Here is a 54813-nt window from a genome sequence, read left to right as displayed (position 1 = left end):
GCGCGCCGCCGGTCGCCTGCTCATCTTCTGCGATGAGGCCGCGGAGGTCGAAAATCCCGTTCAGAGTCTGCAAGGCGCGCGCGAGGCAGGACAAGGTATCGACGTGCTGATCGGCCCCGAAGGCGGCTTTGCCGAGGAAGAGCGGGCGCTGTTGCTGCGGCAGCCCAAGATCCTGCGGCTCGCCCTCGGGCCCCGGATCATGCGGGCCGACACCGCCGCGGTAGCGGCGCTGGCGCTGGTGCAGGCGGTGCTGGGCGATTGGGGCGGCCCCTAACGTGGTAATAACGAGCCGGCAACCGCTTCCCAAAAGGTTTGCTCATCTCGTTTGCCGTCCAAGCGTGCTCTTTCCGCCTGCTTGTTTGCATGGGATGCGGCCGACGAACCATGAGCAATCCCGAGCTCATACGCCGTGCGCTGGACCTCAATCCAGAAATCGTGGTCGGGGGGTGCCGTCATGACACCACCTTGCCACTGGGACTAAATTAGGACAGTCCCAATTGTAGCACCCCTGTTAAACCATTGTGCCCATTGGAGGTCGAAACCGCTGTCGGGCCATGCTAAGGGCTGCGCCAATTCGCCTCCCCTTGCCCTGCCCGGTTCCGCCGGGACGATGGACCCCTGAGATGACCGCGACTGCCACCTCAAATGCTGCCGGCTCCGCCGCCTGGGCGGATACGCTGCTCTTGTCGTTCGCGCAGGCCGGCTATGTCAGGGCCGAGCCGGCGATCCTGCAACCCGCCGAGCCGTTCCTGGACCTTTCCGGCGAGGACATCCGCAAGAGCCTGTACCTGACCACGGACCTCACCGGCGAGGAGCTCTGCCTGCGCCCGGACCTGACCATACCGGTGGCGCGCGATTACCTCGCCTCCAGCCGCGCCGGCCAGCCGGCCGGGTTCAGCTATCTCGGTCCGGTGTTCCGCTACCGCAGCGGCCAGGCCAGCGAATTTCTTCAGGCCGGCATCGAATCATTCGGCCGCCAGGACCGCGCTGCGGCCGATGCCGAGATGCTGGCGCTGGCGCTGGAGGCGACCAGCGCCTTCGGCGTCCGCGACGTCGAGATCCGCACCGGCGACGTGGCGCTGTTCAACGCGCTGCTCGACGCGCTCAACCTCTATCCGGTCTGGCGCCGCCGCCTGGTCAAGGACTTCAACCGCAAGATCAGCCTGGAGCAGGATCTGGAGCGGCTGGCGGCCGCGACGACCGCCACCCGCAGCGAATATGAGGGCGTGCTGGCCGCGCTCGCCGGCTCCGACCGCAAGGCGGCGCTCGCCTTCGTCACCGATCTGATGTCGATCGCCGGCACGACCAATGTCGGCGGCCGCACCACCGCCGAGATCGCCGACCGCTTCCTCGAGCAATCGACGCTGAAGGGCGGCGCGCTGCCGCGCGAGGCGATCGCCGTGCTCAAGCGCTTCCTGTCGATCGCAGGCAATCCCGACGACGCCATCGCCGAGCTCCGCGCGCTCACGACCGACGCCAGGCTCGACCTCACGGCTGCGATCGACCAGTTCGAGAGCCGGGTCGGCTTCATGGCTGCGCGCGGCATCGACGTGAAGCAGACGCGCTTCTCCACCGCGTTCGGACGCGGGCTCGACTATTACACCGGCTTCGAATTCGAGCTGCATCACCGCGGCAACGGCGCCGAGCCGCTGGTCGCCGGCGGACGCTATGACGGGCTGATGACCCAGCTCGGTTCGGCCGAGCCGATCGCCGCGGTCGGTTTCTCGGTCTGGGTGGACGCGCTGACCCGGATCGGCCGCAAGGTGGGAGCTTAAGTCATGAGCGCGCCATTCGTTCTGGCCGTTCCCTCCAAGGGCCGCCTCCAGGAAAACACCGAGGCCTTTTTCGCCCGCGCGGGCCTCAAGCTGTCGAAGGCCGGCGGCGCACGCGACTATCGCGGCACCATCGCGGGCCTCGACAATGTCGAGGTCGCCTATCTCTCGGCGAGCGAGATCGCCGCGCAGCTGTCGCGCGGCTTCGCCCATCTCGGCGTCACCGGCGAGGATCTGGTGCGCGAGAACATCGCGGACGCCGACAAGCGCGTGTCCCTGATCGAAGGGCTGGGCTTCGGCTATGCCGACGTCGTGGTGGCGGTACCGCAGGCTTGGATCGACGTCCGCACCATGGCCGACCTCGACGACGTCACCACCGGCTTCCGCGAGCAGCATCACATGCGGATGCGGGTCGCGACCAAGTTCGTCAATCTCACCCGCGCGTTCTTCCAGAACCACGGCATCACCGATTACCGCATCGTCGAAAGCGCGGGCGCGACCGAAGGCGCGCCGGCGGCCGGCAGCGCCGAGCTGATCGTCGACATCACGACGACCGGCGCGACCCTCGCCGCCAACGGCTTGCGGGTGCTCGACGACGGCATGATCCTGCGCAGCCAGGCCAATCTGGTCGCCTCCAGGGATGCCGACTGGTCGCCGCAGGCGCGGGAGACCGCGCGCATCATCCTCGACCACATCGCGGCGCGGGCGCGGGCCAACAAGTACCGCGAGGTCCGGACCCGATTCCGGCAGTGCGACGCCGTCCTGCTCGGCGAGGCCCACAGCCGTTTCGGCGTCGAGGCCCCGTTCGGCGGGCCGACCTCGTCGGGCATGCTGACGCTGCACTGCCCCCCGGGGCAGCTTTATGCGCTCGCGAGCTTCCTGCGGGAGCACGGCGCCGAGACCGTCTCGGTGGTTTCGCTCGACTACGTGTTCGACCGGGAGAACCCGCTGTTCGCCAAGCTCGAGGCGTTCCTGCGGCAGTGAGCCTCAGGTCCGTTCAGCGTAGCGACAGCAAACGGCGGCTACCATATGCTGTTGAGATGACCTTGAACGCCCTCTGGAACCTTGATCGATGACGCTGGGCTCTGATGTTTCCGCCCTGACGACCACCGCGGCCAACGCCGCCGCGAAGGGGTTGTCGATCATCGTTCCCGTCTACAACGAGGCGGCGGGCCTCGCCGCCCTGCACCAGCGCATCTGCGATCTCGCCAAGACCCTGCGGCAGCGCTATCGCCTCGCTTGCGAGGTGGTCTATGTCGACGACGGCAGTGCGGACGCGACGCTGTCGATCGCACGCAGCCTGCCGGCCGACGCGATCGACGTCCAGGTGGTCTCGCTGTCGCGCAATTTCGGCAAGGAGGCGGCGCTGATGGCCGGCCTCGACCATGCCCGCCTCGGCGCCGTGATGTTCATGGACGGCGACGGCCAGCATCCGCCGGCTCTCGTCGAGCAGCTCGTGCGACACTGGATCGATGACGGCTATGACGTCGTCTATACGGCCAAGGCGCATCGCGACAACGAAACCTTCCTGCGGCGGCTCGCCGTGCATGGCTTCTACGCCCTGATCAACTGGGGCGCCCGCCAGAAGATTCCGGAAGATGCCGGCGACTTCCGCCTGCTTTCGCCGCGCGCGGTCACAGCGCTTCGGCAACTGCCGGAGCGCAACCGCTTCTTCAAGGGCCTGGCAAGCTGGATCGGCTTCCGCCAGATCCGCGTCGACTACGAGCCGGCGCCGCGCGCCCATGGCGTCACCACCTTCAACGCCGCGCGCCTGCTCGGCCTGTCGATCGAGGGCCTGACCTCGTTCTCGGTGGCACCGCTGCGCTTCGCCAGCCTGCTCGGTGTCGTGCTCGCCGGCATCGCCTTCCTGTTCGGCCTCTCCATTCTCTGGGAGGTCTTCACCACTGGCAAGCAGGTCCCCGGCTACCCCTCGCTCGTGGTCGGCCTGATGACGATCGGCGGCGTGCAGCTCATCATGATCGGCATCGTCGGCGAATATATCGGCAAGATCCTCTCCGAGCTGAAGGCCCGCCCGATCTACTTCGTCGCCGAGCACAGTGAAAAGCACTTCGAAACCGAGAAGGCCGACGACGCCTCGAAGAGGACGGCGGCCGAATGAGCGCGGCGGCGCCGCCGCGGCGGATCTGGCTCTGCGCCGACGATTACGGCATCAGCCCGGGCGTCAACCGCGCCATCCGTGACCTGATCGAACGCGGCCGCCTCAACGCCACCTCGGTGATGATGGTGGGCCCCACGATCGCTCGCAGCGAGATCGAGGCGCTCCAGGCCGCAGCGAAGACGAGCCCGCGCTGCGCGATCGGGTTGCACGTGACGCTGTCCGCGCCGTTCCGGCCGCTGACCATGCATTTTCGCCCGCTCGACGGCGACATGTTCATGCCGTTTCCGAAGCTCTTGTGCGCGGGTGTTTTGCGGCGGCTCGACCGCGAATTCTTTCGCAATGAGGTGAAGGCGCAGCTCGCGGCCTTCGCGGAGGCTTTCGGCCGCGCACCAGACTTCGTCGACGGACATCAGCATGTGCAGCTCTATCCGCAGGTGCGCGACGGCTTTGTCGACGCGGTTGCAGAAACCGCGCCAAACGCCTGGGTACGCCAAGGCGGCCGCGACCTGCCGCTGAAGCAGCGGTTGGCCTCACCCAAAGCCATGGTGCTCGACATCCTCAGCGCGCAATTCCGCCGCCGCGCCGCCGGTGCCGGCCTCGGCTTCAATCCCGGCTTCGCCGGCGCCTATGACTTCAGCCGCGCCGCCGATTTCGGCGAAATGATGCGGCAGTTCCTGGACGGCCTGCCGGATGGCGGCCTCGTGATGTGCCATCCCGGCTTCGTCGACGACGTCCTCGCCGCGCTTGATCCGATGACCGACGTGCGCGAACGCGAGTATGCCTACCTCGGAAGCGATGAATTCGTGCGGCTGCTGGCGCAGACCAACGCGACACTGGGGTGAAAGCCGGCGAGGCAGCTTGTCGCATACCGAAATTTAATCCAGCCGGCACTGTTGGGGCCACAATGGAACCCTACATCTGCTGCGCGCTTGGTTTGCGCGAGGGAGATTGATCATGACGCCGCAGGAACGCCAGCTCGTCGACGAGCTTTTCGACCGGCTTTCGAAACTGGAAAATGCACCGCGCGATCCCGACGCGATCGCCGCGATCTCCGACGGCCTGCGCAAGGCGCCCGGCGCGATTTACGCGCTGGTGCAGACCACGCTGTTGCAGGACGAAGCGCTGAAACGCGCCCATAACCGCATCCAGGAGCTGGAAGCGGCCCATGCGCCCGAGCCGGCGCAATCCGGCGGCTTCCTGGATACCATGCGCGACACGCTGTTCGGTGGAGGCCCCTCGCGCGGCTCGGTTCCGAACGTGCCGCCGCGCGATTCGCGGCCGGTCTGGAACAGCGGCCAGGCGATGCAGCAGTCGCAGCCGGGTTACGGCCAGCCGCCTTACGGACAGGCTTACGGCCAAGGTCCAGGTCAAGGCCCAGGTCAGGGCTATGGCGCCCCGCCGGTCGGCGGTGGCGGCGGCTCGTTCCTCGGTACGGCCGCGGCGGCCGCGGCCGGCGTCGTCGGCGGCTCGCTGCTGCTCTCCAGCATCCGCGGCATGATGGGCGGATCGCACCAGCAGGCCTTCGGCGACACCAACGCCCTGGGCGACCGCAGCGCTGGTGGAAGTCCTTGGGGCGGCAGCGACCAGTCCGGCGGCTCGCTCGCGCGCGATGCCGGCCTCAACGACATCGGCTCCAGCCGTGACCGTGGCGGCGGCGATTCCCGCCAAGGCCTTGTCGACCAGGCTTCGAACGACGACCAGAATTACAACGATCAGAACGACAATGACGACAACGTCGACATGGCCGACGACAGCGATTTCGGCGGCGGCGACGATGGCGGCAGCGATTATGCGTAAGGCTGCTCGATAGCGCGCAAACAAAAACGGCCGCCCACGGGGCGGCCGTTTTCATTTCGAGGCTCGGACCTCACATCACCACGACCTTGGTGCCGACATTGACGCGGCCGTAGAGGTCGATGACGTCCTCGTTACGCATGCGAATGCAGCCCGAGGAGACGTTGGTGCCGATGGTCCAGGGCTCGTTGGAGCCGTGGATGCGGTAGAGGCTGGAGCCGAGATACATCGCACGGGCGCCGAGCGGATTTTCCGGACCGCCTTCCATGTGCCTCGGCAAGTCGGGGCGGCGCGCGATCATTTCCGCCGGCGGCGTCCAGTCCGGCCATTCGCGCTTGGCCGTGATCGACTTGACGCCGGACCAGGTGAAGCCGGGGCGGCCGACGCCGATGCCATAGCGCATCGCCCGGCCGTTGCCCTCGACGAGATAGAGGAACTTGTTCGGCGTATCGACCACGATCGTGCCGGCACTTTCCTTGCCGCTATAGTCAACGAGTTGTTTCTCGAATTTCGGATCGAATTGACGCTGCCGCGGATCGACCGCCTCCTGCTGGAGACCTGCGCCCTGCTGATATCCACCCTGCATCTGCGGGTCGCCCATCGGCGGCAGGCGGCGCGGATCGTTGTAGCCCGGCTGCTGCTGATACACCGGCGGCGGAGCGTAGGCCGGACCGCGGCCGGGGCCGTCGCCGAACAGGAACTCGATGAAGCCGCCGCCCATGTTCGCATTGGAGGCGACGCGCACCGGCGCCGGCGGCACTTGCGGCTGGTAGAGCACCGCGGGCGGATCGTTCGGCACGGTATTGTCGAAGGCGCTGGCGCTGGTTGCGCCGGCAACGAGGGTGCAAGCGCCGCCGAGCAGCGCGACAGACATTTTCTTGAACATCGACGTACTCTGTACTGTTTCGTCTAGATCACATGCGTCGTGCAGAGCTGATGGCTGATCGGCGTCCGCGACGTGGTCAATAAAAAGCAAAAGACGTTTTGTTTGGTAAACGAAAACGGCGTTTGGATTCACCACGTCGCGAACGGGGCTGCAATTTGGCGATCAGCGTTTATTTTCGATGAACGCCTCATGCTCATGGTTAATCGCTTCTTCTCGCGTCGTCGCGCGCGGCCGTGCAACAGTTCCGGTCGTGAACCTCGTGTTAAATTGCTTCTGCCTACAAAGACGCGTGAGTGAGGTGGGGGGAGTTCCTGATGGCTATTCACCGCAAACGTTTTCGTGTCGAAGAGGCTATTGTCGGCGAGATGCCCAGCCCCGAAATGATTGAGGAGGCTGCGCCGATGCATAGCGAGATCATGGCGGAGCTGCGCGCGATCCGCGCACAGATGGCCAAGGGCATTGCGCCCGCACCCTTGTCCAGCAGCGCGGCCATGGCGGCGATCGACGCCTCGACGGCGCATGAGCTCTCCGAAGCGCGCACCATGCTCGACACGTACCGGGCGCAGATCGAGCAGTGCGAGAAGCTGAAGGTCGAGCTCGACCTCATCCACGACGCCATCGACCGCACCAAGCGCGAAATCGCGACGCTGCACGGCAAGAGCTTCGACGGCGGCGAGATGGCCAAGGTCAATGGCGAACTCGGCGCGGTCGTCGGCGGCACCGAGCAGGCGACCCAGCAGATTCTCGAAGCCGCCGAGTCGATCGACCAGGCGGCCAGCGCGATGTCCAAGGTGCAATCCGCCGACCAGCAGAAGCGGCTCGCCGACGACATCCAGGAACGCGTCATCTCGATCTTCGAGGCTTGCAACTTCCAGGACCTGACCGGCCAGCGCATCAGCAAGGTCATGACCACGATGAAGTTCATCGAGCAGCACATCAACGCTATGATGGAGATCTGGGGCGGCGTCGACGCGATCAAGGCCCATGTGCCGGCACCGGTCGACTCGCGCAACGAGGACGAAAAACTCCTCAATGGTCCGAAGCTCGCCGGCGACGTCGGCCACGCCTCGCAGGACGACATCGACGCGCTGTTCGACTGAACGGACGCGAGATTGCGGAAAAGCAAAACGCCGGCGCGAGCCGGCGTTTTTGTTTTTGGGCCATCCCCTCCGTTGTCATCGTCCGCGAAGGCGGACGATCCAGTATTCCAGAGACGGCAGTGATTGAATCGAGGGGCCGCGGCGTACTGGATGCCCCGCCTTCGCGGGGCATGACGGGGGAGGAACTACGCCCTCGGGGCGCAGCGGACGTAGACCATGTTGCCGTAGCGGGTGGCGGCGTCCTTGTCGATGAAGCGGGTGATCAGGACGCGGCCGTCGAAGGACACGATCTCGCGGTCCTGCTCGCCGGGGGTCGGACCGGCCGGCCCGATATAGTTCTTGCCGCTGGGCGAACCCTTCAGCCGCAATTCCTGCGGCGTCGCCTGGTCGGCCAGATGCATGACCACGCCGCCGGAGGTGCCGCCGCCGATCACGTAGGGATTTTTGCACTGGGACCGCGCCGCAGCCTCGGTGCGGGCGCGGTCGGCCGGGTTCTGGAACGAGGCAAGACCCCAGCGGCCGACGATCTCGTCGGCGCGGATGCTCGCCGGCATTTCCGGGCCGGTACCGGGCTCGGCCTCGGGCGGCGGAGACGACGACGAGAAGGACGGCAGGCTCATGCCGCCGCCACAGGCGCCCAGCAACAGCGCCAGAGAAGACGCGGCCACCAGATTGGCTACCGTGCGCGCGCGAGCTGAACTGATCATGGCATTCCCCCGAACAAGACCATGGCCGCACCCCTCCCGCAGCCAAGCGCAAAACCGACGCCGGGGCAATGACGTCCTTTGATACGCCGGCGCCCCGAACACGTTTCCAATGCCACCATCCTATATCCGCCTCACCAATCGCTTAACCACCTTTGCTTGACAGGATCGCGGCCAAGCCATATTTCCGGGCGCACTATTAGCACTCGGAAAGCCCGATTGCTAAGCGCGCCGTTCGATCCTCGGGACGAGGGTGGACGGAAGCGCCGCCCCACCCACTTCCACTACTTCCGAAGCGAGCCTCCAAAGGGAAACGTCATGGCTAAATCCAAATTTCGTCCGCTGCATGACCGTGTCGTGGTCAAACGTATCGACGCCGAGGAAAAGACCAAGGGCGGCATCATCATTCCGGACACAGCCAAGGAAAAGCCCTCCCAGGGCGAAGTCGTCGCCGTCGGCCCCGGCGGCCGTGACGAGACCGGCAAGCTGATCCCGATCGACCTCAAGGTCGGCGACCGCGTGCTGTTCGGCAAATGGTCGGGCACCGAGGTCAAGATCGACAACGAAGAGCTCCTGATCATGAAGGAGTCGGACATCATGGGCGTGCTGGCCTAAGGCCATTCGCCTGAACGGCCGCTGAATACTCCACCGTCATGCCCGGACATAGGCGCGAAGCGCCCGGGCGTCCATCATTCTTCGCAGGATGACGGATCGCCGGACCTACGCCCCGCCGAAGAGGCTTCGGCCTCGCAGGCGGGTCAGGCCCGGCAATGACGAAGGGGATGCAGCAAGACACATCACGAAACACGAGGGATTGCAGAAATGGCTGCCAAAGACGTCAAGTTTTCCGGAGACGCGCGCGATCGCATGCTGCGCGGCGTCGACATTCTCGCCAACGCCGTCAAGGTGACGCTCGGCCCGAAGGGCCGCAACGTCGTCATCGAGAAGAGCTTCGGCGCGCCCCGCATCACCAAGGACGGCGTCACCGTCGCCAAGGAGATCGAGCTCGAGGACAAGTTCGAGAACATGGGCGCCCAGATGGTGCGTGAGGTCGCCTCCAAGACCAACGACCTCGCCGGCGACGGCACCACCACCGCGACCGTGCTGGCCCAGGCCATCGTGCGCGAAGGCGCCAAGGCGGTTGCCGCCGGCATGAACCCGATGGACCTCAAGCGCGGCATCGACATCGCGGTTGCGGCCGTCATCAAGGACATCGAGAAGCGCGCCAAGCCGGTCGCCGCCTCCTCCGAGGTCGCCCAGGTCGGCACCATCTCGGCCAACGGCGATGCCGCCATCGGCAAGATGATCGCGCAGGCGATGCAGAAGGTCGGCAACGAGGGCGTCATCACCGTCGAGGAGAACAAGTCGCTCGACACCGAAGTCGACATCGTCGAGGGCATGAAGTTCGACCGCGGCTATCTCAGCCCCTACTTCGTCACCAACGCCGAGAAGATGACCGCCGAGCTCGAGGACGCCTACATCCTCCTGCACGAGAAGAAGCTCTCGGGCCTCCAGGCCATGCTGCCGGTGCTCGAAGCCGTGGTGCAGTCGGGCAAGCCGCTCGTCATCATCGCCGAGGACGTCGAGGGCGAGGCGCTGGCGACCCTGGTCGTCAACCGCCTGCGCGGCGGCCTCAAGGTCGCCGCCGTCAAGGCGCCGGGCTTCGGTGACCGCCGCAAGGCCATGCTCGAGGACATCGCGATCCTCACCGGTGGCCAGCTCATCTCCGAAGAGCTCGGCATCAAGCTCGAGAACGTCACGGTGAAGATGCTCGGCCGCGCCAAGAAGGTGGTGATCGACAAGGAGAACACCACGATCGTCAACGGCGCCGGCAAGAAGCCCGACATCGAGGCCCGCGTCGGCCAGATCAAGGCGCAGATCGAGGAGACCACCTCGGACTACGACCGCGAGAAGCTCCAGGAGCGCCTCGCCAAGCTGGCCGGCGGCGTCGCGGTGATCCGCGTCGGCGGCGCGACCGAGATCGAGGTCAAGGAGAAGAAGGACCGCGTCGAGGACGCCCTCAACGCCACCCGTGCCGCGGTGCAGGAAGGCATCGTTCCCGGCGGCGGCGTCGCGCTGCTCCGCGCCAAGAAGGCGGTCGGCCGTCTCACCAACGCCAATGACGACGTCCAGGCCGGCATCAACATCGTGCTGAAGGCGCTGGAAGCCCCGATCCGCCAGATCTCCGAGAACGCGGGCGTGGAAGGCTCGATCGTCGTCGGCAAGATCCTCGAGAACAAGTCCGAGACCTTCGGCTTCGACGCCCAGACCGAGGACTATGTCGACATGGTCGAGAAGGGCATCATCGACCCCGCCAAGGTGGTGCGCACCGCGCTCCAGGACGCCTCCTCCGTGGCCGGCCTGCTGGTGACCACCGAAGCCATGGTCGCCGAGACGCCGAAGGAAGCTTCGCCCGCGATGCCGGCCGGCGGCGGCATGGGCGGCTTCTGAGCCCGCCGTTCCGTGACAATGTTGCGAAGGCCGCCTCCGGGCGGCCTTCTTTTTTGCCGACCATGGTTCACGCTTTCCGATTCAACCGACGGCCAAAACCCACTACGGTGGCGCCGATTCTAAAGCGCGATGAGATCGGAAAATGAGTCGTCATCGCGCTTTAGGTTATTGTTTGAGCATGATCTTTTCGGAAAACCGCGTCACACTTTTCCGGATCATGCTCCATTGCTCGAGGATTTCATCGATGCGCGCGCTTCTGGTTTGCTCCACGGCCCTTGTGGCGGCTCTGCTTGCTGTTTCACCGGAGCTCGCATCCGCCCAGATGAAGCTGTCGCCGAAGGCCACGGCGCCGGGCGGACCTGAGACGCGCTATTTCACCTCGATCGACGGGCTGATGGACGGCAATGCCGACGTGATCCTGAAGGAGACGCGCCAGGGCAAGACGGTCACGGCGGCCGTGCTCGACGTCTGTTATCCGGTCGCGAAGAATTCCGACCGCAAGGACCGCTTCGTCGTCAATCTCCAGGTCGCCGGCCAGATGCTGACCGGCACGACGCAGAGCCTCGGCGCGAAGGCGCCCGTCACCGTCAAGCTGCTGCGCAAACAGGCCGGAGACACTTTCGAGTTCCGCGGCCAGATTGGAATCGGCCAGGCCGTGACCGAGGTCACCTCGCCCGACAATTCCGATCTCAGCGAGAAGGAGTTTCTGGACAACCAGACCTCCGACGACGGCATCACGCCGCAGCCGAAGGATTTCACCGACGTCTCGCCGGAGGCGATCGCGGTCAAGGTCAAGCTGGATGCCGCGACCGAGTTCCTGAAGAGCCTGAAGGGCCAGGAGGTCGAAGTGACGCTGGCGAGCCTCAGCGTCGGCTGCGACGCGTTGCGCGCCGGCGAGCAGACCATCAACATGTCGGTCGACCCTGAGCGCGCCGGCGCGCTGCTGGCAAAATTCAAGGCGATGCCCGGCGTCGTCGCGGCGGGCTGGACCGCGGGCATGACCGAGATGGACCGCACCATCCGCTTCGCCGCGGCCGACTGGCGCGACGGCGACAAGATCAACCGCGACAAGCTCGCGTCCGCGGTGGCGGGCGTGCTGAGCCGGACGCTCGCGGCAAAGCCGGTCTCGCAAAGCTTCAACCCGGCCACCGGCAAGCTCAAGCTGGTCTTCAAGCGGCCGAACCAGGATTACCCGGCGCTCGATCTCACCGACACGATCGAGGTCGCCGGGCTCGTCTCGCCGGACAAGCCCGGCACGACCGACAAGCTCATGCTCTGGATCGGCAGCCCCGCAACCACGACCGCCGACGAGAGCAGCGGCGCCAAGCTCAATCTCTCGGACGAAGCTTCGGCCGACGAGGAAGGCGACCAGCCCGACGACAACGGCTCGGTCGAGGCGCTCGCCAAGGAGCTGAAGGGCCAGCGCTGGGACGCCGACAAGTCGGTGTGGAAATAGGCCGAGCTATCGTGCCCCGGACGCAGCGCGAAGGCGCTGCAGAGCCGGGGCCCAGAACCGCAAGCGAAATCGCGGATTGAGACTGGGTCCCGGCTCCGCGGCGCAGCGCCTTGCGCGCTACGCCTTGTCCGGGACACGAGAGTACCGCTTGCTGAAGCTAATTCCCGTTCACGCGGAAGCGCAGCGGCTTCGGGCCGAGAAGCGTCAGCACGTCGCCCTGGCGCTTCCAGGTCTCGACGCTGCCGAGCGCTGCGACGAGATCGTCGTCGGCCTGGGCCCTGGCCGGCGGACAGGACCGGTCCTGGATCTGGCCGGGCACGAAGATCACCGTGTTGCCGGCGACCGAGAACTGGCCCTTGCCGGCCTTGCACCACAGCTCCAGCACGACCTCGCCATTGTCGCCGATCTCGATGTTCGGAATCCGCTTCGAGCCCGGCTGCGGCAGCGCCTCCAGCGTCATCTCGGTGCCGAAGGGAAAACCGTCCTCCGCACGCGCGACAATGGACATCGCAAGCATTGCAACCGTCGCGCACACCATCTGCCTGAGCAAAACCATGAAACCTCTCGACCGACCTGATTTGCCGCACCTTCTATAAGACGGCGGCGCCAATGAGAAGGTTCGCCCACACGCGATGCAAAAATCCCCACGGGGACGAGCCCGCGGGGATTTGCGTCGAAGTGGGGCCTGTTTACTTCAGCACCATCGCCGTGAACGGCCAGACATAGGCCTGCAACGTCACCAGCACACCGACGAGGCAGGCCAGCACGATCGAGTGCCAGAACACGAAGCGCAGGATGGTGCCTTCGTGGCCGTACCAGTTGGTGGCTGTGGAAGCGACGACGATCGATTGCGCGTCGATCATCTTGCCCATCACGCCGCCGGAGGAGTTCGCCGCGCCCATCAGGATCGGCGACAGGCCGAGCTGTTCGGAGGTGATCTTCTGCAAGTTTCCGAACAGCACGTTGGAGGCGGTGTCCGATCCCGTCAGCGCCACGCCGAGCCAGCCAAGCAGCGTGCCGAAGAAGGGATAGAGCACCCCGGTTGCGGCAAAGGCGAGACCGAGCGTCGCGTCGACGCCGGAGAGCCGCGTCAGCGTGCCGATCGCGAGCATCGCCGAGATCGTGATCAACGAGATCGCGCACAGCCGGATGGTGCGGCCGTACTCGGTCACGAGCTTGCCGGGACCGACGCCCATCAGGAAGCCGGAGATGATCGCCGCGATCAGCATGCCCGTGCCGGTGAAGGACAGGTAGGTGAAGCTGAACACCGCGCTCTCCTTCGTCGGGCCTGGCGCGACCGGCGGCATCTTGTTGATCATCTGGTGCAGCTCAGGAACGGGATAGTTCCAGGTGAAGATCGAGTTCGCCCAGGTCTTGAAGGCGCCGTTGCCCCAGATCAACATCACGATGCAGACGATGATCCACGGCAGCAGCGCGCTGAAGAGCTCGCTTTGCGTCAGCGGTGTCTTGTCGAGCGGCTTTGCCGGCGCCATGGTCGCATGCGATGCATCATGTCCGCGCAGCTCCGGCGACAGCCACAGCTGTCTCGGCTGCCACACCTTCAGGAACAGGATCAGCGCCCCCATCGAGATCAGCGAGGCGCCGATGTCGACGATCCAGGGATTGATGAAGTTCGAGATCACGAATTGCGGGATCGCGAACGACACGCCGGTGACGAGGATCGCCGGCCAGACGTCCTTCATGCCCTTCCAGCCCGCGAACGCCCATACCACCCAGAACGGCACGATCAGCGAGAAGAACGGCAATTGCCGTCCGACCATCGCGCCGAGGATGTAGGGATCGAGCCCGGTGACCGAGGCAAGGCCCTGGATCGGCGTGCCCAGCGCGCCATAGGCGACCGGCGCGGTGTTGGCGATCAGCGACAGGCCGCTGGCCGCGAGCGGCGAGAAGCCGAGCCCGATCAGGACTGCACCCGTGATCGCGACCGGCGTGCCGAAGCCGGAGGCGCCCTCGAAGAAGGCGCCGAACGAGAACGCGATCAGCAACAATTGCAGCCGCCGGTCCTCGGTGACGCCGCCGATGGCGCGCTTCAGGAGTTCGAACTTTCCGCAGCCGACTGTGACTTGGTAGAGGAAGATGACGTTGAGGACGATCCAGCCGATCGGGAAGAAGCCGGTGACGATACCGAGGATCGAGGCGCGGATCGACATGTTCGCCGGCATGGTGAAAACGAAGATCGTGATCAGGTTGGCGACGATCACGGCGATGACGGCCGCGATGTGAGCCTGGACGCGGCCGCTCGCAATCAGGACCAGCAGCGTGATGACGGGCACGGCTGCTGCGATCGTCGACAGCACGGGGCTGTGCAGCGGGTCATAGATTTGATTCCACATGGTCTTCCTCCCCACGCATGTTTGCGGCAGGCGGCCCGCGTGGACAGCCGAACCTGCTTGACGCTGGAAGCGATAACCCCCGAGCTGGACGCGAATTCCTCGCGAATGTGGCGGTTCCCGTCCGCTCACAAGCTCGCGAAGTCCCGTAGGCCCCCACCCCGCGCCGTTACGGCCCATGCTAGGGTTGCAAGCCGCGACAAGCCAACGCAAATTGCAGAACTTGCGACTTTAGTCTAAGCGCGCCCATTTCGGCCATTGCCTCGGCCATTTGGCTCCAGGCATTTGTGCACATCCCCTCAGGAGACAGAGCTCTGTGAAGAACATCAGCGCCACGCTCGCGATCGTCTGGCGAATCGCCGCCCCCTATTTTCGATCGGAGGACAAATGGGCCGGCCGCGGCCTGCTCGGCGCCGTGATCGCGATGGAGCTGGCCCTGGTCGCGATCGACGTGCTTGTGAACCAGTGGCAGAACCGGTTCTACAGCGCACTGCAGGCGAGCGACTGGGACGCGTTCGTCACGCAGATCTGGATTTTCGTCGCCCTCGCCTCGATCTATATCGCGCTGGCGGTCTACAAGCTGTACCTGAACCAATGGCTCCAGATCCGCTGGCGGCAATGGCTGACCCGGCACTATCTGGGCGAATGGCTGCAAGGCGCCACGCATTACCGCATGCAGCTCAAGGGCGATGCGGCTGACAACCCGGACCAGCGCATCACCGAGGACGTCAAGAACTTCGTCGAGCAGACCCTGACCATCGGACTCGGCCTGCTGTCGTCGATCGTGACGCTGTTCTCCTTCGTGATCATCCTCTGGGGTCTCTCCAACGCCGCGCCGCTGCACCTGTTCGGCACCGACCTCGCGATCCCGGGCTATCTTTGCTGGGGCGCGCTGGTCTACGCGATCTTCGGCACCGCGCTGACGCACTGGATCGGCGCTCCGCTGGTCAACCTCAATTTCGAGCAGCAGCGCTATGAAGCCGACTTCCGCTTCAACCTCGTCCGCGTCCGCGAGAATTCCGAGCAGATCGCGCTGCTCAAGGGCGAAGGCGCCGAACGCGGCCGGCTGCTGGACCGCTTCGGCTTCGTGATCGGCAACTGGTACGCCATCATGAGCCGGACCAAGCGCCTCACCGCGTTCACCGCGAGCTACCAGCAGGCCGCCGTGATCTTTCCCTATGTGCTGGTGGCGCCGGCCTTCTTCGCCAAGAAGATCCAGCTCGGCGACATGATGCAGACCGCATCGGCCTTTTCCAGCGTACAAGGCGCATTGTCGTTCTTCGTCACGGCTTACCGATCGCTCGCGGAATGGCGCTCGATCGTCGCGCGTCTCGATGGCTTCGAGATGTCGGTCGATTCAGCCGCGAACCTGCCGGCCCATGAGCCGGCGATCGCCCTCAAGGCCGCCGGCGGCAGCGGCAACATCGCCCTCGATAAGCTCTGCGTGAACCTGCCCAGCGGCACGCCGCTGGTCGCCGCCGACGCCTTTTCCGTCCAGGTGCCGGAGCGCGTGCTGGTGACCGGGCCGTCCGGCTCCGGCAAGTCGACGCTGTTCCGGGCCATCGCCGGCATCTGGCCGTTCGGCACCGGCACCATCTTCGTCCCCGAGAAGGCGAAGCTGATGATGCTGCCGCAGCGCCCCTATTTCCCGGTCGGCGTGCTGCGCGATGCTGTGGTCTATCCCGCTGCACCAGGCGCGTTCGAGACCGCGCGGGTCCGCGACACGCTGATCGCGGTCGGACTGCCCGACCTCGCCGAGCGGCTCGACGAGGACGGGCACTGGAACCGGATGCTGTCGCTCGGCGAGCAGCAGCGCCTGGGGCTCGCCCGCGCGCTGCTGCATGTGCCGGACTATCTGTTCCTGGACGAGGCCACCGCCTCGCTGGACGAGCCGTCCGAGGCCCGGCTGTACCGGCTGCTGACGGAGAGGCTGCCACAAGCCACCATCGTCTCGATCGGCCACCGCTCGACCCTCGACGCCTTCCACACCCGCAAGGTGACGATGGTGAAGGACGGCAAGATCCACGTCCTCGGCAAGAGCGGCGAGCCGGCCCAGGCGGAGCCGACCGCGGCGCGCTGAGGCGGGCCTCGTCATTGCGAGGAGCCCTTGCGACGAAGCAATCCAGACGGCCTCCACGGATGCATTTCTGGATTGCTTCGCTACGCTCGCAATGACGGAGTGTGAGGCGTCAGCGCCGCTCTCCCAGCTTGCATTTGAAGCGCGGGCGCAGCTTTGCGACCTCCTGGCTAGCTTCGTGCTCCCGAGGCCGAGCCCGCCTCACCTCCTCCCCCAAAGCAAAAGGGCGGCAGATCGCTCTGCCGCCCTCATCAAGTCGTTTCGGGAAGAAACTTACTTCAGGTTGGTCATCGCCGTCAGGTCGAACGACAGCTTGGCGATGCCGGCCGCGCCGCACCAGTTGGAGCCAGCGCCGCCCGGGTTGATCGCGGTGACGTTGGTGGTGCCGGTGGCGTTGAACGCGCTGGTGAAGGCGTTGCAATCACCCTTGTTCAGGTCGGTGTCGGAGTAACGCAGATCCAGCGTGAACACCTTGTAGGTGAAGCCGATGCCGATGTTCCAGGTGTTGTAGTCCTTGTAGGGAATGCCGTTGGCGAACACGGTGCCGGCGCCGGTGCCGTAGAAGGCGTCCGAAGTGCCGAACCACTGACGGCCGAACTCACCCGACACGTACATGCCGACGCCCGAGGGACCGAAGACCGTGCTGGGCGCCGTGTACTTGGCGGTCAACGAAGCGTAGTTGCCCCAGGCACCCGAGTTCAGGAAGTTCGGCGAGTAGTACTCGGTCGCGCCAACGGTAAAGCTGTCGTTGATGGTGTAGTTCACCTTGCCGTAGACTTCGAAGAAGCTGACGTCCTTCTTCATGACGTTGCCGTCGGCGAGGAAAATCGTGGTCGTGCTGACGCCGCAGACGTTGCCGCCGGGAATGCCGCCGGTAAGCACGTTGTCGGCGCAGCTCCCGCCCGGATACAGGTAGCCCCAGACGCCGATGTCGAACGCAAAGGCGCCGAAGGTCGGGCGGATACCGCCGTAGATATCGACTTCAGCAGCGGCGCGGTTGGCGAAGGAGATGCTCTCCGCGGACACGCCGACGTAGAGCTGGAGGTCCTTGGTGACGTTGTAGCGCGGCTCGAAATAGGCGGCGACCGAAGGCTGGTGGTTCGACTGGGTGACGCCGCGGAAGATGTAGTCGCTCATGATCGCGCCGCCGAAGGCGATATCCCAGGGATCAAAGGCAACCACCGGCGGGGCCTTCTTGGCCTTCACCGCCATGTCTGCCGCGAAAGCCGAACCCGTCGTCACCATTGCCAGCGCCGTTGCCAACAAAGCCACTTTTTTCATTTCGATCCCCATCACCAGTTCTCACCCAGTCGGTTTCCCGGAAGCCCCCCGGGGCGTACGACCCAACATCAAAAATTCATGACTGCGGCAATCTGGATCGGGGGATGTGAACCGTGAAGCAAAAAACGCGGGCATCTGCCGACTTTTTAGGCGTTCTGGCGATTCCACGGAAGGTTGTCGGCCTGTGTGGCTTCTCGATCACATTATTTGCATTCCAACGGGCACTGGAGGACCGGGTTAGTACGGAGAGTTACGGTACCGTGCTCCACACGCCACGAATCAAGGCCGACGCTGGAGCCGCGATGCAAAAGGGCCGCAGCGTCGCCGCCGCGGCCCTCCTGCTGTCGATCATGATCGCTGGACTGGAGCCGGCCTTCGGCCTGACCCCAGGCAGCCCTGGCCTGACCCTGGGCCTAACCTTGCCCCTCGGCCGGCGTCGGTTCCGCAGAAGACGAAGGCATCGCCCAGCTTGTCTCGGCGACAGGCTCGGGAGCCGGAGTCGCCACCGGCGCTGACGGCTTCGGCGCGGGAGCTGCCTTCGCCTTCTTCGGTGCCGCTTTCTTCGCAGCCTTCTTGGCGGCCTTCTTCGGTGCAGCTTTCTTTGCAGCCTTCTTGGCCGACTTCTTCGGCGCGGCCTTCTTGGCGGCCTTCTTGGCAGATTTCTTCGCGGACTTCTTGGCTGCCTTCTTCTTCGTCGCCTTCTTCGCGGTCTTCTTCGCCGCTACAGCCTTCTTGGCCTTTTTGGCCTTCTTGCTTTTCTTCTTCTTCGCTTTCGCCATCGTGGTCCTCCTGTTGCCGCCGAACAATGGTCGATCGGGCGTCTTTCCGCCGTCACCTTCGGACGAAAGCTCAGCTCGACGCGTTCAATGCCGGCCGCGACCCGCCCGTAGCCCAATCGAGAAGCTCAATCGTGTGTACGACCGGAACTGACGTGCCACTGGCAATCTGCACCATGCAGCCGATATTGCCCGCGGCAATCATGTCCGGCTTGACGCTCGCGATGTTGGCGACCTTGCGATCGCGCAACCTGCCCGCAAGCTCGGGTTGGAGAATGTTGTAGGTCCCCGCCGAACCGCAACACAAATGGCTCTCGGGCACATCTTTCACCACGAATCCATTCTTGGAAAGCAATTCTTTCGGAAGGCCCGTGATTTTCTGTCCGTGCTGCAACGAACACGCGGAGTGATAGGCGACGACGATGTTGTCGCCTATCGCAGTGGTCGGAAGACCGAGGCCGGCAACGTATTCGGTGATGTCCTTGGCAAGCGCGGACACCTTCGCCGCATCGGCCGCGAAAGCAGCGTCCTCGCGCAGCAGATAGCCGTAGTCCTTGATCACCGTGCCGCAGCCTGACGCCGTCACCAGGATGGCGTCGAGCCCCTCGCCGGCCGCTTCCGCGCACCATGCCGCGATATTGGCGCGAGCCCGCGCCAGCGCATCGTGGTCGTTGCCAAGGTGATGAGTCAGCGCGCCGCAGCATTGCTCGTCCCTGACCAGGACGACCTCGATGCCGTGGCGGGTGAGAAGACTGATGGCAGCCTGGTTGATGCGCGGCGCCAGCACCTGCTGGGCGCAGCCCTGGAGCAGCGCGACCCGGCCGCGCTTCTTGCCGAGCGCCGCGAACACGCTGCCCGGGAGGGGGCCGGGCGACGGCAGCCGGTTCGGGGCCAGCGCCAGCATCGCCTTGAGGCGCTGGATCAGTCCGGGCGTGGCCGAGGGCCGCGGCGTCGGCAGGAATACGGCCAGCGGACGGGCCAGCCGCGCCAGCCACATGCTGGCGCGGAAGCGCTGCGGGTCCGGCAGGACGAAGGCCAATACCTGGCGGAGCAGCCGCTCGGTGAGCGGCCGCTGGTAGCGCTGCTCGATCCTGACCCGGGCCTGGTCGACGAGGTGCATGTAGTTCACGCCGGAGGGGCAGGTCGTCATGCAGGCCAGGCACGACAGGCAACGGTCGATATGCTTGACCACCTCTGCCGTCGGCGCCTGGTCCTTCTCCAGCATCTCCTTGATCAGATAGATGCGGCCGCGCGGGCTATCGAGCTCGTCGCCGAGCAGCACATAGGTCGGACAGGTTGCAGTGCAGAAGCCGCAATGGACGCAGGCGCGCAGGATCTTGTCGGCTTCCGCGATATCGGGATCGGCGAGCTGCGCCAGTGAGAATTCGGTCTTCATGCCGCAGCGCCCCGCCTCAAACGTCCCCGGTTGAGAATGGCTTTCGGATCGAAACTGGCCCGCACCCGCTCGCTCAGGGCCGCGATGCCGGGCGCCTGCGGATGGAACACATCGACGTCGCGCCTGACATCCTCGGCCGCCCGGATCAGCATGGCGTGCCCGCCGACCGCATTCGCACACGCCCGCACGGCCGGTTCATGGGCATCGCCCTTCGGCGGCAATGCGGCCCAGATCAATCCGCCGCCCCAGTCGTAGATCACGTCGCCGCCGGTCTCGCGCGCCAGCTGCGTCCCGAGCGCCGCACCCGATGCCGGCGGACAGACGATCCGCCAGACCGGCCAGGCCCCCAGCGCGCCGCTGGCCGCGAACGGCAGGACGTCGCGGATGGTGGCCCACAGCGCCGACGACGCTGCGTCCTCGACCAGGGTCGCGGTTCCGAACGGCGCCAGCAATTCGCGCAGCGAGCCGGCGCGGTGCGCGGCGGAGGCGGTAATGCCTTCGAGCCGGAGAACGGTCAGCGCCTCGCCCTGGCCTGCGATGTCGCCGAGCTCGTCGGTCTTCGACCGGAATGCGGATTTCGGCAGGTGTGCGGCGCCGGAGACGTCGAAGGGCGAGCCGAGCGCCGCGGTCATCGCCTTGTTGGCGGCGGCATCATCTAACCCGCGCAGCAGCAGCGTCCGCTCGGCCTCCGGCTTCGGCATCACCTTCAGCGTGACCTCGGTCATCACCGACAGCGTGCCCCAGGAACCGGCAAGCAGCTTGCAGAGGTCGTAGCCGGTGACGTTCTTCACCACCTTGCCGCCGGTCTTGAAGCTGTCGCCGAAGCCGGAGACGGCGTGCGCCCCGAGCAGGTGATCGCGCGCCCCGCCCGCCCTGATGCGCCGCGGGCCGGCGAGGCCCGCCGCGATCATGCCGCCGATGGTGCCGAGCGCAGGCGTGCCGAGCAGCGGCGCGGTGTTCATCGGCTCGAAGGCGAATTGCTGGTTCTTGGCATCGATCAGCGACAGCACGTCGGCCAGCGGCGCACCGGCCTCAAGCGTCACGATCAGCTCGTTGGGCTCGTAGGAGGTGACGGCATTCAGCGCGGAGACGTCGAGCACGGCGTTGGTCGCCATGGCGTGGCCAATGCTGCGCTTGCTGCCATGACCGATGATCTCGAGCGGCTGCTCATTGGCAATCGCCGCGCGCACCACCTCTTCGACGTCTTTGGCGTCTCTGACCTTGAGCGTATCCACGGGAAAAGGCGGTAGCGAAATTCGTCACCAAAATCAAATGCAGCGTGACGCGGCGACCACCCGCAGGCGCGACGACAATGCGGCGTGCGACGAAAATCCGTCAGGCCGGCTCCGCGAAATCCGACAACAACGGTTCGACAAATATCGAAGCGTTCACGACATCGACACTTCGATCACCGGCGAACCAATGCCGGCAGGCCATCGCTACAAGCTTGCGCCGATCGCGATCGAGCTCAGCCGATGGAGACAGACATGGAGCGATCGACATATGCGCGGCCGCCGGCGCCGCGCGGCCACGAAGCGTTCAGCCGCAGGTCGGTGATCCGGGCCTTCGGAGCCGTCCTGGCAATCTATCTCTCGCCATGGACGTCGTCATCTCAAGCCCAGCAGCAAGGAGGAAGGACCATGAACCACTATGCCACGCAGAAATCTCTCAGCGACGCCGTCGACGGCGGCGGCCTGCTCGTCGTCGCGCAATGGGAAGCGAAACCGGGCGAGGCCGACAAGGTCGCCGCGATCCTCGACCGCTTCCTGCCGGAAGCGCAGCGCGAGGACGGCGTCAAGCTGTTCCTGATCTCGCGCGCCAGGGACAATCCGGCCCAGTTCCTGTTCTACGAACTGTTCCGCGACGAGGCGGCCTTCAAGGCGCACCAGGAGAGCGCACACTTCAAGACCTACATCGCCGGCCAAGCGCTGCCGCTGCTCGCAAGGCGCGAGCGGGCGCAATACGGCATGCTGTGAGCGCTCTTCTTCCTTCTCCCCTTGTGGGAGAAGGTGGCGCGAAGCGCCGGATGAGGGGTTGCTTCAGCGAACTCAACTGCAAGCGGTTTGCGCGGAGAGATACCCCTCACCCGTCTCGCCGCTCTGCGGCGAGCCACCCTCTCCCGCAAGGGGAGAGGGTGCACCGTCATCGCTGCCTTCAGAACCGCGGAATATCCGGGAACGCCAGCTTGCCCGCATGCACATGCATGCGGCCGAGCTCGGCGCAGCGATGCAGGGTCGGAAACACCTTTCCGGGGTTGAGCAGGCCCTGCGCGTCGAAGGCGCATTTCAGCCGCTGCTGCTGGTTGAGGTCGATCTCGCTGAACATCTCCGGCATCAGGTCGCGCTTCTCGATGCCGACGCCGTGCTCGCCGGTGAGCACGCCCCCAAACTCGACACAGGCGCGCAGGATGTCGGCGCCGAAGGCTTCGGCCCGCTCAATCTCGCCGGGCTTGTTGGCATCGTAGAGGATCAGCGGGTGCAGATTGCCGTCGCCGGCATGGAACACGTTGGCGCAGCCGAGCTGGTATTTTTCCGAGAGCTCGCGGATGCGCGCCAGCGCCTTCGGCAGCGCCCCGCGGGGAATGGTGCCGTCCATGCAGAGGTAGTCGGGCGAGATGCGGCCGACGGCGGGGAACGCCGCCTTGCGGCCGGCCCAGAACAGATTGCGCTCGGCCTCCGAGGTCGAGATCTGGCAGGTGGTCGAGCCGCAGGCGTTTGCGATCGTCTCGACGCGCGTGATCAGCTCGTCGACCTCGATCTTGGGACCGTCGAGCTCGATGATCAGGAGCGCCTCGACATCGAGCGGATAGCCGGCATGGACGAAGGCTTCCGCGGCGTGGATCGCCGGCTTGTCCATCATCTCCATGCCGCCGGGAATGATGCCGGCGCCGATGATCCGTGCCACGCATTCGCCGGCCGCCTCGACCTCTGCGAAGCCGACCATCAGCGCGCGCGCCGTCTCCGGCTTTTGCAGGATGCGCACCGTGATCTCGGTGATGACGCCGAGCAGGCCTTCGGAGCCGGTGATGACGCCCATCAGGTCGTAGCCGGCGCTCTCGGCCGACTTGCCGCCGATCCGCAGGATTTCTCCGCTCATCAGCACGATCTCGCAGCCCAGCACGTTGTTGGTGGTCATGCCGTATTTCAGGCAGTGCACGCCGCCGGAATTTTCCGCGACATTGCCGCCGATCGAGCAGGCGATCTGCGAGGACGGATCGGGCGCGTAGTAGAAGCCGGCATGCGCGACCGCCTGGCTGATGGCGAGGTTGGTGACGCCGGGCTCGGTGACGACGACGCGGTTGTCGAAATCGATCTCGCGGATGCGCTTGAACTTGCCGAGCCCGAGCAGCACGCCGTCCTCCAGCGGCAGCGCGCCGCCGGACAGCGACGTGCCGGAGCCGCGCGGCACCACCTTGATGCCCTGCGCCGCACAATATTTCAGGACGAGCGAGACCTGCTCGGTCGTATCGGGCAGCACCACGACCATCGGCGGCTGCCGATAGGCGGTCAGCCCGTCGGATTCATAGGCCCGCATCTCGGCGGCGCTGTCGATCACACCTTCGCCTGACACGATTGCGCGCAAGGCGGCGACGATCTCGCTGCGACGCGCCAGCACCGCCTGATCGCTCGCGGGCATCATGATGGCCATGTTACGAAACCCTCGTCCGGCATTGGAATTTGTTCCGGTAAATCAATCATGTCTGCCCGCTCTTGGGTAGGTCCTCCGAAGGTCGCATTGCTTTGTTGCAGCGCAAGTTCTCTCTGGGGCAAGTCTGCTACCACGAAACCTGTCAAGATTTCGCGGCTTGTCCACTTGCAGCGGACCTGCCAAAACCACGCCCCTCAATCTGACCCGGGAAGAGACGAAGAGCATCCTATGACAAAATTGACTTTCGCCGCGCTGGTTGCCCTCACCGTGACTGCCACCGCACCCGCCGCGATGGCGCAGGATGTCGCGGCCGGCAAGACGTCGTTCAACAAATGCCTGGCCTGCCACGCGATCGGCGAAGGCGCCAAGAACAAGGTCGGCCCCGAGCTCAACGGCATCAACGGCCGCAAGTCGGGCAGCGCTCCGGACTACAACTATTCGGACGCGAACAAGAATTCCGGCATCACCTGGGACGAAGCCACGTTCAAGGAGTACATCAAGGATCCGAAGGCCAAGATCCCCGGCACCAAGATGGCATTCGCCGGCATCAAGAACGAGACCGAGATCAACAATCTCTGGACCTTCATCTCGCAGTTCGACAAGGACGGAAAGATCAAGCAGTAAGCGCGCCGAGGGGCGGCCGCCAGAGCTTCGGTTCTGATTGAATCAGAACCGAAGCTCTGGCTTCTTGTTTTGACGCGTTTTCTTCACGCGAACCGGTATCCACTTCGCTCGAAAACGCTTTAATCGGCGGCCGCCTGCGCCGGGACGATCCTGCCCATCATCGTCTCGATCTCCGTCTTCACCAGATCCGGCACGGCGTTCTGCACCATGTGGCCGAGATCGGGCAGCACGATCAGCTTCGCATTCTGTACGGTCGCGGCGAACGGTCGCGCGTGGATGTTGGTCTTCACCGTCTTGTCGGGCTCGCCGGCGATGATGGTGACCGGCGCTTTGATCTCGCCATAGCGCGCGACTTGCGCGGCGACAGCTTCCTTCAACGTCACCAGATCATAGGCATTGGCGATGAACTCGCGCGGCCGCAGCAGCAGCGGCGTCGCGGAGTCCTGCACGAAACCATCGGGCATGGTCTGCGGCAGAAACACGTTGCGCGCCCCGGACTCGGCGACGACATACCCGAGCGGCAGCGTGATGGTGTAGGCGAGCAGCGGGCCGATCACGGGCGTTGCGATGAGCTCGTTGTAGCGGCCGACGCCGCCGCGCCAGGGATGGGTGACGGGCGCCAGCATCACGAGGCCGGCGACGCGGCCCGGATGATCGAGCGCGAGCCGCGCGCCGAGCGCCCCGCTCCAGGAATGCACGACGAAGACCGCGCGATCGATTCCGAGCTTGCCGAGCGCCTCGTCGATTATCCGCGCCTGGATCTGCGGCGTCGAATCCTGCCGCCGCGCGCGCGTGCTCCAGCCATGGCCGGGACGGTCGATCAGGATGACGCGATGGTCCATCGCCAGGAGATCGCCGAGCGGGCGCCGCATCGCTTCGAGATTGGAGCTCGCGCCGTGCAGCATCACGATCGGCGGGCCAGAATCGCGCGGGCCGATGTCGACGACGTGGAGCGTCGCGCCATCGACCGCGACCATCCGGCCCTGAGGTGGAAAGGCGCGTTGCACGGCGACGATTCCGGCCTGCGTGACCAGCGCCAGCAGAACCAGCGCCGTCACGACTGTCATCACGATCATGGAGAGAATCCGGACGATCCAGGGCACTTGGTAATAAGCCACCTGGTGATTACGGGCGTGGCACGCGGCAGTTTCGCCCCAGGCGCCTCAGCACTTCCACCAGAAATGAGGGGCTGTGGATATGTGCATAATTGAGCGTCAGAAAAACTCAATAGAATCAATGATATTCCTGATGGCGCGCAAGCTTCGAACCAGCTTCATGCGGTCGTCATCGCGGCTTCCATATAATCGCCATGGTCGGTTCCGCCATTTAGGCGCGGGTGGGCGCCGATCCTCCTCGCAGCCTCAGGAGATGCGGGAAAGACCGGCAAGTTTTGTCCTGGTTTGAACCGGAGGATTTTTCGATGAGCTTGAGATCGAACGACACTGCAATCGACGAGATCGTCGCGAGCTGCAACGGTGACCTGCGCGGTGCCGTGCGGGCGCTGCTCCTGATCAACGAGCATCTCGAGGCGGAGCTCGCCAGGGCTTACGCCGCAGCGGCCGATCGCGGCCTCGCCGAGCGCGGCGGCAGCGCCCTGCATTAGGTGCAGGCCAGACCTAGTCGGTCTTGCCCTCGTCCTTTTCGTCGTCGGGATTGACCGCGGGACAGGCGCGGATGGTCGAGCGGGCAAGGTTGGCGTCGGCCCTGGACTTGTAGGGACCATCGCCGAACCAGATGTCGCCGATGATAACCGGATTGCTGGTCACGATGTTGCATTTGCCGGTGGCGCGGTTGCCGACCACCCAGAACAGTCCGTCGGCGAGACTCATCGTTCCCGACGCGAGCAGCAAGCTACCCGCAAAGATCAAACGCTTCATGGCTTTGCTCCTGCCATGCAGGTAGGCCTGCGGCCGCATGGACGATACCCCAGCTGATGCGACGCGTGTGATCGTGGTTAATCTGCGTGCGCCGCAATCGCTCGGGAAATGATCAAACTATCCCTTTGCGCTGGCGCGGCCCTTCGGGTCCGGATCGTGCTCTAGATGTCGCGGCCTTCGACCTTCTCGGTCAGCGCCTTGACCTGATCGGGGATCTTCTCGAGGTGCGGATTGACGGCGAGCGCCTTGCGATAGGCCTCGAGCGCGCGCTTCTCGTCGCCGACCTCCTGCATGATCATGCCGAGCCCCGCGAGCGCGCCGAAATGGCGGGGTTCGCGGATCAGCACCTGCTGGATGTCGGCGAGCGAGCGGCCGTAATCGTTCTGCATGTAGTAGAGCGTGGCGCGCCGGTTCCAGGCCTCGATGTAGTCGGGCCGCAGCTTGATGACCGAATCCAGCAGCTTGATCGCGATGTCGATCTTCTGCGCGTCGACAGCGGTCTTGGCCCGCGCCATCAGCAGCGAGGCGGTGTCGCTCGGGGTCTGGAGCCAGATCGCCCAGATCCGCGCCTCGACATGCTTGGCGCTGGCATCGTCGGGCGCGGCCTTCAGCGCACCGAACAGGAAATCGAGATTCTTGCTGCGATCGACCTTGGGCAGCTTGGCCGGCGCTTCGGGAAGCTTCTTCTGCTTGCCGGGAGGGGGCGGCGGCTCAACCTGCTGCGCCGCGGCCGGCGCAAGGCCAGCGGTTCCCAGAGCAAGGGCCAGACACAGGGTGCGTGCGAAAGGGAATCTCACTGCCGGGAATCTCACTGCCATGACCGAAGTCTAGACGCGCAAAGCCGCCCTTGCAAAGCAGGGGCGGCGTCAAACTCGTGTGAGACCGTGGTCTTGCGGGGCGCGCGGGGCGTCCGGCAGGGCGAAATCAGCCCTGGCGAGCCTTGAAGCGGCGCTGCACCTTGTTGATCACATAGACCCGGCCCTTGCGGCGGACCAGGCGGTTGGCGCGATGGCGACCGCGCAGCGACTTCAGCGAGTTACGGACCTTCATGGCAGAATCCTGAACGTTCGAAAGGCCGTGTTCGGCACTACCGTTTCGGCACGCGCGAATGTGGCAAAATGAGATTTTTCCCGCTGGCGGACCGACCGCCCGGGACGGGGCGGTTCTTAAGGCATGGCGGGAGGTCATGTCAATGTTAACCGGCAGGTTCCGAACCGGCAAATTCGCGAAAACAACCCCATGCACAGTAGAAGCGGCCGGATCGGCCCGATCTGCCTCATCAGAGGCCAAGCGCAGCAAAGACTTTTGCGGGCTGCGGTTTTGCTTCCAGCGACGCCTTGCCAAATTCGTTATATCATATAATCAATTTGGCAACCCGTCGGGAGGAAACCAATGCCGAAGCTGAAGCTGCCCAATATCGACGATGTCGTCGCCATCGACATCCACACCCACGCCGAAGAGCCCTGTGGCTGCCACGCTGACGACGGCTATGACGATTTCCAGGCGCAGATGGCGGAGTACTTCAAGTCGCCGAACAAGCATCCGCCGACCGTGCCGGAGACCGCGGCCTACTACCGCTCCAAGAACATCGCCGCCGTGATCTTCCCGGTCGACGCCGAGCGCGAGACCGGTTTCCGCCGCTACAACAATTACGAGATGCTGGAGGTCGCCTCCGACCATCTCGACGTCCTCATTCCGTTCGTCTCGATCGACCCGCACAAGGGCAAGCTGGGCGCCCGCGAGGCGCGCAAGCTGATCGAGGAGTACGGCGTGCGCGGCTTCAAATTCCATCCGACCATGCAGGGCTTCTATGCCAACGACCGCATGGCCTATCCGCTCTATGAAGAGATCAACAATGGCGGCGCGATCGCACTGTTCCACACCGGCCAGACCGGCGTCGGCTCGGGAATGCCCGGCGGCATGGGCATGCGGCTGAAATATTCCAACCCGATGTACATGGACGACGTCGCGGCTGATTTCCCCGACCTCAAGATCATCCTCGCCCACCCCTCCTTCCCCTGGCAGGAGGAGGCGCTGTCGGTCGCGACCCACAAGCCGAACGTCTACATCGACCTCTCCGGATGGTCGCCGAAATACTTCCCGCCGATCCTGGTGCGCTACATCAACTCGATCCTTCAGGATAAAATGCTGTTCGGCTCGGACTGGCCGGTGATCACGCCGGACCGCTGGCTGTCGGATTTCGCCAAGATCGACATCCGCGACGAGATCCGGCCGAAGGTGCTGAAGGCCAACGCGCGCAAGCTGCTGGGGATCTAGGCGGTACTCATCACCGCAGCGCATCGAGGGCTTCGACCGGTTGCCGAAGCCCTCACGCTCAGGCGCTCAAGACCTCAGACTTGTGCCAGGCCTCCGTCGACGAAAACCTCGCCGCCGGTCATGTAGCTGCTGTCAGAGGACGCCAGGAACGCAGCCACAGCCCCCGTCTCGGTCGGGTCCCCCACGCGCCCGAGGGGCGTCGCGCTTCCGAGCGCATTGAACGCTTCCTCGCCGACAACCTCCAGCACCAGCTCCGTCTTGGTCGGCCCCGGAGACAGCACATTGACGCGGATGCCCGTGCCGCGCAGGTCCTGCGCCCAGCTGCGCGCCAGGTTGCGGATCGCGGCCTTGGTCGCGCTGTAGACGCTGAACTGCGGCGTGCCCATCACCCCCGTGCTCGATCCTGTCAGGATGATCGACGCCCCCTTCGTCATCAGCGGCAGGGCTTTCTGCACCGTGAACACCAGCCCTTTCACGTTGACGTCAAAGATCTGATCGTAATGCTCCGGCGTGATCTCGCCGAGCGGCGCAAACGACCCGGTCCCGGCATTGGCGAAGAGAATGTCGAGGCCGCCTCGTTCGGCTCTAACCACCTCGTACAGCCGGTCGAGGTCGGACAGATCCGTAACCGAGCCCCTTACGGCGCGCGCCGAGGACCCCAGTTGCGCCACAGCAGCGTCGAGCGCCTCCTGCCGCCGCCCGAAGATGTAGACGAATGCTCCTTCGTCGACGAACCGTTTGGCGGCTCCGAGGCCAATGCCAGTTCCGCCGCCCGTCACCACTGCCGTCTTGCCCTGTAGTCTGCTCATGATGTGCTCCTTCATTGAGGTTGCACTGAGCTGGCGGCCTACCCACCTATCGACAAGTATGCACCTTTTGGTAAGTACCCAGAAAAATGTCGCTAGATCGTTCAGACCCGACCCGGCCGCCGACGCACACGTCACCCCCGGCCCAGAATTGCACCCCGACCCTGCCCGGTTTCACTTGCGGCCTCGACGCGACCTTGCGGGTCATCGCCGGCAAGTGGAAGCCGCTGATCCTGTACTTCGTCGCCCAGGACGGACCGACCCGCTACGGCAAGCTCCGGCGCGCCGTGCGCGACGTCAGCGACAAGATGCTGATCCAGCAGCTCAAGGAGCTGGAGGCCGATGGTCTCGTGAAGCGGACCGATTACAAGGAGGTGCCCCCGCGGGTGGACTATAGTCTCACCCCGCTGGGCCGCAGCCTGGCCGAGGCCCTCGTGCCGCTCTGCTCTTGGGGCACGGAGCATATGGCGGAGGTCTGTCGGGTCTTCGCTGAGCGGGACGCCTGGAATAGCAAAGCACGGTAAGGTGGCCGGTTTGGTATAGTCCGCCCGCCCGCAACGTTTCAAAGGGACGGTCGATGCCCCTCAAAGCCGTCGTCTTCGACGCCTACGGAACGCTCTATGACATCCAGTCGGTCGCGGAGACCACCGAAGACGCGTTTCCGGGCTATGGCGAGATCATCACGCAGGTCTGGCGGATCAAACAGCTCGATACACCTGGTTGCGCTCGCTGATGCAGCGCTAGCGGCTTTTCGTCGTTGAGGCGGGCAAGGCGGCCTAAAATTCCAGCTTGTCGCGTATGGCGTCGATTCCGGCCCTGGCGCAGGCTTCGTCGGCGTCACCGCCAGGCGCCCCAGACACACCGACGGCTCCGACCAGCGAGCCGCCCGCTTCGACAATCAAGCCGCCACCTATAATGACCGTGCCGGGGAGATTGCGGATACCGGCCTGCATCATGCCAGGTTGGCTGACGGCATTCAGTTCGGTGGTGCTGGTACGAAATGTTGCTGCGGTCCACGCCTTGCCCGAGGCCGTCGAAACGGTGTGAGCGCCTGCGAACCTGTCACGAAGGATCACCTGCGTCCCCCCGAAGCGATCGACGACCGCGACGGCGACCTGGTACCCGCGTGATCGGCAATCGCCAAGCGCTGCCCGGGCCAGATCAAGCGCCAGCTCGGGGCTCAGGGATTTGTAGGTCGCGAGCGGCTCCTGCGCCATTGCCGGGTGCGCGAGCATCAACAGGACGGTGGCCGCAAGCAGAGTTCGAGCGAACATGGTCTCTCCGGCGTGAGCGGGTCGACGCCGACTTTAACCTAGTTCAGCGCACCGTATGTCAGGTCGTCGAATACGGTGACACTGTCGGCCTTGGTCCACAAGCCGATCATGCCGGCGTCCCTGATCGATTCGTCCTCGACCTCGAACATCGGCTTGCCGTCATAAGTTACCTTGAATAGCTTTCCCGCGAATTCGCAACGCAGGGAATGCCATTGACCTGATGGCACCGATACCTTGACGCCATAGCCGCCTTTCCGGCCGACGATATCGAGCGCGCTGCGAACACCCTTGATCGTCTTGTAGAGCACGACATTGTCTTCAAGCGCGTTGGCCCGCACGACATAGTAATTGTCGGCATCCTTTGCGCGCCAGACAATACCGGCCGCACGATCCTCGGAGCCTGCGATCGCCTTGAACTTGACCTCGACGAATCCGTCCAGGATGCTGGTGCCGTTTCTGAGCGCCACTGGAAACGTCGCCTGACCGGATTGTTTCAGGACGTTCGGCTTGCTTGGCGCCGTCGACTCCACCTCGACCGTCCATTTGGGCCGGCCACGACCCGTCATCGTCAGAGTCCAGCCTTCGGGCGCTGCGCCGGTTGCTGCGCTGTCAAAATTTACAGTTTCTGCCATCGCGTTTCCTTCCACCAACAATAGGAACAACGCCGCCGCCAAGAGCGCTACGCTCATTTCTTGCACGACGTCTAAGCTTCCCGCCTGTATTGATCGTACAGTGCTGCAGCGTTGTCCCATTTGATCGCTTCCATGTAGATGTCGACGTACTTCGCGGCCGCGGCGCCATAATCCATGTGATAGGCGTGCTCATACATGTCGAGCACGAGCACAGGGCGTCCGCCGGCCAGCGTCGTCGTGTGGTCGGCGGCCCACTGATTGACCAGCCGCTTGTCGCGCGGCGAGTAGGAAAGAATCACCCAGCCGGAGCCACCGCCTTCGGCCTTGCCCATGGCGGAGAACTCCGCGCGCCACCGCTCCATGCTGCCGAAATCGCGCGCGATCGCGTCGGCAAGTGGTGTGCTCGGCTTGCCGGCACCGCCGAGCCCGTCGAAATAGATTTCATGGAGGATCATCGAGTTTGACGCGACGAGTTCCTCGCGCTTCAGGCCGTTGATGACGAAGTTCGGAGCTTTCGCGAAGTCGAGCTCGGCGAGTTGCGTTCCGATTGCGTTGAGTCGCTTTACGGCGCCGACATAGTTGTTCTCGTAGTGACTGACGAGCACCTTCTCCGAGATGCCGGCAATGGATTTCGGATCGAACGGCATCGGCTTGGGCTGGTATGTCATTGGCCTGGCTCCTGTTGGCTGATTGGCTTGCGCAAGGGCTTGCGTCCCCGCGAGTAGTGCGGTCGATGCGGCGGCGGCCCCCACGCCCCGGATGAAGTCTCGGCGGTCGGTATTCGTGGTCATGGAGTCCTCCACTTGATCGTCGTCCCCAACGTGCCCCGTGTGCTCGCTAGCTTGGTGCTCGCCGTCTTGTCGCGTGCGCAAATAGACCGCGCGGTCCTCGTCGATACGAACATCGACGAAGGCCGGCGCGCTGGCGGCACCAATTGACGGGACAATTTCTGTGATGAGATCGAGATGAAAGAAGACATGCAGCGTCCTTGATGACCAGGACGCGATACTTGGGCATGTCGCCTCGCGGGGAGATCGCAAATCCCCGTGCCCCGAATTAAGCGCCTGCCGGCGGCAGTGTCAATCTGCTGCGCGAGGCCGACGGGGTGACGATTTCTTGAAGAAGGTTCCGACCTTGTCGCGCACCGGGCCGTTTCGGTATTGTCCGCACGCCTTCCGCAAAGATCCAAAAGGAGCGAGCCAATGCCCCTCAAAGCCGTCGTCTTCGACGCCTACGGAACGCTCTACGACATCCAGTCGGTCGCTGACATCACCGAGGATGCGTTTCCGGGCTATGGCGAGATCATCACGCAGGTCTGGCGGATCAAGCAGCTTGAATACACCTGGTTGCGCTCGCTGATGCGACGCTACCAGGATTTCGCCACTGTGACGCGCGACTCGCTGGCCTATACGCTGCGCGTGCTCGGTCTCGCTTACGAGCGCGAGGCGTTCGAGCGCGTCGTCGAGAAATATCTGCATCTCGATCTCTATCCGGACGCGGCAGCAGCGCTTGCGGCGCTGAAGCCGCGCAAGCTCGCCATTCTCTCCAATGGCAGCCCGGAGATGCTCGATGCGCTCGTGCGCAACTCCGGGCTCGACCGCCTGCTCGATGCCACCATCAGCGTCGATGCCAGGAAGGTCTTCAAGCCGAGCCCGGCGGCCTATGAGCTGATCGGCGAGGTGCTCGCCACCGCGCCTGACGAGGTCCTGTTCGTCTCCTCCAATCCCTGGGACGTCGCGGGCGCGAAGTCGTATGGATTGAACGTCGCCTGGATCGAACGGGTGACGCCCGAGGCGATGGCACTGGCTTGCGTCGAGACCGAACTCCTGGCACCGCTGACGATGTTCAAGGCGATCCGCACCCAGATGGACGAGCTTGGCCTTGCGCCGGACCACCGCGTCCGCGCGCTCTCCGAGCTGCCAAGGATCGCCTAAGCATCGCCGCCCGCCCGTGAGACTGGAATGAGCCTGCAATCCGTTCGCGCCTTCTTCGCCGAGAATGCCCCCGACATCTCCGTCATCGAATCCCCGATCAGCTCCGCGACCGTGACGCTGGCCGCTGAAGCCTATGGCGTCGAGCCCGGCCGGATCGCCAAGACACTGTCCTTGCGGATCGGCGAGCGCGTGATCCTGATCGTCGCCAGCGGCACCTCGCGGATGGACAACAAGAAGGTGAAGGCGCAGTTCGGCGGCAAGCCGAAGATGCTGGGGCTGGAAGAGGTCGCGGAGATCACCGGCCACGAGGTCGGCGGCGTCTGCCCGTTCGGACTGAAATCACCGTTGCCGGTCTATTGCGACGTATCGCTGAAGGCATTCGACGTGGTGGTGCCGGCCGCAGGCTCGACCCACAGCGCGGTGCGCATCACCCCCGATCGCATGGCCGAGCTGACCGCGGCCGAATGGGTCGATGTCTGCGAGGTCAGGCCGTAAGGCCGCTGCGGGACGCCTGATGCATTTGCCGGTCAGGGAGGCTAATGTAGGAACCATGACCGACGACAAGGTGAAACGACGACTGACCACCGTGCTGTGCGCTGACGTGTACGGCTATTCTCGTCTCATGGAAGCAGACGAGACCGGAACGCTGGAGACGCTTCGCCGCTACCGCACGGCCATTGCGCGATTGGTCGAGCGTCACGACGGCCGCATCGTGAATACCTGGGGCGATGCCGTGATCGCGGAGTTCGCCAGCGTCGTCGAGGCCGTGCAATGCGCGGTCGAGATTCAGCAGGAAATTTCCAATCAGGATTCGGACCCGCCTGACGCGAACCCGATGCGGTTTCGCATCGGCATCAACCTCGGCGATGTGATGGTGGACGGCTCCGACATCTATGGCGACGGCGTCAATATCGCGTCGCGGCTGCAGGAACTCGCAGACCCCGGCGGCGTCGTGATCTCGAGCTCCGTCTACGATCAGGTGCACAACAAATTATCCGTTGGCTTCGACTGTCTCGGCCAGCGCCCCATGAAGAACATTGCTCCCCTGACCAGCTATCGGTTGACCTTGGGCGGCCGGACCGCCGGGCAAGGGAGCTTCCCGATCGAGGAACGCCCAACTCCCCGAGAGGCAGCTCGTGCTCCGCGGACTGGCGACAGGCACGAGCCATCCTCGTGGACGCAAGTCGTGTCGGATTGGCTCGCGAAGCTGCCCCGCCCGATTGCAGCAGCCCTCACGGTCTCGGCCTTTCTGATTCTGATCAATGTTTTCACGAGCCATAAGATCTGGTTCCATTGGCCAGTCGCAGCCATTCTCTTCGCTGTCGTCTTGCGGACGGTGCTTCGAGATCGACCTGAATCGGACCGCAAGGGAGAGCGCTGAACGAGGCGGCACGACCGCATCTTCGCGCCTACCGCTGCATCCAGGGAGCGCTAGTCGTCGTCATCGTAATAGGGACGCGGTTGCGCCTGCGGAGGTGGCGGCGGCGCACTGTTATAGCGCGGCGGCGGTGCAGCGCGATTGCGAGGGGCCGGCTGCTGCGGCTGCATCTGGTTATTGGACTGGAACACCGCACGGCAGCCGCTGGAGAGCTGTGGCGTGTTCTGTTGCAAACAAGCCGTAATGCGGCTCACGTCGGGAATCTGGTCGCTGCACAGCCGCCACACATCGGGCGTGCAGGCCATCTGCTGCTCCATGGTGCCGCGATATTCTTCGGCGAATGCTGCGCCTTGCGCGACGATGCCGCCGATCGCAAGGGCCACACCCAGCACAATCCGCTCTGTTCGCATGTCCCGATCCTTCTCGATTCCCTCGAATTCTCATCAATCAATGAGACGCGAGCTGGTTCTGGACCAACAAAAAAATGTGAAAGCGGCGTTGGAACCTTATTCGATTTTGCCGATCTTCACCGCTGCGATTGGCCGCGCTGCCGGCCGCGACGAAACCTCCCGCGCCGCCGTTTGCGCCACGGGATCGAGGACGGACCAAAGACGTCCTTCCGACTACGGCTTGTCGCCCGTTTCCGCGTGCCGCGCTTTCGCGTCCAGCGGCGTCATGCCGAAACGCCGCCGAAATGTCCGGTGAAAATACGAGACGTCGTTGAAGCCGGAGAGATGGGCGATGTCGCTGACCTTGCCCGCCCGGTGCCTGGGATCGCGCAACAGCCGTGCCGCCCGCAATAGCCGCTGCTCCAGCACGAACTCCGAGAACGTGATGCCGCTGCGCTCGAACAGCAATTGAATGGTGCGAGGGCTGGCACGATGGCGCCGCGCGAGGTCGGCGAGCGTGAGGCTGCCTTCGCCGAGCCGCGCCACAATGTCGGCCTTGATGGCTTCCAGCCGGGCGGCGGCGAGGCCGCGCTCTTTCGCCAGTTCGGTAGCGTCGCGCCTGCCGCCGAGCACCAGCACCAGCAAATCCATCAGGTGTTGCGAAACGGTGTGCTGCGCCAACGCATCGAGTCCCGGGGCGTGCTGAACCGCGAAGTCGTAATATCGATGCAGCAGCGCAGTGAGCGCGGGATTGTGATCGAGCGGCCGCGCAACGCTGTCTTCGGCATCGGGGCAATAAGACAGCAGCGTCTTGCGGTCGAACAAGGCGGCCTTGTTGCCGCCCTTCTCGAGCTGCGAGACGAATGCGCCCTTGATGGAGGCGTCGATGAGGCTGACGCCCAGCGGCGCGATTTCGAGCGCGCGACGGCCCATGACCGCGCGCAACGGCGAATCCGGCGCCATCAGCAATGCCAGATTGTCGCTGGCGTTGAGCGTCATAAATCTGATCGGCGTGCCGCTGCAGAAGGATATCGTTGCCTGCGGCAACATCAGCGCTTTGACGTCGCATTGAAAAGAGCCGTCGGACAAAGGCGCAAGATCGGCTGCCATCACGCGGCGGCAAAATTCCTCCCGCCACATCTCATAGGCCGGTCCATGCGGCTCGCCGGCATAGCCGAGGCGCGGCGCGCCATGGATCGATTGGTCGTCGGCCGCCATAGGCGCGCGTCTCCAGGCTGGTGTAGCGGAATACCAATATCGCGTTGGCGGCTGCGCGCAACGCGCCGCAGACGAGGTTGCGCGCCAGGCCATCGAGATTTGCGCCTCTGTCCATTTTGTGCGTCAACGCGCCGCGCAGCCGGCCCGGCCGTGCGTGGCATCGCTGCAACAGGCCGGCGCAAACCGGCGTCCTTGCGCCTTCAGCCATAATGCGTTTCGCATGGCTCCAAGAAGCGCCGCGCCGTTCCCGCTAGCAGTTCGGAGACTGCTACAAGGGAATTGTCGATGCCGATTGGAATACGGGCCCGCGCGCAAGACGCCGTGACGGCGACCATCCTGCGCAACAGGCTGCTCGTCACCACAGCGCTGGCGCCGATCATGCTCGGGGGACTGCTCTCGCTGGCACCCGATCCGGCGTTCGCAGCCTGCACCGTGGCCGGCACCGGCGTCATCGGCGCGCTCAATTCGGGTGACGTTGCGACCTGCACCGGCCTCGGCAATACCGACCACATCAACGCCACCGGCGGCAGCAACGTCACGGTCAATATCGGCGATGGGACGTTGACATCGCTCCTGCCCGGCGCCGGAATTCCCGCGATCGTTTACGACAGCACGTCGAATTCGAATGTGACCATAAATAACCAGGCCACGGTCTCCACCTATAGCGGAGCCGTCCTCCTGTCCAACGGCTCGAACAACAACAGCGTCACGATCGCGGTCGGTGCGATTGCTGAGGGCACAGGCAACGCCGAAGCGGCGATCGTCATCGACAATTCGAACGATAATCTCGTCAACATTCGCGGGACGGCAGTCGGCACCGGAGGAAACACGACGGGACTCCGAATAAGCGGGACGTCGAACGCCAATGTCGTCAATGTTTATCAGGGCGGATCCATCGGTGGCGGCCATACGGGCGTGCAATTCATTGCCGGCGGCAACACCCTCATCAATGCCGGCACGATCTCCGGCGGCTTCTTCATCGCCATCCAGGGCTCTTCCGGCACCGACACTATCCTCAATTCCGGAACCATCTCGGGCGGCGGCAGCGGAGCGATCAACCTGTTCGGGGGCGATGACGTGCTCACCCTCGCCCCCGGCTCGACGATCACCGGGTTTGTGCGCGGCGGCGCCGGCACCGACATGCTGAATTTCGGCGGCACCGGAAGCGCCACGTTCGACCTCGGAACTCTCGGCGCCGGCCTGCAATATGACGAGTTCGAGCAACTCGCCAAGATTGGCGCCTCGACCTGGACGCTGACCGGCACCACCGTCTTCAACGGCGCGACGACGGTGGACGCAGGCGGCCTGATCGTGAACGGCACCTTGCCGTCGGTGGTCACTGTCAACGGCGGCTATCTCGGCGGCACCGGCACGGTCGGCGGCATCGTCGTCAACAATGGCGGCATGGTCGCCCCCGGCAATTCGATCGGGACCCTCAACGTCAGCGGCAACGTCGCCTTCAATGCCGGCTCGACCTTTCAGGTCGAGATCAACGCCGCCGGCCAGTCCGACAGGATCGCGGCAACGGGCACTGCGACCCTCAATGGCGGCACGGTGCAGATCGTGCCGCTCGGCGCGGGCTTTCTCGCCAACACCCAATACGCGATCCTCACCGCGACCGGCGGCGTCAACGGCACGTTCGCGACGCTCACGACCTCGGGCAGCCCACTGGTTTCGGGGCAGCTCAGCTACGACGCCAACAACGTCTACTTCCTTCTGCAACAGATCGGCGGCTTCGGCACGCTGTCGGGCCTGACGCCGAACCAGACCGCGGTGGCCGGCGCACTGGACCAGGCGCAGCTTGGCGGCGCATCCGGGCCGCTCGCCACCGCCATCAACACGCTCGCCGCGCTCAATACGCCGGGCATCAAGGCTGGTCTCGACGATCTCGCTGGACAAATTCACGCCGATGGACGGCGCTTCACCGTGGACCAGGCCGATGCGTTCCAGGGCTTCATGTGGAACGCCGGCACGCAATCGCGCGGCGAGACCTTGCGCATGTCGGTGTCCTCCTACGCCGAGGTGCCGGCCGACCCGATCGGCAAGGCGCTCGGCGCGCGCCGCGCCGCGCCCGCGCAGAGCGTATGGTTTGGCGGCTACGGCAATTGGGACAAGGTGGCGGCGACCGACATCGCCTTCGGGACAAATGCAAGCGTCGGCGGTGCCGCGCTCGGCGTCGATCTGTGGCGCACGGCGGGCCTCACCGCAGGTCTCGCGGTCGGCGCCTCGACCGGCAAGCTGCGGACGGCGGGCCGCGCCGACAGCATCGAGGCCAATGCCGGTCATGGCGGCTTCTACGCGCGTGGCGAGAGTGGCGGATTCAATCTCGCATCCGCGATCAGCTATTCCTTCGCGGCGCTCGAATCCTCGCGCACGATCTTGTTCCTGGGAGAAACCGCGACCGGCTCCTCGCATGCCCACACCTTTGCCGCCACGCTCGGCATCGCGCGGCCGTTCGACGTCGGACGGGGGGTAACAGCCGAGCCGTTCGCCAAGGCCGACTGGTATTCGACGCGCCAGAACGGTTTTTCCGAGACCGGCGCCCCCGGCGTGAATCAGGTGGTGCAAGCCGGCGGCTTCGACACCGCCTATGGCACGGCCGGTCTGCGGGCGCTTTACGACACCATGATGCCGAACGGTCGCGCGGCGCAGTTCGGCGCGACACTTGCCGTACGCCACGAGTTTTCCGGCAATGCGCCATCCATGACCGCGGCCTTCGACGGCGCGCCGGGCATTCCGCTCGCGATCACGGGCGTCGAACGGGCCCGCACGGCGGCACTCACCGGTGCCGAGATCCGGTGGGATCTCACGGCCGCGACCTCGTTCAAGGCCTCCTACGAGGGCGCGTTCGCACCGGGTCTCGACCGGCACACCCTGCGGGGCACGGTCCGCAGCGAATTCTGAGCGGGGCCCCCTACTCCACCCGGCCGATCTTCTTCACCGCCGTGATCAGGCGCGCACTGTCGTCGGCGACGAAACGCGAGAACTCCGGCGCGTCCTGATAGGCGACGAGACTGCCGGAGGCCTCGAAGGTTTTGAGAACCTCCGGACTCGTCATCACCTGCGCCATGGCCTCGCGCAGCCGGGTCGCGATCGGCGCAGGAAGAGAGCTCTGTGCAAACAGCCCGGCCCAGATGTACATCTCGACATCCTTGTAGCCGAGTTCCTGGAAGGTCGGCACGTCGGGGAAGCTCGCGATGCGTCGCGCACCGCAATTACCGAGCACGCGCAGCTTGCCGTCGTCGACTTGCGGCTTCAGCGTGCCGGGCGCGGCCGCGATTGCCTGCACGGTGCCGCTGAGCAACGCGGTGAGCGCGGGACCCGCGCCGCGGAACGGCACATGCAGCAACTTGATGCCGGCGCTGTTCGCAAACATCTCCATCGCCACGTGCAGCGTGCCGTACGGTCCGGACGAGCCATAGGTGATCTGGCCCGGCCGCTTCTTCGCGTCCTCGATGAAATCCTGCGCGGTCTTCCATGGCGCCGAGACCGGCACCGCGAGCAGCGTCGGATCGGCGAGCACGCGCGCGATCGGCATGAACTGCGAGACTTCATAGGCGACGGGACGGTCGAACAGCCGGTCGGCCTCCGGCAGCACCGCGAGCGACGAAAGGGTCATCAGCAGCGTGTAACCGTCAGGCTCGGCGCGCGCCGCCGCGGCATTGCCGACCGATCCACCTCCGCCTCCGGCGCGGTTGTCGACGATCACGGGCTTGCCGAGGATCCGCTCCAGCGCCATGGCCACGGGGCGCGCGGCGAGATCGGCCTGGCCGCCGGCCGGAAACGGCACGATCATGGTGATGTTGCGGGCCGGATAGCTCTGCGCGAACGCCTGATCCGGTGACGCAGCCCGCAACAACGGCAATGCCGCAACCGCGCGCAAGAGATCGCGTCGATCCATGATGGTCCCTCCCCTCGATTTTCTTTGTTTCGCAGCTAGCCTAGCGTGGCGATCGGCAAGAACAAGACGTTTACGAAGTGTTAACCATGTCGGGTCCGGCTCGGAACACATCCCTTCGCTCGCTGTTGCCCTCCCAGGGAGTGAGTGATGCGCAATCTTCGGACCATTGACGTCGCGTTGGACGAGATGCTGGTGAATCTCGCTGCGATCGTGCTGCGGCTGTCAAAGCCCGAGGTGACGCGAACCCCGGAAGCGCGGCGCGCATTGGCACAATCGGTCCACCAATACGCAGTCTGCGCGGCACACTCGACGGATCCGCGCGTCCACGAATTGAAATCGGAGCTGGAAGAGACGCTGAGGCCGAACTTGCGAATTGTCGCAAGCAACGGCGTGAAGGTGTCGTAGTCACACCGCCCTGGATTTTCCGCGCGTCCGCCGCTTGCAGGTGCCCGGCAGCTTTGCCGCGAGAAAATCGCCGAGCGCTTCGACGCGCGCGGGGCGTGGGCCGCCGGGCGGCGTCACCAGGTGCACGGCGCCTTCGGCCTGCTTCCAGTCCTTCAGGATCACCTCGACCTCGCCGGAGGAGATGGCCTCGCCGACGATGAATTCGGGAAGCTCGGCGATGCCGAGGCCGGCGATCAGCGCCGGCATCACCGCTTCGCCGTTGTTGACGCGAAGCTGCCCGCCCGGGCGCACGCTCGCCTGCTCGCCGGCGGAATTGGTGTAGTGCCAGACATTGGGCGTCGAGAGATAGGCGTAGCTGAAGCATTTGTGCTCGGCCAGATGCATCGGATGCGTCGGGCGGCCGTGGCGCTTGAGGTAGGACGGCGCCGCCACCGTGAACCGCGGCATGGTGAACAGCTGCCGTGCGATCAGCGAGGAATCCGGCAGCCGCGCGATCCGCACCGCCATGTCGAAGCCCTCGCCGATCAGGTCGATGGTCGCATCGCTCAGATGCAGATCGACCGAGACTTCAGGATAGGTCTCGAAGAACTCCGGCAGCAGCGGCGCCACCGCCTTGATCCCGAACGTCATGGGCACGGCGAGCCGCACCAGCCCGCGCGGCGCCACCGACTGCGCCAGCGCCTCGTTCTCCGCCGCCTCGCCGTCGGCCAGCAGACGCGTGGCGCGCTCGGCCAGCTTGTGCCCGGCATCGGTCAGCGCGAGCCGGCGCGAGGTGCGGTTGAACAGCCGTGCGCCGAGCCGCTCCTCCAGCCGGGTGACGGCCTTCGACACCGTCGCCTTGGACATCGCGAGCTCGCTCGCGGCGCCCGCAAACGACCGTAATTCCACGACTTTTGCGAAAACCGCGAGCGCCTCGAAATCGGGGAGTTTTGCCATGGGGCCGGTCCAATCAGGCTATTTAGGGAAACAATGCGTTTCAACAGTTTCTATTTTTATACCACAGGCGAAGGCTTATCCAAGGGTCAATCGCAAACCCACGGAATGGAGAAATCCAATGACCAAGAAGCTCTCAGGCAAGGTTGCCCTCGTCACCGGCGGCTCGCGCGGCATCGGCGCGGCCTCCGCCCGCGCACTCGCCGATGAAGGCGCGGATGTCGCCATCAGCTATGTCGCCTCGCCCGATAAGGCTGAAGCGGTCGTCACCGAGCTGAAGGCAAGGGGCGTCAAGGCCCGTGCCTTCAAGGCCGACCAGGCTTCCGCCAAGGACGTCACGAAGCTCGTCAATGACGTCGCGAAGGAATTCGGCCATCTCGACATTCTCGTCAACAATGCCGGCGTCGCCGCGGGCGGTGCGATCGACGATGCCAATGCCGACACCGACGCCCTCGCCCGCCAGGATTCGGTCAACGTGCACGGCGTGATCGCGGCGATCCGCGCCGTCTCGCAGTTGATGGGCGAAGGCGGCCGCATCGTCACGGTCGGCTCGATGCTGGCCGACCGCGCCTCGTTCCCCGGCCTTGCCGACTACGTCGCCACCAAGGCGGCCGTGGTCGGCTACACCAAGGGCGTGGCACGCGACCTCGGCCCCCGCGGCATCACCGTCAACGTCGTGCAGCCCGGCTCGATCAACACCGACATGAACCCGGACGACGACCGCGGCTTCGCCGAAGCCCAGCGCAAGCAGCACGCGCTCCAGCGCTTCGGCCGCCCCGAGGAAGTCGCCGCCGGCGTGGTCTTCCTCGCAAGCCCGGAAGCCTCCTTCGTCACCGGCACCGTGCTCAACGTCGACGGCGGGTTCGGCGCCTGATCAAGGCGCCACCCGCTCAACCCAAGGAATTACGCAAAGGAATTACGCACATGATCGAACTCAGACCTTTCGCGAAGCTCGGCGGCGCCGATCACGGCTGGCTCAAGGCCAAGCATCATTTCTCCTTCGCAAGCCATTACGACCCGGACAACATGGGCCACGGTGCCTTGCGGGTGTGGAACGACGACGAGATCGCGCCGAACACCGGTTTTCCCGCCCATCCCCACGCCAACATGGAAATCATCACCTATGTGCGCGAAGGCGCGATCACCCATCAGGACAGCCTCGGCAACGAGGGACGCACCGAGGCGGGCGACGTGCAGGTGATGAGCGCCGGCAGCGGCATCCGCCATTCCGAATACAATCTCGAGCCGAGCAAGACCCGGATCTTCCAGATCTGGATCGAGCCGACGTCGCGCGGCGGACAGCCGACCTGGGGCTCGAAGCCGTTCCCGAAGGCAGACCGCACCGGCAAGCTCGTCACCATCGCGAGCGGTTTCGAGGACGACACGGACGCGCTGCCGATCCGCGCCGATGCCCGGGTGCTCGCCACCACGCTGAAGGCCGGCGAGAGCGCGGAGTACGAGCCGCAGAAGTCGCGGCATCTTTATCTGGTGCCCGCGGCGGGCTCAGTCGAGATCAACGGCGTGCGCGTCAACGCCCGCGACGGCGCCGCGATCCGCGACGAGAGCAGGCTGAAGATCACGGCCCTGGAGGATTCAGAGCTCGTGCTCGTCGACGCGGCGTAAAGCGCCACACACGAACTCGTCATGCCCGGCCTTGAGCCGGGCATCCATCGCCTTCGCCAGAGTCGTTGAAGAGCGACGGGTTGCCGGGTCAAGCCCGGCAACGACGGCGAACAGAACAACTCATCATTCAACGGAGACCACCATGACCAAAGTTCTCGTCCTGTATTATTCCGCCTACGGCCATATCGAAGCGATGGCCAATGCCGTTGCCGAAGGCGCGCGCGAAGCCGGCGTCACCGTCGACGTCAAGCGCGTGCCCGAGCTGGTTCCGGCCGAGGTCGCGAAAGCCTCCTACTACAAGGTCGATCAGGCCGCGCCGATCGCCAAGATCGAGGACCTCACCAATTACGACGCGATCATCGTCGGCACCGGCACGCGCTTCGGCCGTATGTCCTCGCAGATGGCGAACTTTTTGGACCAGGCCGGCGGGCTCTGGGCCAAGGGCGCGCTGCACGGCAAGGTCGGCGGCGCCTTCACCTCCAGCGCGACCCAGCATGGCGGCCAGGAGACGACGCTGTTCTCGATCATCACCAACCTCCTGCATTTCGGCATGGTCGTGGTCGGCATGAACTACGGCTTCGCCGGCCAGATGAAGCTCGACGAGGTCACCGGCGGCGCGCCCTACGGCGCCACCACGATCACCGGCGGTGACGGCAGCCGCCAGCCCAGCGCCAACGAGTTCGCCGGCGCGCGCTATCAGGGGCGCCAGATCGCGGAGACCGCCAGGAAGCTGCACGGCTAGCTGCACGGCTGAGCCTCGCAGTTGAGCTTTACGATCGACTGCATGGCTGATGCGACGCGGGCGGCATTCTCATTCGGGGATGCCGCCCCCATCTCTGTGGGCAGGATATTTGACCAAAAGCGATACGAATGGCTTTCGAACTCTTGTTGATAGCACAGATGATCCGCAAGCCCGCGCAGGCGCTGGCGCGCCGCTGGTATTGCCGCAGCCTGTTCCGCGCCTCGCGCGGCCGCTTTCAGTGCGCCGGGTGCACGCGGTCGTAAGGCGCGTGTGACCCGCTAGGCCTGCGTGATGTCGGCGTGGGACGGCGTCGGATCTGTAAGGACAGGTGCAGCCGCCGTCGACAGCCACCAGCCCTCACCGGCGAACCAGCATGTCTCGTCGGGGGCGCCTTCTCTCCGCAAAGACTGCACGCTTTCCCATCCTCTCGCGAACGCGTCGGCCAATCGCCGGCCGGCGTCCGCATCCTGCAATCCCGCGCAGCCGATGAACTGGGCACGGCTGAGGAATTTCGCCGGCCAGACCGCGCCGTCGTCCGGGCGCGTGATCATCAGCATGCCGCCGAGCATGCCTTCGGGCGCGAGCGGAAACACCAGCCGCCCGCCGGGCCGCAGCGCATCGAGCCATTCCGCAGCCGGCTGCGCCGCACCCGCGCAGACATAGATCACGTCGGCTTTGGGCAGATCGGACGCGATGCCCGAACGGTCGCGCACATCCGCATGGGCGATGTCCTTGAGATTTTCGCGCGCGAGCCCTGCCAGACGTTCGTCGATCTCATAGGCATGGACGCGGCCGCCGGGGCCGACGAGATGCGCCAGGATCGCGGTGTAATAGCCGCTACCCGCGCCGATCTGGATCACGGTCTCGCCTTCCTTCACGGCGCAGCCGCCGAGCCAATAGGCGTGCGCACCGGGCATCCCGATATTGAGGCCTCGCGCACTGTCGAGCGCCAGCAGCGTGTTCTGATAGAGGAACGCGGGATCATCATCGGGCGTCACGACATAGGGGTGGCCACCGAGAGCGATCGACCACGGCCCGGGCCCGGCGAAAGGCTCGCGCCTCACGGTCCGAAAGGCCTCCTCGATGCGGGGATCCGCGGCCTTCGCCGCGGCGCAGATCAACTGCGCATAGAATGCGCGATATTTTGCCGAACGATCTTCCATGTCGCCTCCGGGAAATGGAGGCGACGATAACACAACGCACGCGATAATCGGAAGTTCTGCGCAATCAAGGGCTTTGTGACGGCGTCGTGACCTGTCGATCGCGCAGGCCGCGCCTCAACCGCGCTCGGCTTTCTTCCTGATAAGGTCTTTGCCGATCGGCCGCGCCGGTTCGCTCCGCAGCACCAGCGAGGTCGTGACAGCACCGAAGCCGGCAATGCGATCCACGATCGTCTCGAGATCTTCCGGCGCCGGAACCAGCACCTTCAGCACGAAGCAGTCATCGCCGGTCACGCGATGGACTTCGACAATGTGGGGAATCTCGCTGAACCGTTTGAGGCAGGTCTTGATGTGCTCATGCGAGGTGCGCAGGCGCACCAGCGCCATCAGGCCGAGCCCGAGCGCGCGCGGGTTGATGCGGGCGCCGTAGCCTTCGATGATCCCGGCTTCCTCGAGCCGCTTGACGCGTTCGGAGACGGCCGGCTGGGACAGCCCTACGGAACGGCCAAGCTCGGACAACGGCACGCGCGCATTGGCTTGCAGCGCCTCCAGGATCTTCAAGTCCTTGGCATCGATGCTCCCGAAGCGATCCAACAAAATTCTCCATTCCGCCTTGAGATCATCGGCGGACCGTCGATTCCGCCGATGACTTGCCATGTGATGCAGGACCACGATCGGTCACACTGCGACGTCACCTCAGATATCATGGGACGATCATGCACGACATCATCTCGTTGCCCGGTCTCGGCGGCTCCGGAAGCACCCATTGGCAGACACACTGGGAGCGCTCCGACGCACGCTTCACACGATTTCAGCCGGCGAGCTGGGACCAGCCCGACCTCCATGACTGGAAGCAATCCCTGGAGCGAGCGGTCGGGCACCGCGCGAAGCCGCCTGTGCTGGTTGCACACAGCCTTGCCTGCCTGCTGGTGGCGCACTGGGCCGCTCGCTTCCCATCCGCGATTGCGGGTGCGTTTCTGGTCGCGGTCCCCGATCCGGACGGCGCCAATTTCCCCTCGGAAGCCGCCTCGTTCAAGCCGGTCCCGGACCGCACGCTACGCTTTCCCTCGCTCATCATCGCCAGCACGAATGATCCCTATGGCGAGCTCGAGGTGACCCAGCGACGGGCGCGCGCCTGGCAGTCCGGCTTGATCGTGCCGGGCGCCCTCGGCCACATCAATGCGTCGAGCGGGCTCGGCGACTGGCCGCAGGGTCGCGCGTTGCTGGATGCCTTCTGCGCAGGCCTTTCGAAATGATGAGCGAAAAGGGGGCGCTGTCAGCGCGTGCCCTTGCCTATCGCCCGCGCCGCGACGGCGGCGAGCCTGGGGTGGCGGCGCAGGCCCTGCGCGGCATGGTCGCGCCACGCGTAAGGCGCGCCGCGCCAGGACAGCGCGACGCTGACGTCGGTCAACGGCACCGGCTCGGCGCCGAAGCGGCGCTTGTAGTCCTGGTTGCCGATGCTGAGATCGAAACGGCGCACGCCCTCGGCATGCAGCGCCGCCATGGTGCGCTCGGTGACGAGCAGCCCCGGCGAGCAGCTCGACCATGAATCGCCGGCGTGGCTGATGCGCAGCAGGAAATAGGTCGCACCATGCCTGACGCCGAGCGTGGTGGCAACGACACTCTCGTCGCACACCAGCGCCGAGACGACGGCATAACCATCCGCAACACCCTGGCGAGCGACCTCGCGATAGAATCGGGCGTGAGTGTCGTCGTTGAGGACGAACCGCGAGCCGAGCTTGCGCATGCGCGCCTGCTGCTGGGCATCCATCACGTCCAGCAGCTCATGCGCGCGCGTGGCGTCCGCGGCGATCTCGAAGCGCGCGCCGGCATGACGGCTGAACACGCGCCAGCAGCGCGGCATCTGCATGCGCTTGATCGAGGCCTGATAGTCGTCATAGTTGTCGCCCGTCAGCACGAGATTGCCGTTCAGCGAGCTGGATCCGATACGGCCGAGCGACACCAGCGGGTTCGGCTTGCCGCCGACATGCGCCGGCATCTTCCTCAGGCGCAGCAGGTCGAAGCGGTCGGGCAAGGCACGCAACGCGTCGACCAGCGCCTGGCCGATCGCAACCATCGCCGCCGCATCCAGCGCGGCATCGAGCGCCAGGATCGGCGCGTTGTTGTCGGAGACGCCGAGGTCGGCGAACTCGACGACGCGGATGCCGCGCCTGACATGGCTGGTCATCGGCACCACCGCGATGTCCTGGCCGGTCGCGGCATCGGAGATCACGGCGATCAGCGGCGCGAGATCGTGAAACGCATCGTACCAGGCGCCGAGCCAGTAACCGTGCTGGAAGGCGGTGCGATGGCCGGCATTCAGGCGCAATGCGGCCTGCCGCCAGTCACGCACGAAATCGACCGCGATTCCCGACGTGCTGGACACCCGATCATCTGGTTGCTGGACGCTGAGAAACGTCATCCGCGGGTCATGCAGTTACTGAGTGTTTCCAGATAGATTATGTTTGCCGCAGACCACAAGTGACGTCGCGGCATATCGTTAAGCCTATGCCACTACGACGGTCCCGACTGCGACAAGCTGTCCGCGCGCGGTTCCGTTTGCTCGACGCACTGGAACCTGGCCAGGAAGTGCAGACCGGCCACGGCAAGCGCGAACATGAACCAGATCGGATTCTGCCGTTCGAGCAGGAAGGTCTCGGTGGTCCCGTAATACAGGCCGAACAGCCACACGGTCAGGAACAGTTTTACCAGCGCAGCGCTGCGGTTGTGAGCCTGGGCCGACTGGAAATTGTGGAGCGGCGCGAGCACGAAGACGAGGATGACGAGCAGCAAGCCCGGCAGGCCGATGGTGACCGCGAGGTCGAGATAGCTGTTGTGGCTATGCGCAGCGGACGTCGCCCATTCGGCGCCCTGGGCGGTCTGCCGCGCCGTCACGTCGTCCCAGAAGGCCGCATAGCCGTGGCCAATGATCGGCTTTTCGGCGACGGCTGCGAGCGCGAACTCCCAGATGTCGGAACGGCCGGTGAAAGTGGGATCGAGGGGAAGCAGCCGAGTCATGGCGCCGAGCGACGGGCTCACGGCACTGCCGACCGTCAGCAGGTTCATCACGATCAGCGGCACGAAGCAAATGAGCCGCTTCAGCCACAGGCTTGGTGTGACACAGACCAGCGAGGCGAGGGCGTAGATCGCAAGGCACAGCACCGATGACGTCTTGCCGCCGGTGAAGATCAGGAAGATGCCGGCCAGCGCGGCGATCGTCGGTCCCATCACGAACGACCCGGCGGCGCAGAGGTAGATGCCGACATAGACCAGGATGGTCATCACCGGCGATGCGACGTTCTTGTGGCCGAAACTGCCGCGCCAGTCGCCGGCGAGCTGCGGCTCGGTGACATCGAGCGTCGTGTGCATGGAATATTGCGGCGCGAGGAAGACGCCGAGATAGCACAGCGCCAGCAGCACGAGCGCGGCGGCACCGAGGCACAGGTTGAAGCTGCGCTGCGTCGGCGGCAGCAATGGCAACAGAACGGCGAGCGACGTCACGCTGGCCGCGAGCACGAAGCGCTGCATCGAAACGCCGCGGCTCTCAGAGAAGACGATGTTGATCAACAGCCAGCCGACGAGGCAGAGATGCAGCGGGGTCACCAGGCTCTTCAGCGCGGGCGCATCCGTGACGGCGACGAACGGCACCGCGACCGCAGCCAGCAGGCCCCAGGAAATATAGGTGAGCGCCATTCGCCCGCCGACGACGGCGGTAACATCGGGATTGCGCAAATCGGGAAACGGATCGAGCGTCACCAGCACGAGGAGCAGGGCCGCAACCGCCACGAGGCAGCGCGCCGCCAGCACGGCATTCAGGCCGGCGAGCCCATCGCGCAGGACGTGGCCGAACGATCGGGCCTCGACGTCGGTCATGTCAGCGGCGCTGCGATCCATGGCTCAAGGCCGGCCTAGTGAACCCGGGGAAGCAAGCGCCAAGTCTTAGCCCGTCCCCGTTAACCATCCGTCAACCAGCAGGCCGGATGCGTCGGACACCTTCTGCTGCCGCGCCACGCTTCGCGCGATCTCGTAATATTGCAGCGCCCGCTGTTCCAGCGTGAGATTGTCGAGCACGAAGCCGCGCGGATCGAACGTGTCAGCGGCGCAGCCGGTCCAGAAATCGTCCCATGCCGCCTCGAACCCGGCGGTGTCGGCGAACCTGGCGCCGCAACGGTGATCCCAGTACGGCACCGACGACACCGGCTCGAACTTCACCCGATGCGGATAATAATCGGGATCCCGCCACGGCCCGCCAGGGTCCCAGGCGAACACCGGCACGCCGCAGGACAACGCCTGCTGATAGGCGATGCCCTGGCTTTCGTTCTGGCACAGGAAGATCATCGCGCGCGAACGCGCCAGCGCGGCCTGATAGTCCTCTTCCTTGTAGCTGCCGTAGCGCAGCTCCGTGAACGAGCGCCCCTCCTTGAGGAGCCGGGCGCGGACAGGCTCGATCAACTCCGGCGCATAGCGCTCGCGGTCCCAGTGGACCTTGTCGTAGATCAGCACGTCGACGGCCTTCTGCGAGGCGCGCGACGGCGCCCAGAGATCCGTATCGATGCCGACGGGCCAGGCCTCCGTGTCGGGCCAATACGGCCGGTACATGTCGACGTACCACGGGCCGGGCACCACGACCTTCTTCACCGGCAGGCGCCTGAACAGGTCGGGGTCGTCGAGCGGATGATTGTGGGCGGCGACGCCGAGCAGGATCGGATTCTTCCACGCGAACTTGTCGAGCAGGAAGGTGCGACCGATGATGCAGGCGACCTCCTCGGGATGTTGCGCGATGTAGCCGTAGTCGTTGACGCGGTAGCGGATGCCGAGTCGATTGAGCCCTGCGCAGAGATTGAGGAACACGCGAAGCTGCCCGCTCATGCGCGGCTCGCCGAGCAGCATGCGGCGCGCCATGCGCCGCAGATGCCGGTCGCCGGGAAACCAGCGATCGTCCTTGTCCTCGTAGAAGAGGTTGAGGACCATGTCGTCGGGATCGTAGTCGAATGTCGTTGCGGGCACTGGAATCCATCCGCGGCAGCCGGATGCGCATTCTCGCATGGGACCGGCTGTCGCACTCCTCCAAATTTGCCACAGGCTTAATGCCGGCGGCTTAACGTTATTCTGCGAAACCGGCCTCGCGCGGGCCTTCCGAGAAACGATTTCGCCGTAATGCGAGTATCATCCGCGGCGGCCAAGGTTGCGATCGATCGCGTCTGCAGATGCGCCCTGGTTAACAGATTCTTAAAGACGAGCCGCAGCTTGATCACCGCCGAAGACGTTCTCGATTTACCGGTCAGCTCACGCGTGGCGACGCCGGCGCGCCTTCCGCTGCCGGTGGGCTCGACCACATCGGTGTCCGTCGTCATTCCCGCCAAGAACGTTGCAGCCTATGTCGGCGAAACCCTCGCCAGCGCACTGGCGCAAGGCGAGGTGACCGAGGTGATCGTCGTGGACGACGGTTCGACCGACAACACCATTGCGATCGTCCGCGCCATTCGCGACCCGCGGCTGCGCCTGATGACCAACGATTCCGCCGGGGTATCCGCCGCACGCAATCTCGGCGCGCGGCATGCCAGCGGCGAGTGGCTGCTCTTCCTCGATGCCGACGACCGCATGCGCCCCGGCGCGGTGGCAGCACTGCTGGCGGCAGCGCGCGGAGCTCCGCGCGCCGTCCTCGTCTACGGCGACTACAACACGATCGATAGCGAGGGACGGCAGATCGGCAGGCGCAACCTCTTGAAAGGACGCCGCAAGCCCTCCGGCGACGTGCTGACGCGGCTCGCGGCCGGCAATTTCATCGTCAATGGCGGCATCGCGCTCGCGCGTGCGGAGGCCTTCCGCGCCATAGGCGGCTTCGACACCTCCCTCAGATATTGCGAGGACTGGCACTGCTGGTGCCGCCTTGCCGCGATCGGCGAGTTCGAGTTCGCACCAAAGCTTCTGCTCGACTATCGCCTGCACACGGCCAACACCATGAACGCGGCGATACGGACACCGCAGGATTTCTTCCCCGCGATCGCGCGGGTCTTCGACGACGGACTGATCCTGGCGAGATTGCCCGAGGGCACGGCAGCCCGGCTGCGGCAGGCGGCCGAGATCCATCTCGTCACCTATTCGGCGATGCAGGCGGTCCGCTTCGGCAGATATCGCGAGGCCTTCACCTATCTCGGGATGGTCGGCCGCCGCTCGCTCAACCCGCTGCCGCGCTCCGCGCTCAGGGTCGCCCTCGCCTGCTTTGGCATCTAGCCCGCCACCATGCCGTCAGGACACGATCTTCGAGGCCTCATAGGGCTTCGGCTCGATGCCGAGCGCCGCCAGCAAGGAGCCGAGTGCGACCATCACGGGATGCATCGCGACGACGGCCTTCGACGTCGTCAGCAGGCGGACCGCGCGTACTAAAGACAGCGGCAGCCGGCCGAGCATCTGCGCAAACACCCGCACCCGCGCCGCCACGCCCTGCGCGGTCTTGTACTGCACACGGTAATTGATCGCGCCGATGCGCACACCGCGCTTTGCGATCCAGCCGAGACTGGTGCGGCTTTGTGGCACGGTCTCGGTGATGACCGCCTCCGTCGTCCAGTGGAATGTCATGCCGGCATCGCGGCAACGCACGAAGAAGTCGCAATCGCCGCCGCCGAGGAAATTGAAGCGCAGATCGAAGGCCGGACTGCCGAGGCGGTCGAACGCCGCACGCGTGATCAGACAATTGCCGCAGCCATAGATCAGCGGCACCGCGCCGCTGTAGTCGTAGGCGGGGCGGAAGGCGGGATGACGCGAAAGCCAGGGCTGGCTGTCGTCGTCGAACACGGGCAGCACGGGCCCGCCGACCACGTCGGCGCCGGTCGCCTCCGCGGTGCGAACCATCAGCTCCAGCCAGTCGGGCGAGGCGATCTCGTCGTCGTCGATCATCAGGAAGCGGGTCGCAGCGGGAAACAGCGCCTGCGCCGTCTCGAACGCAGCGTTGATCGCCTGACAGTTACCCTGCCGCTGCTCGACAAGGCAGATGCCCTGGAGCCGGCCGGCGGCGAGATACTCCGCGGCAACCGGCGCACTCTCGCGCCGCGCGGCATCGTTCTCCACCATGACGACAGCGAAGGAACGCGGGGTTCGCTGGCTCGCCAGCGATTCCAGCGTCAGCCGCAGATGCTGCGGGCGGCGGAAGCAGGGAATGCAGACGACAATGCCGACCGACAGGTCGATGACGCGAGAACTCGCCGCGATCTCCCGGCTGGGATCGCGCACGGCATCCGAGAGCCGGCTGGCGGACAGGTCTGTCGGGATCAGCGTCATGGCGTTCTAGATGCCCGAGATATGTTGAAAAAGCCCTGCGTCAATCGCATGAGCCGGTACCGTCCCGTGAGGGCACAGTGCCACGGGACAGATGCGTGCCAAAGTGAACAGCCGGATCGAGGCGCGAAACGGCACCATTCCGCGGATCTCTCGACGATGCAGACCTGCCGCCATGCGCTTAACCGCTTTCGGGTGTTTTCCCTGCAAATCCATGCACGCGTGGTACTGCAATTCGCAGTCCATCCTCCGCGGACGGCGCGATACGGACGATGCTGTAGTTAACGCCCATGCGCATTAACCGGACCGTAAGCACCGCGACCGGTGAAGTGGCGCGGCATCAGTTTTGCTCTTCGGGGATGCGAGATTTTTCCTGTAAATTTGAGTCGAACAAGCGCGGTCAGAAAATATGAACAAGCCAGCCACGATCGATTTCGCGACAGCCACGGCAATCCAAATCCCCGCGGCGACCGCACAAGCCCAGGCGCTGCACGATCTGGTCCCCGGCGAAGCCCGCGACAGCCTAGTCGCCGTCCACGACGTATTGCGCCGCGAACTGCCGCAGGGCCGGCTCGCCATCTATGAAGCCGGCGGCGGCTCGTGCAGCGTTCTGCCGCCGGAATTCCCGAGCCGCAGCCGGGTCACCGTCGTCGACATCGACGAGGACCAGGTCCGCAACAACACCTACGCGGACGAAGCCATCCTCGGCGACGTGCAGACCTACGCCTTCGGCCGCGAAACCTTCGATCTCGTGATCTGCTACAACGTGATCGAGCATCTGCCCAACGTCGACGCTGCCCTCCTGAACTTTCGCGACGCACTCAAGCGCGGCGGGATGATCCTGATCGGCGCACCCAATCCGCGCTCGCTGTCCGGCGTCGTCACCAAATACTCGCCGCACTGGTTCCACGTCTGGTTCTACCGGCACATCCGCGGCATCAAGGATGCCGGCCTGCCCGGCGAGCCGCCATTCCCGACCTTCTTCCATCCGCTGGTGACGTTGCCGCGGCTCGAAGCGTTCGCGGCCGCCAATGGCCTCGAAATGATCTACCGCCGTGAGGTCGAGAGTCCGCGCTATCCCGAGATGCGCCGGCGCAAGCCGCTGTTCGCAGCTCTGGTCGATGCCGGCGCCGCAATGCTGAACGCCGTGCTCCCGCCCGGCACCGACGTTCGCCGCGGCGATTATCACGTCATCCTGCGGAAAAGCTGACGATCATGGCGCAGGCAATCGCAGGACGGGCGGAGACTCGCGGCCATGCTGCGCCCGGTAACGAACCGTTAATCTCTGGGGGACCCCGACATCGCGCGTGTCACGGTGACGCGCTGAGCAACGGCGTGCGCTTAAACGCTTTGTTTGCCATTTCGGTGAATAGTCCCTCAATGCGTATGGTTAATTTTCCCTGTTGCGTTGATTGGGCACCTATATCCCGGGTGCGTGGCAAGAAGCGAAGAGTACCCCCTCAGCCCGCGGCAGTTGGAATGGAAGCTGGGGATCATGCTTGACTATAACCAGCCGATAGATCGAGCCAGACCGGAAGCCCCGCAGCAGAGATCCGAGGCCGGCTTCAGCGTGCTGGAGCTGGTCAGCCTGCTTTGGCGGCGAAAGATCGCGATTGCGGCCGCAGCCCTGCTCGGCGCGACGCTTGCCGTCACCGTGGGCAAGAGCGTGACGCCCCGCTACACCGCCACCGCCCAGCTCTATGTCGACCCGCGCGAACTCCAGCTGGTCGACCGCGAACTCACGCCGCGCGCCCAGGACGTCTCCGGCATGTCCATGGTGGTGGAAAGCCAGGCGCGCCTGATCACCTCCAACAGCGTGCTGCTCCAGGTGATCCAGCAGGCTGGTCTCGACAAGGACCCCGAATTCGGCGGCGGCGGCGACGTCAGGAGCCTGATGTCGTCGCTGCTCGGCCTGATCGGGCTTCAGCCCCGCGCGCCCTCCACCGCGGAGACGAGGGAAGTGCAGCTCGCGGCGCTCGACGCGCTGAACCGGCACATCACGATCCGCAAGACCGAGAAGAGCTTCATCGTCGACATCGAGGTCTGGTCGACCGATCCGGCGAAAGCTGCGATGCTCGCCAACACGCTGACCAACGTCTATCTGGCGGATTCGCGCAATTCGCAGGCGCTGGCCGCCCGGCGCGCCACCAGCGACCTGTCCGGCCGCCTCAAGGAGCTGCGCGAGCGGCTGCGCAACGCCGAGACTGCGCTTGCGACCTACAAGGCCCAGAACAATTTCGTCGGCACCCAGGACGCGCTGATCAGCGACCAGCAGCTTTCCGCCAGCAACCAGCGGCTTTCCGCGGCCCGCGCGGCGACGATGGATGCGCAGGCCCGGCTCGACCAGATCGAGGCGAGCCGGCGCACCGCTGCCGATGCCGGCGCGAATTCGGAAGCGCTGCAATCGCCAACCATCGCGAACCTGCGCGCGCAATATGCCGATGCCCGCAAGAAATATGCGGAGCAGGCCGGCGAGCTCGGCCCGCGCCATCCGGCGCTGCGCCAGACCGAGAAGCAGGTCGAGGATCTCAAGCGGACCATCAGCGAGGAGATC

Annotated in this window: 56 protein-coding genes and 1 pseudogene (2 of these 57 running past the window's edge); 30 read left to right on the top strand and 27 right to left on the bottom strand. The window is 65.0% G+C overall.

Annotated features, from left to right (window positions below; all coding sequences use genetic code 11):
- From BM118_RS21925 to BM118_RS21900, 6 genes are all read left to right on the top strand, one after another.
- Positions 1 to 274 carry the 3' end of a 16S rRNA (uracil(1498)-N(3))-methyltransferase gene (locus BM118_RS21925; RefSeq protein ID WP_092187537.1) on the top strand. Its footprint begins 476 nt before the window's first position, so only the last 274 of its 750 coding nucleotides appear in the window; its start codon lies off the left edge, out of view; the stop codon is at positions 272 to 274.
- A gap of 349 nt (positions 275 to 623) precedes the next feature.
- Positions 624 to 1775, top strand: a complete 1152-nt coding sequence (locus BM118_RS21920) for an ATP phosphoribosyltransferase regulatory subunit (RefSeq protein ID WP_092187536.1) — start codon at positions 624 to 626, stop codon at positions 1773 to 1775.
- Between the two features lie 3 nt (positions 1776 to 1778).
- Positions 1779 to 2756 (top strand): ATP phosphoribosyltransferase, encoded by a 978-nt coding sequence (gene hisG / locus BM118_RS21915; RefSeq protein ID WP_092187535.1) that lies wholly within the window; start codon positions 1779 to 1781, stop codon positions 2754 to 2756.
- 88 nt (positions 2757 to 2844) lie between these two features.
- Positions 2845 to 3891 (top strand): glycosyltransferase family 2 protein, encoded by a 1047-nt coding sequence (locus tag BM118_RS21910; protein WP_092187534.1) that lies wholly within the window; start codon positions 2845 to 2847, stop codon positions 3889 to 3891.
- Positions 3888 to 4733, top strand: coding sequence for a ChbG/HpnK family deacetylase (locus BM118_RS21905; RefSeq protein ID WP_092187533.1), 846 nt, complete (start codon positions 3888 to 3890; stop codon positions 4731 to 4733). Before BM118_RS21910 ends, BM118_RS21905 begins: the two co-directional genes overlap by 4 nt.
- A gap of 112 nt (positions 4734 to 4845) precedes the next feature.
- Entirely contained in the window at positions 4846 to 5688 is an 843-nt protein-coding gene (locus tag BM118_RS21900) for a DUF2076 domain-containing protein (protein ID WP_092187532.1), read from the top strand.
- A gap of 70 nt (positions 5689 to 5758) precedes the next feature.
- Here BM118_RS21900 and BM118_RS21895 read toward each other — a convergent pair whose 3' ends face one another.
- Entirely contained in the window at positions 5759 to 6571 is an 813-nt protein-coding gene (locus BM118_RS21895; RefSeq protein ID WP_177234549.1) for a L,D-transpeptidase family protein, read from the bottom strand.
- Positions 6572 to 6885: 314 nt separating this feature from the next.
- On the opposite strand from BM118_RS21895, the gene BM118_RS21890 reads away from it, so the two are divergent.
- Positions 6886 to 7671, top strand: coding sequence for a protein phosphatase CheZ (locus BM118_RS21890; protein WP_177234548.1), 786 nt, complete (start codon positions 6886 to 6888; stop codon positions 7669 to 7671).
- A gap of 185 nt (positions 7672 to 7856) precedes the next feature.
- Here the strand turns inward: BM118_RS21890 and BM118_RS21885 are convergent, their stop codons facing one another.
- On the bottom strand, positions 7857 to 8378 hold the full coding sequence (locus BM118_RS21885; protein WP_177234547.1) for a hypothetical protein: 522 nt from the start codon (positions 8376 to 8378) through the stop codon (positions 7857 to 7859).
- Between the two features lie 315 nt (positions 8379 to 8693).
- Between BM118_RS21885 and BM118_RS21880 the strand changes: the two genes are divergently transcribed.
- The 3 genes from BM118_RS21880 (at position 8694) to BM118_RS21870 (ending at position 12282) form a co-directional block, all read left to right on the top strand.
- Entirely contained in the window at positions 8694 to 8990 is a 297-nt protein-coding gene (locus BM118_RS21880) for a co-chaperone GroES (RefSeq protein WP_025033779.1), read from the top strand.
- Positions 8991 to 9197: 207 nt separating this feature from the next.
- Positions 9198 to 10826 (top strand): chaperonin GroEL, encoded by a 1629-nt coding sequence (gene groL, locus BM118_RS21875; protein WP_092187528.1) that lies wholly within the window; start codon positions 9198 to 9200, stop codon positions 10824 to 10826.
- Positions 10827 to 11070: 244 nt separating this feature from the next.
- Positions 11071 to 12282 carry a hypothetical protein gene (locus tag BM118_RS21870; RefSeq protein ID WP_092187603.1) on the top strand — a complete coding sequence of 404 codons (1212 nt, stop codon included), beginning with the start codon at positions 11071 to 11073 and terminating at the stop codon, positions 12280 to 12282.
- 157 nt (positions 12283 to 12439) lie between these two features.
- Here the strand turns inward: BM118_RS21870 and BM118_RS21865 are convergent, their stop codons facing one another.
- Together BM118_RS21865 and BM118_RS21860 are read right to left on the bottom strand one after the other, a co-directional pair.
- The gene (locus BM118_RS21865; RefSeq protein WP_177234546.1) at positions 12440 to 12838 is read right to left on the bottom strand and encodes an META domain-containing protein; all 399 of its coding nucleotides are present in this window, start codon (positions 12836 to 12838) and stop codon (positions 12440 to 12442) included.
- A 133-nt stretch (positions 12839 to 12971) separates the two neighbouring features.
- The gene (locus BM118_RS21860; protein WP_092187526.1) at positions 12972 to 14636 is read right to left on the bottom strand and encodes an L-lactate permease; all 1665 of its coding nucleotides are present in this window, start codon (positions 14634 to 14636) and stop codon (positions 12972 to 12974) included.
- A 313-nt stretch (positions 14637 to 14949) separates the two neighbouring features.
- Between BM118_RS21860 and BM118_RS21855 the strand changes: the two genes are divergently transcribed.
- The gene (locus BM118_RS21855) at positions 14950 to 16713 is read left to right on the top strand and encodes an ABC transporter ATP-binding protein/permease (RefSeq protein ID WP_092187525.1); all 1764 of its coding nucleotides are present in this window, start codon (positions 14950 to 14952) and stop codon (positions 16711 to 16713) included.
- Positions 16714 to 16983: 270 nt separating this feature from the next.
- Here the strand turns inward: BM118_RS21855 and BM118_RS21850 are convergent, their stop codons facing one another.
- From BM118_RS21850 to BM118_RS21835, 4 genes are all read right to left on the bottom strand, one after another.
- Positions 16984 to 17991, bottom strand: coding sequence for a TorF family putative porin (locus BM118_RS21850; protein WP_177234545.1), 1008 nt, complete (start codon positions 17989 to 17991; stop codon positions 16984 to 16986).
- Between the two features lie 413 nt (positions 17992 to 18404).
- Positions 18405 to 18770: a histone gene (locus tag BM118_RS21845; protein ID WP_092187602.1), complete on the bottom strand. Its 366-nt coding sequence runs from the start codon at positions 18768 to 18770 to the stop codon at positions 18405 to 18407.
- Between the two features lie 70 nt (positions 18771 to 18840).
- Positions 18841 to 20163, bottom strand: coding sequence for a glycolate oxidase subunit GlcF (gene glcF / locus BM118_RS21840; protein ID WP_092187523.1), 1323 nt, complete (start codon positions 20161 to 20163; stop codon positions 18841 to 18843).
- Positions 20160 to 21398 carry an FAD-binding protein gene (locus tag BM118_RS21835; protein WP_092187522.1) on the bottom strand — a complete coding sequence of 413 codons (1239 nt, stop codon included), beginning with the start codon at positions 21396 to 21398 and terminating at the stop codon, positions 20160 to 20162. Before BM118_RS21835 ends, glcF begins: the two co-directional genes overlap by 4 nt.
- Here BM118_RS21835 and BM118_RS41545 point away from each other — a divergent pair.
- Positions 21385 to 21720, top strand: coding sequence for a hypothetical protein (locus BM118_RS41545; RefSeq protein WP_177234544.1), 336 nt, complete (start codon positions 21385 to 21387; stop codon positions 21718 to 21720). The genes BM118_RS21835 and BM118_RS41545 overlap by 14 nt on opposite strands.
- An 83-nt stretch (positions 21721 to 21803) precedes the next feature.
- The gene (locus BM118_RS21830) at positions 21804 to 22139 is read left to right on the top strand and encodes a putative quinol monooxygenase (RefSeq protein WP_177234543.1); all 336 of its coding nucleotides are present in this window, start codon (positions 21804 to 21806) and stop codon (positions 22137 to 22139) included.
- A 178-nt stretch (positions 22140 to 22317) separates the two neighbouring features.
- Here the strand turns inward: BM118_RS21830 and BM118_RS21825 are convergent, their stop codons facing one another.
- Positions 22318 to 23811 (bottom strand): FAD-linked oxidase C-terminal domain-containing protein, encoded by a 1494-nt coding sequence (locus tag BM118_RS21825; protein WP_092187521.1) that lies wholly within the window; start codon positions 23809 to 23811, stop codon positions 22318 to 22320.
- 228 nt (positions 23812 to 24039) lie between these two features.
- Here BM118_RS21825 and cycA point away from each other — a divergent pair, with 228 nt between their 5' ends.
- Positions 24040 to 24435 (top strand): cytochrome c-550 CycA, encoded by a 396-nt coding sequence (gene cycA, locus BM118_RS21820; RefSeq protein WP_092187520.1) that lies wholly within the window; start codon positions 24040 to 24042, stop codon positions 24433 to 24435.
- A gap of 119 nt (positions 24436 to 24554) precedes the next feature.
- Here cycA and BM118_RS21815 read toward each other — a convergent pair whose 3' ends face one another.
- Positions 24555 to 25511, bottom strand: a complete 957-nt coding sequence (locus tag BM118_RS21815; protein WP_177234542.1) for an alpha/beta fold hydrolase — start codon at positions 25509 to 25511, stop codon at positions 24555 to 24557.
- A 344-nt stretch (positions 25512 to 25855) separates the two neighbouring features.
- Between BM118_RS21815 and BM118_RS21810 the strand changes: the two genes are divergently transcribed.
- The gene (locus BM118_RS21810; protein ID WP_092187599.1) at positions 25856 to 26038 is read left to right on the top strand and encodes a hypothetical protein; all 183 of its coding nucleotides are present in this window, start codon (positions 25856 to 25858) and stop codon (positions 26036 to 26038) included.
- A 13-nt stretch (positions 26039 to 26051) separates the two neighbouring features.
- Here BM118_RS21810 and BM118_RS21805 read toward each other — a convergent pair whose 3' ends face one another.
- The 3 genes from BM118_RS21805 to ykgO all read right to left on the bottom strand — a co-directional run bounded on the left by BM118_RS21805 (position 26052) and on the right by ykgO (position 27362).
- Entirely contained in the window at positions 26052 to 26312 is a 261-nt protein-coding gene (locus tag BM118_RS21805; protein WP_177234541.1) for a hypothetical protein, read from the bottom strand.
- Between the two features lie 161 nt (positions 26313 to 26473).
- Positions 26474 to 27130: a tetratricopeptide repeat protein gene (locus BM118_RS21800; protein ID WP_092187518.1), complete on the bottom strand. Its 657-nt coding sequence runs from the start codon at positions 27128 to 27130 to the stop codon at positions 26474 to 26476.
- 106 nt (positions 27131 to 27236) lie between these two features.
- The gene (ykgO, locus tag BM118_RS21795) at positions 27237 to 27362 is read right to left on the bottom strand and encodes a type B 50S ribosomal protein L36 (RefSeq protein ID WP_006611362.1); all 126 of its coding nucleotides are present in this window, start codon (positions 27360 to 27362) and stop codon (positions 27237 to 27239) included.
- A 342-nt stretch (positions 27363 to 27704) separates the two neighbouring features.
- Here ykgO and BM118_RS21790 point away from each other — a divergent pair, with 342 nt between their 5' ends.
- The gene (locus tag BM118_RS21790; protein WP_011090280.1) at positions 27705 to 28589 is read left to right on the top strand and encodes a 4-hydroxyphenyl-beta-ketoacyl-CoA hydrolase; all 885 of its coding nucleotides are present in this window, start codon (positions 27705 to 27707) and stop codon (positions 28587 to 28589) included.
- Positions 28590 to 28663: 74 nt separating this feature from the next.
- Here the strand turns inward: BM118_RS21790 and BM118_RS21785 are convergent, their stop codons facing one another.
- Positions 28664 to 29398 (bottom strand): SDR family NAD(P)-dependent oxidoreductase, encoded by a 735-nt coding sequence (locus BM118_RS21785; protein WP_177234540.1) that lies wholly within the window; start codon positions 29396 to 29398, stop codon positions 28664 to 28666.
- A gap of 161 nt (positions 29399 to 29559) precedes the next feature.
- Here BM118_RS21785 and BM118_RS21780 point away from each other — a divergent pair, with 161 nt between their 5' ends.
- Positions 29560 to 29919, top strand: a complete 360-nt coding sequence (locus BM118_RS21780) for a winged helix-turn-helix transcriptional regulator (protein WP_092187598.1) — start codon at positions 29560 to 29562, stop codon at positions 29917 to 29919.
- A gap of 53 nt (positions 29920 to 29972) precedes the next feature.
- Positions 29973 to 30136, top strand: a pseudogene (locus BM118_RS21775) (haloacid dehalogenase type II); the annotation flags it as partial.
- Positions 30137 to 30171: 35 nt separating this feature from the next.
- Here the strand turns inward: BM118_RS21775 and BM118_RS21770 are convergent.
- The 3 genes from BM118_RS21770 to BM118_RS21760 are packed head-to-tail and all read right to left on the bottom strand — an operon-like array spanning position 30172 to position 31969.
- Positions 30172 to 30669, bottom strand: coding sequence for a GlcG/HbpS family heme-binding protein (locus BM118_RS21770; protein ID WP_092187516.1), 498 nt, complete (start codon positions 30667 to 30669; stop codon positions 30172 to 30174).
- Positions 30670 to 30707: 38 nt separating this feature from the next.
- Positions 30708 to 31358: a hypothetical protein gene (locus BM118_RS21765; protein WP_244550194.1), complete on the bottom strand. Its 651-nt coding sequence runs from the start codon at positions 31356 to 31358 to the stop codon at positions 30708 to 30710.
- A gap of 14 nt (positions 31359 to 31372) precedes the next feature.
- On the bottom strand, positions 31373 to 31969 hold the full coding sequence (locus BM118_RS21760) for a superoxide dismutase (protein ID WP_092187514.1): 597 nt from the start codon (positions 31967 to 31969) through the stop codon (positions 31373 to 31375).
- Between the two features lie 534 nt (positions 31970 to 32503).
- Here BM118_RS21760 and BM118_RS21755 point away from each other — a divergent pair.
- Genes BM118_RS21755 through BM118_RS21745 form a run of 3 tightly spaced genes read left to right on the top strand, consistent with a single transcriptional unit; the run spans position 32504 to position 34616 of the window.
- Positions 32504 to 33235, top strand: coding sequence for a haloacid dehalogenase type II (locus BM118_RS21755; protein WP_092187513.1), 732 nt, complete (start codon positions 32504 to 32506; stop codon positions 33233 to 33235).
- A 27-nt stretch (positions 33236 to 33262) separates the two neighbouring features.
- Entirely contained in the window at positions 33263 to 33730 is a 468-nt protein-coding gene (locus BM118_RS21750; RefSeq protein WP_092187512.1) for a YbaK/EbsC family protein, read from the top strand.
- 55 nt (positions 33731 to 33785) lie between these two features.
- Positions 33786 to 34616 (top strand): adenylate/guanylate cyclase domain-containing protein, encoded by an 831-nt coding sequence (locus BM118_RS21745; protein ID WP_092187511.1) that lies wholly within the window; start codon positions 33786 to 33788, stop codon positions 34614 to 34616.
- Positions 34617 to 34666: 50 nt separating this feature from the next.
- Here BM118_RS21745 and BM118_RS21740 read toward each other — a convergent pair whose 3' ends face one another.
- Together BM118_RS21740 and BM118_RS21735 are read right to left on the bottom strand one after the other, a co-directional pair.
- Positions 34667 to 35023, bottom strand: a complete 357-nt coding sequence (locus tag BM118_RS21740; RefSeq protein WP_092187510.1) for a hypothetical protein — start codon at positions 35021 to 35023, stop codon at positions 34667 to 34669.
- A 213-nt stretch (positions 35024 to 35236) separates the two neighbouring features.
- The gene (locus BM118_RS21735) at positions 35237 to 36220 is read right to left on the bottom strand and encodes a helix-turn-helix transcriptional regulator (protein ID WP_092187509.1); all 984 of its coding nucleotides are present in this window, start codon (positions 36218 to 36220) and stop codon (positions 35237 to 35239) included.
- Positions 36221 to 36505: 285 nt separating this feature from the next.
- On the opposite strand from BM118_RS21735, the gene BM118_RS21730 reads away from it, so the two are divergent.
- On the top strand, positions 36506 to 39124 hold the full coding sequence (locus tag BM118_RS21730; protein ID WP_092187508.1) for an autotransporter outer membrane beta-barrel domain-containing protein: 2619 nt from the start codon (positions 36506 to 36508) through the stop codon (positions 39122 to 39124).
- 10 nt (positions 39125 to 39134) lie between these two features.
- On the opposite strand, the gene BM118_RS21725 is transcribed toward BM118_RS21730, so the two are convergent.
- A complete protein-coding gene (locus BM118_RS21725; RefSeq protein WP_092187507.1) occupies positions 39135 to 40121 on the bottom strand; it encodes a Bug family tripartite tricarboxylate transporter substrate binding protein in 987 nt (328 codons plus the stop codon).
- A 147-nt stretch (positions 40122 to 40268) separates the two neighbouring features.
- Between BM118_RS21725 and BM118_RS21720 the strand changes: the two genes are divergently transcribed.
- Positions 40269 to 40526: a hypothetical protein gene (locus tag BM118_RS21720; RefSeq protein ID WP_177234539.1), complete on the top strand. Its 258-nt coding sequence runs from the start codon at positions 40269 to 40271 to the stop codon at positions 40524 to 40526.
- On the opposite strand, the gene BM118_RS21715 is transcribed toward BM118_RS21720, so the two are convergent.
- Entirely contained in the window at positions 40527 to 41462 is a 936-nt protein-coding gene (locus tag BM118_RS21715; RefSeq protein WP_092187505.1) for a LysR family transcriptional regulator, read from the bottom strand.
- Between the two features lie 118 nt (positions 41463 to 41580).
- Here BM118_RS21715 and BM118_RS21710 point away from each other — a divergent pair, with 118 nt between their 5' ends.
- The 3 genes from BM118_RS21710 to wrbA all read left to right on the top strand — a co-directional run bounded on the left by BM118_RS21710 (position 41581) and on the right by wrbA (position 43824).
- On the top strand, positions 41581 to 42333 hold the full coding sequence (locus BM118_RS21710; RefSeq protein ID WP_092187504.1) for an SDR family NAD(P)-dependent oxidoreductase: 753 nt from the start codon (positions 41581 to 41583) through the stop codon (positions 42331 to 42333).
- A gap of 50 nt (positions 42334 to 42383) precedes the next feature.
- Positions 42384 to 43082 (top strand): pirin family protein, encoded by a 699-nt coding sequence (locus BM118_RS21705; protein WP_092187503.1) that lies wholly within the window; start codon positions 42384 to 42386, stop codon positions 43080 to 43082.
- Between the two features lie 142 nt (positions 43083 to 43224).
- The gene (gene wrbA, locus BM118_RS21700; RefSeq protein ID WP_092187502.1) at positions 43225 to 43824 is read left to right on the top strand and encodes an NAD(P)H:quinone oxidoreductase; all 600 of its coding nucleotides are present in this window, start codon (positions 43225 to 43227) and stop codon (positions 43822 to 43824) included.
- A gap of 278 nt (positions 43825 to 44102) precedes the next feature.
- Here wrbA and BM118_RS21695 read toward each other — a convergent pair whose 3' ends face one another.
- On the bottom strand, positions 44103 to 44987 hold the full coding sequence (locus tag BM118_RS21695) for a protein-L-isoaspartate O-methyltransferase family protein (protein ID WP_177234538.1): 885 nt from the start codon (positions 44985 to 44987) through the stop codon (positions 44103 to 44105).
- Positions 44988 to 45101: 114 nt separating this feature from the next.
- Positions 45102 to 45578: an Lrp/AsnC family transcriptional regulator gene (locus BM118_RS21690; protein WP_092187500.1), complete on the bottom strand. Its 477-nt coding sequence runs from the start codon at positions 45576 to 45578 to the stop codon at positions 45102 to 45104.
- Positions 45579 to 45700: 122 nt separating this feature from the next.
- Here BM118_RS21690 and BM118_RS21685 point away from each other — a divergent pair, with 122 nt between their 5' ends.
- Positions 45701 to 46240: an RBBP9/YdeN family alpha/beta hydrolase gene (locus BM118_RS21685; RefSeq protein WP_092187499.1), complete on the top strand. Its 540-nt coding sequence runs from the start codon at positions 45701 to 45703 to the stop codon at positions 46238 to 46240.
- Between the two features lie 20 nt (positions 46241 to 46260).
- Here BM118_RS21685 and BM118_RS41540 read toward each other — a convergent pair whose 3' ends face one another.
- The 3 genes from BM118_RS41540 to BM118_RS21670 form a co-directional block, all read right to left on the bottom strand.
- Positions 46261 to 47406 (bottom strand): GNAT family N-acetyltransferase, encoded by a 1146-nt coding sequence (locus BM118_RS41540; RefSeq protein WP_177234537.1) that lies wholly within the window; start codon positions 47404 to 47406, stop codon positions 46261 to 46263.
- 92 nt (positions 47407 to 47498) lie between these two features.
- Positions 47499 to 48878, bottom strand: a complete 1380-nt coding sequence (locus tag BM118_RS21675) for an O-antigen ligase family protein (RefSeq protein ID WP_092187498.1) — start codon at positions 48876 to 48878, stop codon at positions 47499 to 47501.
- Positions 48879 to 48923: 45 nt separating this feature from the next.
- On the bottom strand, positions 48924 to 49991 hold the full coding sequence (locus BM118_RS21670) for a glycosyltransferase (RefSeq protein ID WP_177234536.1): 1068 nt from the start codon (positions 49989 to 49991) through the stop codon (positions 48924 to 48926).
- A gap of 240 nt (positions 49992 to 50231) precedes the next feature.
- Between BM118_RS21670 and BM118_RS21665 the strand changes: the two genes are divergently transcribed.
- On the top strand, positions 50232 to 51218 hold the full coding sequence (locus BM118_RS21665; protein ID WP_177234535.1) for a glycosyltransferase: 987 nt from the start codon (positions 50232 to 50234) through the stop codon (positions 51216 to 51218).
- Positions 51219 to 51233: 15 nt separating this feature from the next.
- On the opposite strand, the gene BM118_RS21660 is transcribed toward BM118_RS21665, so the two are convergent.
- The gene (locus tag BM118_RS21660; protein ID WP_092187496.1) at positions 51234 to 52262 is read right to left on the bottom strand and encodes a glycosyltransferase family 2 protein; all 1029 of its coding nucleotides are present in this window, start codon (positions 52260 to 52262) and stop codon (positions 51234 to 51236) included.
- 406 nt (positions 52263 to 52668) lie between these two features.
- On the opposite strand from BM118_RS21660, the gene BM118_RS21655 reads away from it, so the two are divergent.
- A complete protein-coding gene (locus BM118_RS21655) occupies positions 52669 to 53469 on the top strand; it encodes a class I SAM-dependent methyltransferase (protein ID WP_092187495.1) in 801 nt (266 codons plus the stop codon).
- 285 nt (positions 53470 to 53754) lie between these two features.
- Positions 53755 to 54813, top strand: the beginning of a protein-coding gene (locus tag BM118_RS21650; RefSeq protein ID WP_092187595.1) for an exopolysaccharide transport family protein. The gene runs 1305 nt beyond the window's last position; the window shows 1059 of its 2364 coding nt (coding positions 1-1059); its start codon is at positions 53755 to 53757; its stop codon lies off the right edge, out of view.

Source organism: Bradyrhizobium sp. cf659, assembly GCF_900113725.1.
Classification (GTDB): domain Bacteria; phylum Pseudomonadota; class Alphaproteobacteria; order Rhizobiales; family Xanthobacteraceae; genus Bradyrhizobium.
This window is presented reverse-complemented; position numbering and strand designations above follow the sequence as displayed.

What these genes read in the sequence shown, in the direction of transcription:
- BM118_RS21765 (WP_244550194.1), bottom strand. Translation starts at nt 31,358, where the DNA reads ATGAGCGTAGCGCTCTTGGCGGCGGCGTTGTTCCTATTGTTGGTGGAA.
- BM118_RS21735 (WP_092187509.1), bottom strand. Translation starts at nt 36,220, where the DNA reads ATGGCGGCCGACGACCAATCGATCCATGGCGCGCCGCGCCTCGGCTAT.
- BM118_RS21725 (WP_092187507.1), bottom strand. Translation starts at nt 40,121, where the DNA reads ATGGATCGACGCGATCTCTTGCGCGCGGTTGCGGCATTGCCGTTGTTG.
- ykgO (WP_006611362.1), bottom strand. Translation starts at nt 27,362, where the DNA reads ATGAAGGTCCGTAACTCGCTGAAGTCGCTGCGCGGTCGCCATCGCGCC.
- BM118_RS21860 (WP_092187526.1), bottom strand. Translation starts at nt 14,636, where the DNA reads ATGTGGAATCAAATCTATGACCCGCTGCACAGCCCCGTGCTGTCGACG.
- BM118_RS21685 (WP_092187499.1), top strand. Translation starts at nt 45,701, where the DNA reads ATGCACGACATCATCTCGTTGCCCGGTCTCGGCGGCTCCGGAAGCACC.
- BM118_RS21715 (WP_092187505.1), bottom strand. Translation starts at nt 41,462, where the DNA reads ATGGCAAAACTCCCCGATTTCGAGGCGCTCGCGGTTTTCGCAAAAGTC.
- BM118_RS21905 (WP_092187533.1), top strand. Translation starts at nt 3,888, where the DNA reads ATGAGCGCGGCGGCGCCGCCGCGGCGGATCTGGCTCTGCGCCGACGAT.
- wrbA (WP_092187502.1), top strand. Translation starts at nt 43,225, where the DNA reads ATGACCAAAGTTCTCGTCCTGTATTATTCCGCCTACGGCCATATCGAA.
- BM118_RS21675 (WP_092187498.1), bottom strand. Translation starts at nt 48,878, where the DNA reads ATGGATCGCAGCGCCGCTGACATGACCGACGTCGAGGCCCGATCGTTC.
- BM118_RS21810 (WP_092187599.1), top strand. Translation starts at nt 25,856, where the DNA reads ATGAGCTTGAGATCGAACGACACTGCAATCGACGAGATCGTCGCGAGC.
- BM118_RS21870 (WP_092187603.1), top strand. Translation starts at nt 11,071, where the DNA reads ATGCGCGCGCTTCTGGTTTGCTCCACGGCCCTTGTGGCGGCTCTGCTT.
- cycA (WP_092187520.1), top strand. Translation starts at nt 24,040, where the DNA reads ATGACAAAATTGACTTTCGCCGCGCTGGTTGCCCTCACCGTGACTGCC.
- BM118_RS21710 (WP_092187504.1), top strand. Translation starts at nt 41,581, where the DNA reads ATGACCAAGAAGCTCTCAGGCAAGGTTGCCCTCGTCACCGGCGGCTCG.
- BM118_RS21705 (WP_092187503.1), top strand. Translation starts at nt 42,384, where the DNA reads ATGATCGAACTCAGACCTTTCGCGAAGCTCGGCGGCGCCGATCACGGC.
- BM118_RS21720 (WP_177234539.1), top strand. Translation starts at nt 40,269, where the DNA reads ATGCGCAATCTTCGGACCATTGACGTCGCGTTGGACGAGATGCTGGTG.
- BM118_RS21910 (WP_092187534.1), top strand. Translation starts at nt 2,845, where the DNA reads ATGACGCTGGGCTCTGATGTTTCCGCCCTGACGACCACCGCGGCCAAC.
- BM118_RS21895 (WP_177234549.1), bottom strand. Translation starts at nt 6,571, where the DNA reads ATGTTCAAGAAAATGTCTGTCGCGCTGCTCGGCGGCGCTTGCACCCTC.
- BM118_RS21745 (WP_092187511.1), top strand. Translation starts at nt 33,786, where the DNA reads ATGACCGACGACAAGGTGAAACGACGACTGACCACCGTGCTGTGCGCT.
- BM118_RS21845 (WP_092187602.1), bottom strand. Translation starts at nt 18,770, where the DNA reads ATGGCGAAAGCGAAGAAGAAGAAAAGCAAGAAGGCCAAAAAGGCCAAG.
- BM118_RS21730 (WP_092187508.1), top strand. Translation starts at nt 36,506, where the DNA reads ATGCCGATTGGAATACGGGCCCGCGCGCAAGACGCCGTGACGGCGACC.
- BM118_RS21885 (WP_177234547.1), bottom strand. Translation starts at nt 8,378, where the DNA reads ATGATCAGTTCAGCTCGCGCGCGCACGGTAGCCAATCTGGTGGCCGCG.
- BM118_RS21655 (WP_092187495.1), top strand. Translation starts at nt 52,669, where the DNA reads ATGAACAAGCCAGCCACGATCGATTTCGCGACAGCCACGGCAATCCAA.
- BM118_RS21830 (WP_177234543.1), top strand. Translation starts at nt 21,804, where the DNA reads ATGAACCACTATGCCACGCAGAAATCTCTCAGCGACGCCGTCGACGGC.
- BM118_RS41540 (WP_177234537.1), bottom strand. Translation starts at nt 47,406, where the DNA reads ATGACGTTTCTCAGCGTCCAGCAACCAGATGATCGGGTGTCCAGCACG.
- BM118_RS21760 (WP_092187514.1), bottom strand. Translation starts at nt 31,969, where the DNA reads ATGACATACCAGCCCAAGCCGATGCCGTTCGATCCGAAATCCATTGCC.
- BM118_RS21880 (WP_025033779.1), top strand. Translation starts at nt 8,694, where the DNA reads ATGGCTAAATCCAAATTTCGTCCGCTGCATGACCGTGTCGTGGTCAAA.
- BM118_RS21865 (WP_177234546.1), bottom strand. Translation starts at nt 12,838, where the DNA reads ATGGTTTTGCTCAGGCAGATGGTGTGCGCGACGGTTGCAATGCTTGCG.
- BM118_RS21825 (WP_092187521.1), bottom strand. Translation starts at nt 23,811, where the DNA reads ATGGCCATCATGATGCCCGCGAGCGATCAGGCGGTGCTGGCGCGTCGC.
- hisG (WP_092187535.1), top strand. Translation starts at nt 1,779, where the DNA reads ATGAGCGCGCCATTCGTTCTGGCCGTTCCCTCCAAGGGCCGCCTCCAG.
- BM118_RS21740 (WP_092187510.1), bottom strand. Translation starts at nt 35,023, where the DNA reads ATGCGAACAGAGCGGATTGTGCTGGGTGTGGCCCTTGCGATCGGCGGC.
- BM118_RS21790 (WP_011090280.1), top strand. Translation starts at nt 27,705, where the DNA reads ATGCCGAAGCTGAAGCTGCCCAATATCGACGATGTCGTCGCCATCGAC.
- groL (WP_092187528.1), top strand. Translation starts at nt 9,198, where the DNA reads ATGGCTGCCAAAGACGTCAAGTTTTCCGGAGACGCGCGCGATCGCATG.
- BM118_RS21695 (WP_177234538.1), bottom strand. Translation starts at nt 44,987, where the DNA reads ATGGAAGATCGTTCGGCAAAATATCGCGCATTCTATGCGCAGTTGATC.
- BM118_RS21900 (WP_092187532.1), top strand. Translation starts at nt 4,846, where the DNA reads ATGACGCCGCAGGAACGCCAGCTCGTCGACGAGCTTTTCGACCGGCTT.
- BM118_RS21785 (WP_177234540.1), bottom strand. Translation starts at nt 29,398, where the DNA reads ATGAGCAGACTACAGGGCAAGACGGCAGTGGTGACGGGCGGCGGAACT.
- BM118_RS21920 (WP_092187536.1), top strand. Translation starts at nt 624, where the DNA reads ATGACCGCGACTGCCACCTCAAATGCTGCCGGCTCCGCCGCCTGGGCG.
- BM118_RS21660 (WP_092187496.1), bottom strand. Translation starts at nt 52,262, where the DNA reads ATGACGCTGATCCCGACAGACCTGTCCGCCAGCCGGCTCTCGGATGCC.
- BM118_RS21800 (WP_092187518.1), bottom strand. Translation starts at nt 27,130, where the DNA reads ATGGCAGTGAGATTCCCGGCAGTGAGATTCCCTTTCGCACGCACCCTG.
- BM118_RS21890 (WP_177234548.1), top strand. Translation starts at nt 6,886, where the DNA reads ATGGCTATTCACCGCAAACGTTTTCGTGTCGAAGAGGCTATTGTCGGC.
- BM118_RS21750 (WP_092187512.1), top strand. Translation starts at nt 33,263, where the DNA reads ATGAGCCTGCAATCCGTTCGCGCCTTCTTCGCCGAGAATGCCCCCGAC.
- BM118_RS21815 (WP_177234542.1), bottom strand. Translation starts at nt 25,511, where the DNA reads ATGATCGTGATGACAGTCGTGACGGCGCTGGTTCTGCTGGCGCTGGTC.
- glcF (WP_092187523.1), bottom strand. Translation starts at nt 20,163, where the DNA reads ATGAAGACCGAATTCTCACTGGCGCAGCTCGCCGATCCCGATATCGCG.
- BM118_RS21755 (WP_092187513.1), top strand. Translation starts at nt 32,504, where the DNA reads ATGCCCCTCAAAGCCGTCGTCTTCGACGCCTACGGAACGCTCTACGAC.
- BM118_RS21770 (WP_092187516.1), bottom strand. Translation starts at nt 30,669, where the DNA reads ATGTTCGCTCGAACTCTGCTTGCGGCCACCGTCCTGTTGATGCTCGCG.
- BM118_RS21850 (WP_177234545.1), bottom strand. Translation starts at nt 17,991, where the DNA reads ATGAAAAAAGTGGCTTTGTTGGCAACGGCGCTGGCAATGGTGACGACG.
- BM118_RS21805 (WP_177234541.1), bottom strand. Translation starts at nt 26,312, where the DNA reads ATGAAGCGTTTGATCTTTGCGGGTAGCTTGCTGCTCGCGTCGGGAACG.